This window comes from Burkholderia sp. NFPP32 (genome assembly GCF_900119325.1).
GTDB classification, from domain to species: domain Bacteria; phylum Pseudomonadota; class Gammaproteobacteria; order Burkholderiales; family Burkholderiaceae; genus Burkholderia; species Burkholderia pyrrocinia_C.
This window is the reverse complement of the sequence record NZ_FPJP01000001.1, coordinates 77,773-135,443: the sequence shown is the minus strand read 5'-3', so window position 1 is coordinate 135,443 and position 57,671 is coordinate 77,773. Positions and strand designations below refer to the sequence as shown.

General features: G+C 64.2%; 47 protein-coding genes and 2 tRNA genes (1 of these 49 running past the window's edge). 30 read left to right on the top strand and 19 right to left on the bottom strand.

What is annotated here, in order from left to right; genetic code table 11:
• The 6 genes in view from pstC to phoR are tightly spaced (at most 57 nt apart) and all read left to right on the top strand, a layout consistent with a single transcriptional unit that may run on beyond the window.
• Positions 1–935, top strand: partial view of a phosphate ABC transporter permease PstC gene (gene pstC, locus BT264_RS00535; RefSeq protein WP_072435862.1) — the 3' portion only. 52 nt of this gene lie to the left of the window's left edge; the window shows 935 of its 987 coding nt (coding positions 53–987); its start codon lies beyond the left edge, outside the window; the stop codon is at positions 933–935.
• Positions 932–1,825, top strand: a complete 894-nt coding sequence (gene pstA, locus BT264_RS00530) for a phosphate ABC transporter permease PstA (RefSeq protein WP_072435861.1) — start codon at positions 932–934, stop codon at positions 1,823–1,825. Before pstC ends, pstA begins: the two co-directional genes overlap by 4 nt.
• A 15-nt stretch (positions 1,826–1,840) precedes the next feature.
• A complete protein-coding gene (gene pstB, locus BT264_RS00525; RefSeq protein ID WP_072435860.1) occupies positions 1,841–2,689 on the top strand; it encodes a phosphate ABC transporter ATP-binding protein PstB in 849 nt (282 codons plus the stop codon).
• A gap of 18 nt (positions 2,690–2,707) precedes the next feature.
• Positions 2,708–3,412 carry a phosphate signaling complex protein PhoU gene (gene phoU, locus BT264_RS00520; protein WP_034183285.1) on the top strand — a complete coding sequence of 235 codons (705 nt, stop codon included), beginning with the start codon at positions 2,708–2,710 and terminating at the stop codon, positions 3,410–3,412.
• 32 nt (positions 3,413–3,444) lie between these two features.
• A complete protein-coding gene (gene phoB / locus BT264_RS00515; protein ID WP_027787869.1) occupies positions 3,445–4,146 on the top strand; it encodes a phosphate regulon transcriptional regulator PhoB in 702 nt (233 codons plus the stop codon).
• A 57-nt stretch (positions 4,147–4,203) separates the two neighbouring features.
• Positions 4,204–5,523 carry a phosphate regulon sensor histidine kinase PhoR gene (gene phoR, locus BT264_RS00510; RefSeq protein ID WP_072435859.1) on the top strand — a complete coding sequence of 440 codons (1,320 nt, stop codon included), beginning with the start codon at positions 4,204–4,206 and terminating at the stop codon, positions 5,521–5,523.
• Positions 5,524–5,652: 129 nt separating this feature from the next.
• On the opposite strand, the gene ppk1 is transcribed toward phoR, so the two are convergent.
• A complete protein-coding gene (ppk1, locus tag BT264_RS00505; protein WP_072435858.1) occupies positions 5,653–7,716 on the bottom strand; it encodes a polyphosphate kinase 1 in 2,064 nt (687 codons plus the stop codon).
• 279 nt (positions 7,717–7,995) lie between these two features.
• Between ppk1 and ppx the strand changes: the two genes are divergently transcribed.
• Positions 7,996–9,510, top strand: coding sequence for an exopolyphosphatase (gene ppx / locus BT264_RS00500; RefSeq protein WP_072435857.1), 1,515 nt, complete (start codon positions 7,996–7,998; stop codon positions 9,508–9,510).
• 86 nt (positions 9,511–9,596) lie between these two features.
• On the opposite strand, the gene BT264_RS00495 is transcribed toward ppx, so the two are convergent.
• Entirely contained in the window at positions 9,597–10,031 is a 435-nt protein-coding gene (locus tag BT264_RS00495; RefSeq protein ID WP_072436411.1) for a hypothetical protein, read from the bottom strand.
• Between the two features lie 291 nt (positions 10,032–10,322).
• A tRNA-Pro gene (locus tag BT264_RS00490) sits at positions 10,323–10,399 on the bottom strand.
• Between the two features lie 161 nt (positions 10,400–10,560).
• On the opposite strand from BT264_RS00490, the gene sixA reads away from it, so the two are divergent.
• Both sixA and BT264_RS00480 read left to right on the top strand, forming a co-directional pair.
• Entirely contained in the window at positions 10,561–11,022 is a 462-nt protein-coding gene (sixA, locus tag BT264_RS00485; RefSeq protein ID WP_072436410.1) for a phosphohistidine phosphatase SixA, read from the top strand.
• A 170-nt stretch (positions 11,023–11,192) separates the two neighbouring features.
• Entirely contained in the window at positions 11,193–11,999 is an 807-nt protein-coding gene (locus BT264_RS00480) for a GNAT family N-acetyltransferase (protein ID WP_072435856.1), read from the top strand.
• Between the two features lie 211 nt (positions 12,000–12,210).
• Here BT264_RS00480 and BT264_RS39040 read toward each other — a convergent pair whose 3' ends face one another.
• Positions 12,211–12,381, bottom strand: coding sequence for a hypothetical protein (locus BT264_RS39040; protein ID WP_174419115.1), 171 nt, complete (start codon positions 12,379–12,381; stop codon positions 12,211–12,213).
• A 135-nt stretch (positions 12,382–12,516) separates the two neighbouring features.
• Between BT264_RS39040 and BT264_RS39035 the strand changes: the two genes are divergently transcribed.
• Positions 12,517–12,693, top strand: coding sequence for a hypothetical protein (locus tag BT264_RS39035; protein ID WP_165948090.1), 177 nt, complete (start codon positions 12,517–12,519; stop codon positions 12,691–12,693).
• A 19-nt stretch (positions 12,694–12,712) separates the two neighbouring features.
• Here the strand turns inward: BT264_RS39035 and BT264_RS00475 are convergent, their stop codons facing one another.
• From BT264_RS00475 to BT264_RS00455, 5 genes are all read right to left on the bottom strand, one after another.
• Positions 12,713–14,092, bottom strand: a complete 1,380-nt coding sequence (locus tag BT264_RS00475; protein WP_072435855.1) for an MATE family efflux transporter — start codon at positions 14,090–14,092, stop codon at positions 12,713–12,715.
• Positions 14,093–14,102: 10 nt separating this feature from the next.
• On the bottom strand, positions 14,103–14,426 hold the full coding sequence (locus tag BT264_RS00470; protein WP_072435854.1) for a DUF2288 domain-containing protein: 324 nt from the start codon (positions 14,424–14,426) through the stop codon (positions 14,103–14,105).
• Positions 14,427–14,497: 71 nt separating this feature from the next.
• Entirely contained in the window at positions 14,498–16,117 is a 1,620-nt protein-coding gene (locus BT264_RS00465; RefSeq protein ID WP_072435853.1) for an acyl-CoA synthetase, read from the bottom strand.
• A gap of 367 nt (positions 16,118–16,484) precedes the next feature.
• Positions 16,485–17,186, bottom strand: a complete 702-nt coding sequence (locus BT264_RS00460; protein ID WP_072435852.1) for a peptidoglycan DD-metalloendopeptidase family protein — start codon at positions 17,184–17,186, stop codon at positions 16,485–16,487.
• Positions 17,187–17,319: 133 nt separating this feature from the next.
• Positions 17,320–18,231 carry an aldose epimerase family protein gene (locus BT264_RS00455; protein WP_072435851.1) on the bottom strand — a complete coding sequence of 304 codons (912 nt, stop codon included), beginning with the start codon at positions 18,229–18,231 and terminating at the stop codon, positions 17,320–17,322.
• A 479-nt stretch (positions 18,232–18,710) separates the two neighbouring features.
• Here BT264_RS00455 and BT264_RS00450 point away from each other — a divergent pair, with 479 nt between their 5' ends.
• From BT264_RS00450 to BT264_RS00435, 4 genes are all read left to right on the top strand, one after another.
• Positions 18,711–19,541, top strand: coding sequence for an undecaprenyl-diphosphate phosphatase (locus BT264_RS00450; RefSeq protein WP_021157259.1), 831 nt, complete (start codon positions 18,711–18,713; stop codon positions 19,539–19,541).
• A 175-nt stretch (positions 19,542–19,716) separates the two neighbouring features.
• Positions 19,717–19,793 (top strand) — tRNA-Arg (locus BT264_RS00445).
• A 563-nt stretch (positions 19,794–20,356) separates the two neighbouring features.
• On the top strand, positions 20,357–20,734 hold the full coding sequence (locus tag BT264_RS00440; protein WP_072435850.1) for a DUF3592 domain-containing protein: 378 nt from the start codon (positions 20,357–20,359) through the stop codon (positions 20,732–20,734).
• A 21-nt stretch (positions 20,735–20,755) separates the two neighbouring features.
• A complete protein-coding gene (locus BT264_RS00435) occupies positions 20,756–21,328 on the top strand; it encodes a hypothetical protein (RefSeq protein ID WP_072436409.1) in 573 nt (190 codons plus the stop codon).
• On the opposite strand, the gene tssF is transcribed toward BT264_RS00435, so the two are convergent.
• Positions 21,329–23,206, bottom strand: coding sequence for a type VI secretion system baseplate subunit TssF (gene tssF, locus BT264_RS00430; protein ID WP_072435849.1), 1,878 nt, complete (start codon positions 23,204–23,206; stop codon positions 21,329–21,331). It lies immediately after the preceding gene.
• A gap of 133 nt (positions 23,207–23,339) precedes the next feature.
• On the opposite strand from tssF, the gene BT264_RS00425 reads away from it, so the two are divergent.
• The 10 genes from BT264_RS00425 (at position 23,340) to BT264_RS00375 (ending at position 36,349) form a co-directional block, all read left to right on the top strand.
• Entirely contained in the window at positions 23,340–25,541 is a 2,202-nt protein-coding gene (locus BT264_RS00425) for a type VI secretion system Vgr family protein (RefSeq protein WP_083533888.1), read from the top strand.
• The gene (locus BT264_RS00420; RefSeq protein ID WP_218173329.1) at positions 25,541–26,671 is read left to right on the top strand and encodes a DUF2169 family type VI secretion system accessory protein; all 1,131 of its coding nucleotides are present in this window, start codon (positions 25,541–25,543) and stop codon (positions 26,669–26,671) included. Before BT264_RS00425 ends, BT264_RS00420 begins: the two co-directional genes overlap by 1 nt.
• Positions 26,668–28,611, top strand: coding sequence for a polymorphic toxin type 15 domain-containing protein (locus BT264_RS00415; RefSeq protein ID WP_072435847.1), 1,944 nt, complete (start codon positions 26,668–26,670; stop codon positions 28,609–28,611). Before BT264_RS00420 ends, BT264_RS00415 begins: the two co-directional genes overlap by 4 nt.
• A complete protein-coding gene (locus BT264_RS00410) occupies positions 28,608–29,252 on the top strand; it encodes a GAD-like domain-containing protein (RefSeq protein ID WP_072435846.1) in 645 nt (214 codons plus the stop codon). The genes BT264_RS00415 and BT264_RS00410 overlap by 4 nt, the downstream gene beginning before the upstream one ends.
• A gap of 1,309 nt (positions 29,253–30,561) precedes the next feature.
• Positions 30,562–31,818, top strand: a complete 1,257-nt coding sequence (locus tag BT264_RS00400) for a putative Na+/H+ antiporter (RefSeq protein ID WP_072467023.1) — start codon at positions 30,562–30,564, stop codon at positions 31,816–31,818.
• Positions 31,819–32,314: 496 nt separating this feature from the next.
• Positions 32,315–33,553 carry a dicarboxylate/amino acid:cation symporter gene (locus BT264_RS00395; protein ID WP_072435843.1) on the top strand — a complete coding sequence of 413 codons (1,239 nt, stop codon included), beginning with the start codon at positions 32,315–32,317 and terminating at the stop codon, positions 33,551–33,553.
• A 249-nt stretch (positions 33,554–33,802) separates the two neighbouring features.
• The gene (locus tag BT264_RS00390) at positions 33,803–34,471 is read left to right on the top strand and encodes a MarC family protein (protein ID WP_072435842.1); all 669 of its coding nucleotides are present in this window, start codon (positions 33,803–33,805) and stop codon (positions 34,469–34,471) included.
• 71 nt (positions 34,472–34,542) lie between these two features.
• Positions 34,543–35,181 carry a cytochrome b/b6 domain-containing protein gene (locus tag BT264_RS00385; protein ID WP_072435841.1) on the top strand — a complete coding sequence of 213 codons (639 nt, stop codon included), beginning with the start codon at positions 34,543–34,545 and terminating at the stop codon, positions 35,179–35,181.
• A gap of 10 nt (positions 35,182–35,191) precedes the next feature.
• A complete protein-coding gene (locus tag BT264_RS00380) occupies positions 35,192–35,968 on the top strand; it encodes a molybdopterin-dependent oxidoreductase (RefSeq protein ID WP_072435840.1) in 777 nt (258 codons plus the stop codon).
• Between the two features lie 120 nt (positions 35,969–36,088).
• Positions 36,089–36,349, top strand: a complete 261-nt coding sequence (locus BT264_RS00375; protein ID WP_072435839.1) for a pentapeptide MXKDX repeat protein — start codon at positions 36,089–36,091, stop codon at positions 36,347–36,349.
• A 169-nt stretch (positions 36,350–36,518) separates the two neighbouring features.
• Here BT264_RS00375 and BT264_RS00370 read toward each other — a convergent pair whose 3' ends face one another.
• Positions 36,519–36,737 carry a hypothetical protein gene (locus BT264_RS00370; protein ID WP_072435838.1) on the bottom strand — a complete coding sequence of 73 codons (219 nt, stop codon included), beginning with the start codon at positions 36,735–36,737 and terminating at the stop codon, positions 36,519–36,521.
• A gap of 260 nt (positions 36,738–36,997) precedes the next feature.
• A complete protein-coding gene (locus tag BT264_RS00365) occupies positions 36,998–38,641 on the bottom strand; it encodes a trimethylamine N-oxide permease (protein ID WP_072435837.1) in 1,644 nt (547 codons plus the stop codon).
• Between the two features lie 387 nt (positions 38,642–39,028).
• Between BT264_RS00365 and BT264_RS00360 the strand changes: the two genes are divergently transcribed.
• On the top strand, positions 39,029–40,558 hold the full coding sequence (locus BT264_RS00360) for a catalase (RefSeq protein ID WP_072435836.1): 1,530 nt from the start codon (positions 39,029–39,031) through the stop codon (positions 40,556–40,558).
• A 130-nt stretch (positions 40,559–40,688) separates the two neighbouring features.
• Here BT264_RS00360 and BT264_RS00355 read toward each other — a convergent pair whose 3' ends face one another.
• Positions 40,689–41,468 (bottom strand): carbonic anhydrase, encoded by a 780-nt coding sequence (locus BT264_RS00355; RefSeq protein WP_083533869.1) that lies wholly within the window; start codon positions 41,466–41,468, stop codon positions 40,689–40,691.
• 744 nt (positions 41,469–42,212) lie between these two features.
• Between BT264_RS00355 and BT264_RS00350 the strand changes: the two genes are divergently transcribed.
• Complete coding sequence (locus BT264_RS00350; RefSeq protein WP_072435835.1) at positions 42,213–43,049, top strand: peptidylprolyl isomerase; 837 nt, start codon at positions 42,213–42,215, stop codon at positions 43,047–43,049.
• A gap of 201 nt (positions 43,050–43,250) precedes the next feature.
• Here BT264_RS00350 and BT264_RS00345 read toward each other — a convergent pair whose 3' ends face one another.
• From BT264_RS00345 to BT264_RS00335, 3 genes are all read right to left on the bottom strand, one after another.
• Entirely contained in the window at positions 43,251–43,658 is a 408-nt protein-coding gene (locus BT264_RS00345) for an NUDIX hydrolase (protein WP_072436407.1), read from the bottom strand.
• Positions 43,659–43,874: 216 nt separating this feature from the next.
• Positions 43,875–44,726: a CgeB family protein gene (locus tag BT264_RS00340; protein ID WP_072435834.1), complete on the bottom strand. Its 852-nt coding sequence runs from the start codon at positions 44,724–44,726 to the stop codon at positions 43,875–43,877.
• A gap of 13 nt (positions 44,727–44,739) precedes the next feature.
• A complete protein-coding gene (locus BT264_RS00335) occupies positions 44,740–46,350 on the bottom strand; it encodes a tetratricopeptide repeat-containing glycosyltransferase family protein (protein WP_072435833.1) in 1,611 nt (536 codons plus the stop codon).
• 463 nt (positions 46,351–46,813) lie between these two features.
• Between BT264_RS00335 and BT264_RS00330 the strand changes: the two genes are divergently transcribed.
• Both BT264_RS00330 and BT264_RS00325 read left to right on the top strand, forming a co-directional pair.
• Entirely contained in the window at positions 46,814–47,131 is a 318-nt protein-coding gene (locus BT264_RS00330) for a hypothetical protein (RefSeq protein WP_072435832.1), read from the top strand.
• A gap of 41 nt (positions 47,132–47,172) precedes the next feature.
• Complete coding sequence (locus BT264_RS00325; RefSeq protein ID WP_256260551.1) at positions 47,173–47,898, top strand: glycosyltransferase family 25 protein; 726 nt, start codon at positions 47,173–47,175, stop codon at positions 47,896–47,898.
• 439 nt (positions 47,899–48,337) lie between these two features.
• Here BT264_RS00325 and BT264_RS00320 read toward each other — a convergent pair whose 3' ends face one another.
• Positions 48,338–48,658 (bottom strand): helix-turn-helix domain-containing protein, encoded by a 321-nt coding sequence (locus BT264_RS00320; RefSeq protein ID WP_072435830.1) that lies wholly within the window; start codon positions 48,656–48,658, stop codon positions 48,338–48,340.
• Entirely contained in the window at positions 48,655–48,996 is a 342-nt protein-coding gene (locus tag BT264_RS00315) for a SymE family type I addiction module toxin (protein WP_072435829.1), read from the bottom strand. The genes BT264_RS00320 and BT264_RS00315 overlap by 4 nt, the downstream gene beginning before the upstream one ends.
• Before the next feature lie 137 nt (positions 48,997–49,133).
• Here BT264_RS00315 and BT264_RS37740 point away from each other — a divergent pair, with 137 nt between their 5' ends.
• Positions 49,134–49,526, top strand: a complete 393-nt coding sequence (locus tag BT264_RS37740; protein ID WP_143155670.1) for a hypothetical protein — start codon at positions 49,134–49,136, stop codon at positions 49,524–49,526.
• A 181-nt stretch (positions 49,527–49,707) separates the two neighbouring features.
• On the opposite strand, the gene BT264_RS00310 is transcribed toward BT264_RS37740, so the two are convergent.
• Entirely contained in the window at positions 49,708–52,740 is a 3,033-nt protein-coding gene (locus BT264_RS00310) for an ATP-binding protein (protein ID WP_072435828.1), read from the bottom strand.
• A 471-nt stretch (positions 52,741–53,211) separates the two neighbouring features.
• Between BT264_RS00310 and BT264_RS00305 the strand changes: the two genes are divergently transcribed.
• Positions 53,212–57,671 (top strand): ESPR-type extended signal peptide-containing protein (locus tag BT264_RS00305; protein WP_256260550.1); only part of this gene is annotated, 4,460 nt, incomplete at its 3' end.

Sequence of the window (57,671 nt, the reverse complement as noted above, 5' to 3'; positions counted from 1 at the left end):
GCGCGCCGAGCCGCCTCGGCGACGTCCTGTTCGGCGGCCTCGCACGGCTCGCCGCGATCGTGACCCTGCTGCTGCTGGGCGGGATCATCGTTTCCCTGATCATTGCGTCGCTGCCGACCATCCAGAAGTTCGGCCTCGGCTTCCTGTGGCAATCCGAGTGGGATCCCAACTCGGACATCTACGGCGCACTCGTGCCGATCTACGGCACGATCGTGACGTCGGTCATTGCGCTCGTCATCGCGGTGCCCGTCAGTTTCGGCATCGCACTGTTCCTCACCGAGCTGTCGCCCGTGTGGCTGCGCCGCCCGCTGGGCATCGCGATCGAGCTGCTCGCCGCGATTCCGTCGATCGTATACGGCATGTGGGGGCTGCTCGTGTTCGCGCCGATCTTCGCCGAATACTTCCAGAAGCCGCTCGGCCATCTGCTCAAGGACGTGTGGGTGCTCGGGCCGCTGACGTCCGGCCCGCCGATCGGCATCGGCATCCTCGCGGCCGGCGTGATTCTCGCGATCATGATCATCCCGTACATCGCGTCGGTGATGCGCGACGTGTTCGAGGTCACGCCCGTGCTGCTGAAGGAATCGGCATACGGGATCGGCTGCACGACCTGGGAAGTGATGTGGAAGGTCGTGCTGCCCTATACGAAGACCGGCGTGATCGGCGGCGTGATGCTCGGCCTCGGCCGCGCACTCGGCGAGACGATGGCCGTGACGTTCGTGATCGGCAACACGAACCTGCTCGACAGCGTGTCGCTGTTCGCGCCGGGCAACAGCATCACGTCGGCGCTCGCGAACGAATTCGCGGAAGCGCAGCCGGGCCTGCATACGTCCGCGCTGATGGAACTGGGCCTGATCCTGTTCGTGATCACGTTCATCGTGCTGTCCATCTCCAAACTGCTGCTGCTTCGTCTCGAGAAGGGAGAGGGCAAGAAATGAGCGAGCCCATCATGAATTTCCCGGGGCCGGACGGCGCCGTGCTCGAAGCGATGCGCGAGCGCCTGCAGCGCAAGCGCAAGGCCGTCAACGCGGTCGCGCTCGCCGCATCGCTCGGCGCAATGGCGTTCGGCCTGCTGTGGCTCGTGTGGATCCTGTACACGACGCTGCACCTCGGTATCGGCGGCCTGTCGGTGCAGCTGTTCACCGAATCGACGCCGGCACCGAACACCGAAGGCGGCGGTCTCGCGAACGCGATCATCGGCAGCCTGCTGCTGTGCGGTTTCGGCACGCTGGTCGGCACGCCGATCGGCATCCTCGCGGGCGTTTATCTCGCCGAATACGGCCAGAAGAACCTGCTGGCGAGCACGATCCGCTTCATCAACGACATCCTGCTGTCCGCGCCGTCGATCGTCATCGGCCTGTTCGTGTACGCGCTCGTCGTCGCGAAGTCGGGGCGCTTCTCGGGCTGGGCCGGCGTGATCGCGCTCGCGCTGCTGCAGATCCCGATCGTGATCCGCACGACCGAGAACATGCTGAAGCTCGTGCCGAACGCGCTGCGCGAAGCCGCCTTCGCGCTCGGCACGCCGAAGTGGCGAATGGTGCTGAAGATCACGCTGCGCGCATCGGTGGGCGGCATCATCACGGGCGTGCTGCTCGCGGTCGCGCGGATCGCCGGCGAAACGGCGCCGCTGCTGTTCACCGCGCTGTCGAACCAGTTCTTCTCGTGGGACATGAGCCAGCCGATGGCGAACCTGCCCGTGACGATCTACAAGTTCGCGATGAGCCCGTTCGCGGAATGGCAGTCGCTCGCATGGGCGGGCGTGTTCCTGATTACGCTCGGGGTGCTCGGACTCAACATCCTGGCGCGCTCGGTCTTCTCGAAAAAGTAACGGCGGAGCAATCCGATGAATATGGCAGAGAGCCACCTGAATCCCGTCGAGCGCACCGCAGCGCCCGCCGGCACGCACGACGCGGCGAACGATCGCCCGCTCGCGCCGCTGAACGCGAAGATCGAGGTCAACAACCTCAACTTCTTCTACAGCAAGTTCCATGCGCTGAAGAACATCAACCTGCGCATTCCCGAAGGGAAGGTGACGGCGTTCATCGGCCCGTCGGGCTGCGGCAAGTCGACGCTGCTGCGCACGTTCAACAAGATGTTCGCGCTCTATCCGGAGCAGCGCGCCGAAGGCGAAATCCTGATGGACGGCGAGAACCTGCTGACGACGAAGCGCGACATCTCGCTGCTGCGCGCGCGCATCGGCATGGTGTTCCAGAAGCCGACCCCGTTCCCGATGTCGATCTACGACAACATCGCGTTCGGCGTGAAGATGTTCGAAAAGCTCACGCGCTCGGAAATGGACGACCGCGTCGAGTGGGCGCTCACGAAGGCCGCGCTGTGGAACGAAGTGAAGGACAAGCTGGGGCAGAGCGGCTACGGCCTCTCGGGCGGCCAGCAGCAGCGTCTGTGCATCGCGCGCGGCATCGCGATCCGCCCGGAAGTGCTGCTGCTCGACGAACCGTGCTCGGCGCTCGACCCGATCTCGACGGGCCGCATCGAGGAGCTGATCGCGGAGCTGAAGAGCGACTACACGGTCGTGATCGTCACGCACAACATGCAGCAGGCAGCGCGCTGCTCGGATTACACGGCCTACATGTACCTGGGCGAGCTGATCGAGTTCGGCGAAACCGAAAAGATCTTCATCAAGCCGGTGCGCAAGGAAACGGAAGACTACATCACCGGCCGCTTCGGCTGATGACGGAGAACAACAGCCATGTCGGATAAACATCTGTCGAGCCAGTTCGACGCGGACCTGAATGCCGTGTCGTCGAAAGTGCTGGAAATGGGCGGGCTCGTCGAGTCGCAGATCGTCGGCGCGATGCACGCACTCAACGAATTCGATCGCGATGCGGCCGAGAAGGTGATCGCGGCCGAGGAAACGCTGAACGCGATGGAAGTCGACATCGACCAGGAATGCGGCAACATCATCGCGCGGAGGCAGCCTGCCGCGCGCGACCTGCGTCTTTTGATGTCGATTTCGAAAACGATTACGAACCTCGAGCGCGCCGGCGACGAGGCAGAGAAGATCGCGAAGCGCGTGCGCCGCCTGGTCGACGAGCCGGCCGCGCGCGCGGTCAACATCGCCGAGATCAAGGTGTCGGGCGAGATGGCCGTGACGATCCTGCGCCGCGCGCTCGACGCGTTTGCGCGTCTCGATACGGTGGCGGCCGCGCAGATCGTCAAGGACGACAAGGAGATCGACATGGAATTCCGCGCGTTCGTGCGCAAGCTCGTGTCGTACATGCAGGAAGATCCGCGCACGATCTCGGTCGGCCTCGATTACCTGTTCATCGCGAAGGCGATCGAACGGATCGGCGACCACGCGAAGAACATCGCCGAATTCATCATCTACATCGTGAAGGGCACGGACGTGCGGCACCAGCCGCGCGACACGCTCGACCGAGAAGCCAACAGTTAACGCGACAACGTACAGGAAGAAAAGAGGTGCCGATGCCCAGCAACATTCTCGTCGTTGAAGATGAGCCCGCGATTTCCGAACTGATCTCGGTGAATCTCCAGCACGCCGGTCATTGCCCGATCCGCGCGTACAACGCCGAACAGGCGCAGAACCTGATCAGCGACGTGCTGCCCGATCTCGTGCTGCTCGACTGGATGCTGCCGGGCAAGTCCGGTATCGCGTTCGCGCGCGACCTGCGCAACAACGAACGGACCAAACACATCCCGATCATCATGCTGACCGCGCGCGGCGACGAGCAGGACAAGGTGCTCGGGCTCGAGATCGGCGCGGACGACTACGTGACGAAGCCGTTCTCGCCGAAGGAACTGATGGCGCGCATCAAGGCCGTGCTGCGCCGTCGTGCGCCGCAGCTGACCGAGGACGTCGTGTCGATCAACGGGCTGCGCCTCGACCCGGCCACGCATCGCGTCGCCGCGCATGCGGAAGGCAGCGAGATCAAGCTCGATCTCGGCCCGACCGAATTCCGCCTGCTGCATTTCTTCATGACGCATCCGGAGCGCGTGCACAGCCGCACGCAACTGCTCGACCAGGTGTGGGGCGACCACGTGTTCGTCGAAGAGCGAACCGTCGACGTGCACATCAAACGATTGCGCGCGGCCTTGAAACCGGCCGGCTGCGATGCGATGATCGAGACCGTGCGCGGCAGCGGCTACCGGCTCGCCAAGCACGCGTAACGTATCCGGACATGCCGTGTGCCACGGCATGCCGTTCATTCTTTCGGACGCTGAATCATGAACATCATCTGGGCGCGCTTTCTGGTGTCGCTCGTGCTGCTCGTGCTGATCGGCGTATTGGTCGGCGTCTTTGCCGGCCCGACCGCGGGCCTCGTGTTCGTGGCCGTGATGCTGATCGCGCAGGGCTTTTTCAGCACCTTCCATACGCAGCGTCTGTGGCGCTTGCTCGATGCGCCCGTCTACGGCGAAGTGCCGAGCGCGCCGGGCATCTGGGGCGAGATTTACTACCGTTTGCACAAGCTCGCGAAGCAGTGGCATGCGCAGGTGCGGCAGGTTGAACAGCAGCATTCGCGCTTCATCCAGGCGATCCAGGCCTCACCGAACGGCGTCGCGATGCTCGACGACCACGACCAGATCGAGTGGTGCAACGCGATCGCCGAGGTCCATTTCGGTCTCGATGCGAAGCGCGACCTGCGCCAGCACATCACGAACCTGGTGCGTCATCCCGAGTTCGTCCGCTACCTGAATGCGCAGCATTACGACGAGACGCTCGTGATGCGCGGCATGGGCGGTGCGCGACAGAACGTGCTGGCCGTGCAGGTGTTTCCGTACGGCGAGAACCGCAAGCTGCTGCTCACGCAGGACATCACCGAGCTCGAGCGTACCGACGCGATGCGGCGCGACTTCGTCGCGAACGTGTCGCACGAATTGAAGACGCCGCTCACCGTGCTGTCCGGCTTCCTCGAGACGATGCGCGAGCTGCCGCTGAACGAGGAAGACCGCGCTCGCTATCTCGAGATGATGGAGCAGCAGGCGTCGCGGATGCGGCACATCGTCACCGATCTGCTGGTGCTCGCGAAGCTGGAAGGCGAGAGCAAGCCGCCGGTCGATCATGCGATCGACATGCGCGCCGTGTTCGACCATCTGAAGGAGGATGCGCAGACGCTGTCGAACGGGCATCACGACATTGCGTTCTCGATCGACGAGACGCTCGGCGTCACGGGCGCGCAGACGGAGTTGTTCAGCGCGTTCGCGAATCTCGTCACGAACGCGATCCGCTATACGCCGGACGGCGGCAAGATCGTCGTGTCGTGGCGGCGCGAGGGTGCGCAGGGCGTGTTTTCCGTCACGGACAGCGGCTTCGGCATTCCGGCCGCCGACTTGCCGCGGCTGACCGAGCGCTTCTATCGCGTCGACCGCAGCCGCTCGCGCGATACGGGCGGCACGGGGCTCGGGCTCGCGATCGTCAAGCACGTGCTGCAGCGGCACGATGCGCACCTGTACGTGCAAAGCGAGGAAGGGCGCGGCAGCACGTTCACCGCGCGGTTCCCGGGCTCGCGCATCATCGCGATCCGGCCGGCCGCGTACGAGGCATGATCGCGTAACGGCATCCGTCGCTCGTTCGGCGAGCGGCGGCACGCCAGGCAAGAAAAAAGCGCAGCCCGCGTATGTGAGCTGCGCTTTTTCATTGGCCGTGCGGCGCGCGATTCGCGCCGCACGGCAGGATCACGAGCAGAACTTCGCGAGCAGCCCGAGCTGCGCGTTGCGGACCGTCTTGCCTGCGCGGCGCCGGCGGTAGTGACCGTCGCTGAGCATCTGCCAGGCCGACTGGTTGTCGCCGAGGCACACCGACAGGCCTTCGGCGATCACGCGCCGCTTGAGCTTGCGCTCGCGGATCGGGAACGCGACTTCGACGCGGCGGAACAGGTTGCGGTCCATCCAGTCGGCGCTCGACAGATAGACGTCCTCGGCACCGCCCGCGTGGAAATAGTAGATCCGGTGGTGCTCGAGGAAGCGGCCGACGATCGAGCGCACCGTGATGTTTTCCGACAGCCCCGGCACGCCGGGCTGCAGCGCGCAGACGCCGCGCACGATCAGGTCGACCTTCACGCCGGCCTGCGACGCTTCGTACAGCGCGGCTATCACTGTCGGCTCCAGCAGCGCGTTCATTTTCGCGACGATGCGTGCGCGCTTGCCGGCACGCGCATTGTCGATCTCCGCGCGGATCGATTCGACGATGCGCGGATGCAGCGTGAACGGCGACTGCCACAGCTCGTGCAGCGTGAGTTCGCCGCCGATCCCGGTCAGTTGCTGGAATACGTGATGGACGTCCTCGCAGATCTTCTGGTCGGCCGTCATCAGCCCGAAGTCGGTGTAGAGGCGCGCCGTGCGCGGGTGGTAGTTGCCGGTGCCGAGGTGCACGTAGCGGCGCAGCGTCGCCTTGCCGGCCTGCACGACGCGCCGCACGATCAGCATCATCTTCGCGTGGCACTTGTGACCGACCACGCCGTACACGACGTGCGCGCCGACGGCTTCGAGCTGCGATGCCCAGTTGATGTTGGTTTCCTCGTCGAAGCGCGCGAGCAGTTCGACGACGACGGTCACTTCCTTGCCGTTGCGCGCGGCTTCCATCAGCGCGTCCATCAGCGGCGAATCGGTGCCGGTGCGGTAGATCGTCTGCTTGATCGCGACGACGCTCGGATCCTTCGCGGCCTGCTGTAGCAGTTCGAGCACGGGCTGGAAGCTCTCGTACGGATGATGCAGCAGGATGTCGCCGTCGTCGATCGCATCGAACATCGTCGGCGCGTTCGCGATCGCGGGCGGAGTCGATGCGGTAAACGGCGCGAACTTCAGGTCGGGGCGGTCGACGAGATCGGGAATCTGCATCAGGCGCACGAGGTTCACGGAACCGGCCACGCGATAGCAGTCCTTGTCGCGGAGTTCGCTTTCCTCGAGCAGCCGCCGCACGATGTGCTGCGGCGTGTCGGCCGACACCTCGAGGCGCACCGCGTTGCCGAGATGGCGCGCGGGCAGTTCGCCCTGCAGCGCGACGCGCAGGTTCGTGATTTCGTCCTCGTCGACGAACAGCTCGCTGTTGCGCGTGATGCGGAACTGGTTGCAGCTCTTCACGACGAGTTGAGGGAAGAGTTCGCCGACGAAGCGCTGCATGAACGAGCTCAACAGCACGAAGCCGTGCTCGAAGCCCGACAGCGCGTGCGGCATGCGCACGACGCGCGGCAGCGCGCGCGGCGCCTGCACGATGCCCATCACGGCCTGGCGGCCGAACGCGTCGCGGCCTTCGAGCTCGACGACGAAGTTCAGGCTCTTGTTCAGCACGCGCGGGAACGGGTGGGCCGGATCGAGGCCGATCGGTGTCAGTACGGGCAGCAGTTCGTCGAGGAAGTAGTGTCGTGCCCATTCGAGCTGCTCGTCGTTCCACGAGTCGGTCGCATGGAAGTAGATGCCTTCCTGTTCGAGCGCGGGCAGCACGGTTTCGTGCAGCATCGTGTACTGTCGATGGACGAGCCGTTGCGCGCGTTCGACGACGAGATCGTAAGCATGCTGTAACGACATGCCGTCGGGCGTCAGCGCGCCGGGGTTGTCGCGGATCTGCTCCTGAAGGCCGGCCATCCGGACTTCGAAGAATTCGTCGAGGTTGCTGCTGGTGATGCAGATGAAGCGAAGGCGCTCGAGCAATGGAACTTGCGGATCGGCTGCCTGGGCCAGCACGCGCTCGTTGAAACCGAGGATGCCGAGTTCACGATTGAGAAGCGGGTAGCGGACGGACATCGGCGGAGTAGGGGGTGATTCTGGCGATGATTCGAAAGGACGCTCGGAAACTCTCACGGTACGATGACGTGCTGATGACAGTAATGGTTTTATATCGGCAAATTCTACGCCCTAACCGATTCGTCGCATAAATGTTTCGGCCATATACACTTGAGCAGTATGCATGCCCGTGAAGCGTGGCAATGGCAAGCGTTCCACGCTTAAAATGTCGCCTTTGATTGATCGCCCTGGGTTGCCGGACTGGCTACCCAGGGCGAACGCGCACGGAGCCCCAATCTGATGGTTACAACTCCCCACTTGCTGGCTGCCGTGGATCTCGGCTCGAACAGCTTCCGGCTGATCGTCGGTCGCGTCGAGGAAACGTCGGCGGGCAGCCAGATCTATCCCGTCGACGCGTTGCGCGAGCCCGTTCGGCTGGCCGCGGGTCTGTCGAGCGACAAGATGCTCGATCGCGCGTCGCAGGAGCGTGGCTGGGAGGCGCTCAAGCGGTTCGGCGAGCGCCTGCGCGATTTCCATCCGGATCGTGTGCGCGCGGTGGCGACCAACACGCTGCGCGTCGCGAAGAACGCGGCCGAATTTCTCGGCGAGGCCGAAGCGGCGCTCGGGTTCCCGATCGAAGTGATCGCGGGCCGCGAAGAAGCGCGGCTGATCTATGCGGGCGCTGCGCACTCAGTGCCGGCGAGCGCCGGCAAGCGGCTCGTCGTCGACATCGGCGGCGGCTCGACCGAATTCATCATCGGCGCGCACTACACGCCGATCGTGATGGAGAGCCTCTATATCGGCTGCGTGAGCCACAGCCGCGCCTTCTTTCCGGCCGGCAACGTCGACGAATACACGATGCGGCAAGCCGAACTCGCCGCCAAGCGCGAGATCCAGATCATTTCGAGCGAGTACAAGAAGGCCGGGTGGGACCAGGCGATCGGTTCGTCCGGCACCGCGCGTGCGCTGGCGGAGCTCGTCGAGGCGAACGGCTTCAACGATCCGGGCATCACGCACGGCATTTCGCGCGGCGGCCTCGAGCGGCTGAAGCGCGCGCTGATCAAGTCGGAGAACGTCAACCGGCTGAAGCTGGTTGCGCTGAAGCCCGACCGCGTGCCGGTGCTCGCGGGCGGCCTCGCGATCATGCTCGCGGTGTTCGAGGAGCTCGGCGTCGATTATGTCGATACGACCGACGGTGCGCTGCGTCTCGGCGTGCTGTACGACCTGCTCGGCCGGACGCAGCACGAAGACATGCGCGCGGTGACCGTCGAGGGCTTTACTCGCCGCTATGGCGTCGATCGTGCGCAGGCCGAGCGGATCGGTGCGCTCGCGGCGCGTTTCTACGACGAACTCGACGAAGCCGACGAGGAAGCGCGCGAGGAAGGCCGGATGTTCCTCGGCTGGGCGGCCGCGTTGCACGAGATCGGCCTGTCGATCTCGCACAGCGCGTATCACAAGCATTCGGCCTATATCGCGAGCAACGCGGACATGCCGGGCTTTTCGCGCACGGACCAGGCGCGGCTCGCCGCGCTCGTGCTCGGTCACGCGGGCAAGCTCGGCAAGCTGTCGCAGGCGCGCGAGGTCGAGTGGCCGCTGCTGTTCTGCCTGCGGCTCGCGGCGCTGCTGTGCCGGCGCCGGACCGATGCGGGGTTGCCGGACATTTCCGTTTCGCAGATGAAGAAGGGCGGATATGAAGTGCGCCTGCCGGGCGCATGGGTCGAGCAGAACCCGTTGACCGACTACAGCCTCAGCCAGGAGGCTGCCGAATGGGAAAAGGTCGGTATCCCGTATCGCGTGGTGTATACGGGCGCGTAACAGGCCGATAGCGGGGCCCGGACGGGCTCGCGGGCGGGGCGTGCGGTTGTGGCTTAGGCGTGACGCATGATCGTCCTGACGATTGCTCAGTCCGACGAGCAGACGATCGCGGTCAGGAACGGAAACGCCTGCTTGACGGTTGCGTCGCTGCCGGCCTTGCGCACGGCTTCCTCCACCGCGCCCTTCGTGCCGCGCACCACGACGCCGTAGGCCCAGTCGCCGATCGGCGTGCCGTCGCCCGGACGGAAGATCGGGTCGTTCGCCTGGTAACCGAGCACGACATAGACGCCGAAGCCGTACGCCGTCAGCGAGCGGTTCGTGCGAAATGCGTTGACCGAGTTCGATTCGACGTGCATCGGCTCCGACTGGATGTCGCCGGCGGCGAGCAGCGGCGCGACGAACTTGTGGCCGGTCGAATGGCAGTCGAGCGCGTCGTCGAGCGCCTTGGCGGACGCGGTGCCGGTGGTCGCGAGCGCGAACAGCGATGCGCAGAGGGCGGTCTTGAGAATGTTGTTTTTCATGCGCGGATGCGGGTTGTTCACGCGCATTATCGCGTGTTCCCGGAAGTGTCGCGCGCGGGCTGCGGCGTGCGTGTCGGCAGCCTGCTGACTTGTGGCCGCGATCAGCTGCCTGCGGTTGAAGCGATGCGTCATGGGCGCCGGGATGCGGCAGAGGCCGATGCGTTGTCGCCCGGCCCCCAATTGATCCCTGCAATGAACCGGATTACCGCGAGCCAGGAAGCCCAGCGACCGGTTCAAGGATCCGGAAACGGAAAAGGGGCTACGGTGATCACCGTAACCCCTTGATTCCTTTGGTCGGAGCGATAGGATTCGAACCTACGACCCTCTGATCCCAAATCAGATGCGCTACCAGGCTGCGCTACGCTCCGACGAGCCAAAGATTGTATCGTCTAATTACTGATCCGGTCAATCACGATATGCGGGTAAATGCCGCGGCGGTGAACCGGTCGCGATTTGCGACAATTCGCACGATGATCGGCCGGCCCGGATACACGTGCGCGCGGCCGCTCGCCGAAGCAAGGAGAACATCATGATGAACCTGATCCTGTGGCGCCACGCCGAAGCCGAAGACTACGCGGCGAGCGATCTCGCGCGCCAGTTGACCGTTCGTGGCCGCAAGGACGCGCAGGCGATGGCCAAATGGCTGCGTGGCCGGCTCGAGTCGAACGCCGTGATCCTCGCGAGCCCGGCGGCCCGCACCGTGCAGACCGTCGAGGCGCTGACCGACCAGTACCGGACCGTCGATGCGCTCGCGCCGGGCGGCGGTGTCGACGACGTGCTGGCGGCGGCCGGCTGGCCGGAAGGCATCGCGCCGACGGTCGTGATCGTCGGGCACCAGCCGACGCTCGGCAGCGTCGCCGCGCAACTGATCGCCGGCAGCGACGACAGCTGGAGCGTCAAGAAGGGCGGAATCGTGTGGCTCGCGAGCCGCACGCGCGACGGCGGCCGGCAGGCCGTGCTGCGGGCAGTATTGACGCCGGAACTGGTGTAAAGCAAGCCTGACGGGGATTAACGGGATTCATCATACGGCTTCGCAAGCTTTCTGCTAAAGTCAATTCGGCGACACGTCATTGAAAGGACACGGTCGTGCCACATAACGGTCACGGCCGATTACTACATTGGCGGGCATGTCGCCTTATTCCTTACGACCAGGAAAGCCTAATGCGAGAACTGCCGACGCCTACGCTCCCCTTTGCCTCGCTGCCCCTCGACACGTCGCGGCGCCACCTGCCGCGCGCTGCTGAAACCGTTACATCGGAGTACCGCCTGCGTGCCGCATGGGCCCGCACGGAAGACGAATTGCGCGAAGCGCAGCGCCTGCGTTACAGCGTGTTCGCCGAAGAGATGGGCGCGCAGGTCAGCGGCCCCTCCGGTCTCGACGTCGATCCGTTCGATGCGTACTGCGACCACCTGCTGGTTCGCGATCTCGATACGCTGAAGGTGGTCGGCACGTATCGCGTGCTGCCGCCGCACGAGGCGGCGCGTGTCGGCCGCCTGTACGCCGAGGGCGAATTCGACCTGTCGCGCCTGACGCACCTGCGCGGCAAGATGGTCGAGGTCGGCCGCTCGTGCGTGCACAGCGACTACCGCAGCGGCGCCGTCATCATGGCGCTGTGGGGTGGCCTCGGCGCGTACATGATGCAGAACGGCTACGAGACGATGCTCGGCTGCGCAAGCGTGTCGATGGCCGACGGCGGCCACTATGCTGCAAACCTGTACCAGTCGCTGTCGGCGAGCTCGCTGACGGCGCCCGAGTACCGTGCGTTCCCGCATACGGCACTGCCGGTCGACGAACTGCAGACGGGCGTCGCCGTGGCGCCGCCGCCGCTGATCAAGGGCTACCTGCGTCTCGGCGCAAAGATCTGCGGCGCGCCGGCCTGGGATCCCGATTTCAATTGCGCGGATTTCCTGACGCTGTTCCGTCTGTCCGACATCAACGCGCGCTACGCCCGCCACTTCCTGGGCTGAGCCGTCCGAATCGCGGCGCGCCCGGTCCCGAGCGCACGCAAGCAAACGCCGTCGTGCGGCAGCCTGCCGCGCGACGGCGTTCGTATATTCGGACAGTGTGCGTGTATCCCGCCCTGTTAATTTCGACGATGCACGGTTCCTGCCGTGCCACCGGATGGCACGTTCGCGAACGGCCCGGGTTCGACGCGGGCCGGACGGCAGGGCGGCTCGCTCAGTGCTTGCGGCGCCAGTCGAGCAGGTGGTGTTCCGCCATCCAGTGGTGGATCATCCCTTCGCCGTCATGGCTGCGCTTGTATTCGCGCGCCTCGAAGTACGACAGCGCGGCCAGCACCATCAAGCCGATGAACAGGCCGATCAGGCCCGCAATTTCCTCAGACGACATGGCAGCCTCCTTCCACGGCACAGCGCCATGCGTACATAGTAGGACATGCGCGGCGCGACCCCGAAACCGGATTTCCGCTAGACTCGGCGCGGTCCTGGCGCGCGATGGGCGCGCCGATTTCCGGAGCCATACCCGATGACCCGTTTCATGCTGGCCGTGCTGGCCGCAGCGCTTCTCGCGGGCTGCACCAGCGATCCTCGTCAGGCCCGCCGCGGCCACCCGCCGGAAGATCCAGCCGACTATCACGGCGTGCCGACCGACATGACGCCGCCGTCGATGCTCGACGCACCGCCGCCGAAGCCCGTGCAATAACGGTCGGCCTGGCCGGCCGTCAGGCGCGGGCCGCGGGTGCGGCGTGCGCGTCGGCGCCGATGCGCCGTAATAGTCCCGGCAGGTAGCGCGCGAGCGTCGCGCCGCGCGCGGCCATGAACAGCAGCAGCGCGAACCAGAGGCCGTGATTGCCGAACGTGCCGACGGCGGCGAGCGTGGCCGCGATGAAGATCGAGAACGACACGACCATCGCGCGCATCAGCGATTGCGTCTGCGTGGCGCCGATGAACACGCCGTCGAGCAGAAAGCCCCAGACGGACACGATCGGCGAGATCGCGGCCCACGGCAGGTAGCGCAGCGCGACTGCACGGATCTCGGCCTGATCGGTCAGCCGCGCGACGATCCAGCCGCCGCCGGCCCAGTAAGCGAGCGCGAACAGCAGCGCGCCGAGAGCGGACCAGAACAGCGTGACGCGCACGGCTTGCCGGAATGCGCGGCGGTCGCGCGCGCCGGCCGCCGCGCCGACGAGCGCCTCGGCCGCATGCGCGAAGCCGTCGAGGCCGTACGCCATGAAGGTCTGGAAATTCAGCAGCAGCGCGTTCGCCGCGAGCGTCGCGTCGCCCTGTTTCGCGCCGAGGTGCGCGAACCAGCCGAATGCGCCGAGCAGGCACAGCGTGCGCAGGAAGATGTCGCGATTGAGCGCGATCAGCCGCTTGAGCGCCACGCGGTCGGCGAGCGCACGCGCGGCGATTGGCACGAGACCGCGCGGTCGTAGCCGCCACAGCATCCACGCGCCGAGCGCGAAGCCGCACGCGTCCGCGGTGGCGGTCGCGGCGCCGATGCCGGCGATGCCCCAGCCGAAGCCGTACACGTAGAGCAGCACGGCGCCGATGTTCACCGCATTGATGAACACCTGCGCGACCAGCGCAAGCCGGACGCGCTGCACGCCGAGCAGGTAACCGAGCACGACGTAGTTCGCGAGCGCGAACGGTGCGCTCCAGATCCGTGCGTGGCTGTACGCGAGCGCCGTCGCGCGGACGGCATCGCTGCCGCCGAGCGCGGTCAGCGCGAACGACAGCAGGGGTACCTGCAGCGCGAGCACCGCGGCACCGAGCGCGAATGCGACGATCAACGCGCGCAGCAGGTTCAGGCGGATGCCGGCATCATCGCCGGCACCGTGCGCCTGCGCGACGAGGCCGGTCGTCCCCATCCGCAGGAAGCCGAAGCCCCAGAACACGAAATTGAAGAACAGCCCGCCGAGCGCGACGCCGCCGAGATACTGCGCGCCGTCGAGGTGGCCGGCGACGGCCGTGTCGACGGCGCCGAGGATCGGCTGGGTCAGGTTCGCCAGGACGATCGGGAAGGCGAGCGCGAGGACGCGCCGATGCGTGACGGTGGCCGAATCAGTGCCGGCCCCGTGAGGTAACGCGGATTCGGACATGGCGGACGCGTCAGGCGCGTTCCTGCACGCAGACCCATGGCGACACGACGACCGCCCACAGCTCCGGGTTGCGCGCCGCGTAGTCGGCCGCGGTTTCGGCCGGCATGCGCGCGACGAGGCCGGCAGACAGCCAGCGCGTGACCTGGTCGGCTTCGTCGCTGGCGATCGCTTCCGCGACGCTGACGAGATCGAGGTCGCGCGCGACGGACAGCAGCTTGCCCTGCGCGAAGAAGCGCTCGAGATCGCACCAGTCGATCTTGGCGGTCTCGCCGAGGAGTTTGGCGTAGAGCGGGCTGTGCGACGCACCCGCGGCGGATTGGCGTTCAGAGGACATCGGTTTTTTGGAAAGACTGCGTGGCGCCACTATAAACCATCCGGCCGGCGGCCCGAGCGGGCGGCGGACGGCTACGCGTCGCGCAGCGCGCGGCGCACGATCTTGCCGGTCGCGGTCATCGGCAGGCTGTCGACGAACGCGATCGCGCGCGGATACTCGTGCGCGGCGAGGCGTGTGCGTACGTGTGCCTGCAGTGCGCTGACGAGCGCATCGTCGCCGACGTGGCCGGGGTTCAGCACGACGAACGCCTTGACGATCTCGGTGCGCGTCGCGTCGGGTACGCCAACGACAGCCGCCATCCGCACCGCCGGATGCGTGAGCAGGCAGTCCTCGATCGGGCCCGGGCCGATCCTGTATCCGGCGCTCGTGATTACATCGTCGTCGCGGCCGACGAAGCGCACGAAGCCGTCGGCGTCGATCGTGCCCGTATCGCCGGTGAGGAGGTAGTCGCCCGCGAACTTGTCGCGTGTCGCGCCGGGATTGCGCCAGTATTCGAGGAACATCACCGGGTCGGGGCGGCGCACCGCGATGCGGCCTTCGACGCCGGGCGGCAGCGGCGTGCCGTCCGCATCGACGATCGCGACCACGTGACCGGGCACCGCCTTGCCGATCGCGCCCGGCTGCGCATCGAACAGCGCCGCGCACGACGACAGCACCATGTTGCATTCGGTCTGCCCGTAGAACTCGTTGATCGTCACGCCGAGCGCGTCGCGTCCCCAGGCCGTCAGCTCGGTGCCGAGCGATTCCCCGCCGCTCGCGACCGATTTCAGCGACAGCGCGTAGCGTTCGCGCGGTGCCGCGACGGTACGCATGAGCTTCAGCGCGGTGGGCGGCAGGAACGCGTGGGTCACGCCGTGCCGTGCCATCAGCGCGAACGCCGCGTCGCCGTCGAATTTCTCGAAGCGGCGAGCGAGCACGGGCACGCCGTGATGCCAGGACGGCAGCAGCACGTCGAGCAGGCCGCCGATCCACGCCCAGTCGGCGGGCGTCCAGAACAGGCGTGCGTCGCGCGGGAAGCATTGCTGCGACATCTCGACGCCCGGCAGGTGGCCAAGCAGCACGCGATGCGCGTGCAGCGCGCCTTTCGGTTTGCCGGTTGTGCCGGACGTATAGATGATCACCGCCGGATCGTCGGCGGCCGTATCGGCCGGCACGAAGTCGGGCGTTTCGGCGGCCAGCGCCGCATCGTAGCGCAGCACGCCCGGCGCGTCGGGCGCATCGTCGCCGATGCAGTAGACGGTATGCAGTGCCGGCAGTTGCGCGCGCAGCGGCGCGATTTTCGCGTAGCCGGCCGCGTCGGTGACGAGCGCGGATGCTTCGCTGTTCGCGAGCCGGTATTCGAGCGCATCGACGCCGAACAGCGTGAAGAGCGGCACCGCGATCGCGCCGAGTTTGTACGCGGCGAGATGCGCAATGGCCGTTTCCGGGCCCTGCGCGAGGAAGACGCCGATCCGGTCGCCGCGTCGCAGGCCGGCGCGCACGAAGCTGTTCGCGAGCCGGTTAGAAGCATTCCTCAGGTCGTCGAACGTGAGTCGAATCACGTCGCCTTGCGCGGTTTCGTGGATCAGCGCGAGGCGCCCGCTGCCGTCGGCCCATTTGTCGCAGACATCCACGCCGATGTTGTAGCGGGCCGGAACGGCCCAGCCGAAGCGGGAGAGCAGGTCGTCGTAGCGGTCGGCGGCGGGCAGCATCGCGGGTCTCCTGGGTGTCGAACGTGGCGTCGGGCGAACGGCTTACATCAGGGTTTCATGCAGACGAATCGACAATGGTGACTGCTGATAGGGAATGTTCGGACTCGTCCAATGGCCACGGCTCAGTGCACGATTCCACAATGACGCATAAGATCACGACACAACAGTGATAGGACCATGGATTTGCTTCTGATTGCTGCGGGGTTCAGCCTGATCGGAATCGGCGTGCTGGTGGCGTTTGCCCGCCACGTCGATCCGCTGTCCGGCCGGTTTACCGGCCGTCTGCGCAAGCGCTGATTCAACCTTCCCGATTTTGCCCGAGACGGCACGCGATGCACACCGGCATCGCGCGCCGGCTGTCGCGCGCTCAGCGCGCGGGCAGGTAGCGTGACGGATCGATCGAGCGGCCGCCGTAGCGCAATTCGAAATGCAGCGCGACGCGATCGCTGTCGCTGTTGCCCATCTCCGCGATCGACTGCCCCTGCGTGACCGACTGGCCTTCCTTCACCAGCAGCGCGCGGTTGTGCGCGTATGCGGTGAGGTAGTCGGCGTTGTGCTTCAGGATGATCAGGTTGCCGTAGCCGCGCAGCCCGTTACCCGCATAGACCACGACGCCCGGCGAGGCCGCGACCACCGGCGTTCCCGGCGAGTTCGCGATATCGATACCCTTGGATTTCGAGCCGTCGAACGTGCGGACCACATTGCCGGCTGCCGGCCAGACCAGCGAAATGCTCGTGGCCGGCTTGACGGCCGATTCGACCGGCGCCGAAGGCGCGGGGCGGGCGCGGCCCGCGCTGCCGGTGCCGGTGGTCGACGGCGTCGATGCCGTCGTCGTGCCGGGCGGCGGCGCGACGCGCAGCACCTGGCCGACTTCGATCGCGTCGGGGTTCGCCATCTGGTTCCAGCGCACGATGTTTGGTACCGACGTGCGGTTGTCGCGCGCGATCTTGTAGAGCGTATCGCCGCGCTCGACGCGGTAGAACCCGGGGCCGACAGGCGCGGAGCCGCACGCGACGAGCAGGGCGGCGCAGGCGGCTGCGAAGAGTCGCTTCGTTGTTGTTCCGAACATTGAACCTCGCAAGACCCTGCCGCGCACGACGCGGCAGGCAATACAAAACGTCCGATTTTAACGGGTTCGACCTGCGCACCGCAGTTTGGGGCCTTGGTCGAGGTCATCGCGCGCCGTTTCGGCGCGCCCGTTGTCAGCCTGCGAGCGGGATCACGCGAATTCGCAGCGTGGCCGTTTCGGTCGCGCCGGGTGCGAGCATGCGCAGCCCGAGGCCGTTGTGGATCGCATCCGGCAGGCCGAGCCACGGCTCGACGCAGTAGAAGTCCGAATCCGGCTTTTCGGTCCAGGTCGTGACCGCGTACCACGGGATCGAGCCCGGCACGTCGAGCGCGATCTCGATCGTGCGGCGGCGGCCCGGCATCACGATGCGCGCCGGCGCGGACGGCTCGCCGTCGAGGCAGTGGAAGCGATCGAGGATGTTCGGATTGTCGAGGCTGTAGCGTGCTTCACCGGGTTCGAGCGGGCTGATCGAGCCGTCTGCGCGTTGCTGGCAGATGCGAGTCGGCGGTAGCTCGAGTGTCGTGTCGGCACGTTCGCCGTGCGGCAACGCGAAATAGAAGTGGTGGCCCGCGTAGTAGGGCAGCGGCGTATCGCCGCGATTGGTCGTCGTGAGCGCGACTTCGAGCGTATGCGCGTCGGCCAGCAGGTAGGTCGTTTCGAACCGGAAATCGAACGGGTAGCTCGCGCGCAGCGTGTCGTTCGCGTCGAGCGTCATCGACAAGGCGGCGCCGTCGGCCGACGGGTGCGCGGCGAACGGCAGGTCGCGCGCGAAGCCGTGCATCGGCAAGTCGCGGACCACGCCGGCGGCATCGCGCCAGCGCCCGAGTTCGCCGTCGACGCGGTGGCGGCCGAGGAACGGGAACAGCAGCGGATTGCCGCCGCGTACGCGCGCGAGGTTGCTCCAGTCGGCCGTTTCCGGCCAGAAGATGACCGGTTCGCCGTCGACGTGCCATGACAGCAGGCGGCCGCCGAATTGCGGGGCGACCCGGACGAGCGACGGGCCGGCGTGAAGTTCGTGAATGTCGTGTTGCTGGAAGATCGGCATGGCGAATCGGGTTGGGCGGGTGGACGGGACACGGCGCGCTCCATTATCGGGCCGCGGCGGGTCGGGGAAAACCCTTCTCGGGAAATTGCGAGTTTTTAACACTGCCAACGGTCTGGATAATGCCTCTAAACCGGTGATGTTGCCGGGTCATGACACTTCGTGGAGGGGGCCATGGATCTGGCAATGGCAATGGGACTCGCACTGTTCGGCATGTTCACCGGCAGCACGGTATTATTTTTCTATCAGCTCGGCCGCTGACGGCAATTCCTGCCGAAGTCGAAAGGCCCGCCATGCAAATGGCGGGCTTTTTGCTTTCTGTGCGCTTACAAATTGCAAGCGTTTGTGTGCATTGCCGCAATATCCGGCCAAATGCCTTGGCGCAGTAATCCTGGCTCGGCATAATCGGGGCGCGTTTTTTCGGACGCGCATTGCGTCGTCCGTCTTTCTTCCCGCTTAATCTCCACTAAAAGGACCGACGCGTGAGTCTCTGGTTTCTGGTATTCCTGAGCGTCCTGCAGGGCGTCACCGAACTCTTCCCCGTCAGCAGCCTTGGCCATACGCTGCTCGTGCCGGCGCTGTTCGGCATGCATATCGACAAGCACGCGCCGCAACTGCTGCCGTTCCTCGTCGCGCTTCATCTCGGCACCGCGCTGGCGCTGCTGTGGTACTTCCGTGCGCGCTGGATCGCGCTGATCGGCGGCTTCTTCGCGCAGCTCGGCGGCCGCAAGAACGACGACGGGCACCTGATGTGGGCGCTGATCATCGGGACGATCCCGACCGGCATCGTCGGGCTGCTCCTCGAGAAGCGCATCGAACGCGTGTTTCACGACCTGCGGATCGTCGCGATCGCGCTGATCGTGAATGGCGTGCTGCTGTGGCTCGGCGATCGCATCCAGCGCAGCCGCGCGCATCAGGCGCCCGAGAAGATGACGTTCAAGCAGGCGTTCTTCGTGGGCCTCGCGCAGATCGGCGCGCTGATTCCGGGCTTCTCGCGCAGCGGGCTGACGATGATCGCCGGCAATGCCGCCGGGTTGACGGCCGAGAAGGCGGCGGAGTTCTCGTTCCTGCTCGGCACGCCGATCATCTTCGCGGCGGGTGTGCTCGAACTGCCGAAGCTGTTCCATGCGCGCGACCAGCTCGCCGATGCGCTGCTCGGCGGCGTGCTGACGGCGATCGCCGCGTACCTGAGCGTTCGGTTCCTGATGCGCTATTTCGAAGGGCGCGGCCGGCTGGCTTCGTTCGGCGTGTATTGCGTGATCGCCGGTGTGTTCTGTCTCGGCTGGTTCATGCTGCATCCGCAGCCGGTTTGATGCCGCGATGGCCGGTTTCGCGTGATGTGACGCGATGATCGGGTATAATTTCGGGCTCGGTTTCATGCCGGGCCCGTTTTGTTTCGGGGCGTTGGGTGGTGCTGTTGCGCTGTTGCCGTTACTCAACGCCTCGTGCCGAATGCGGTCCGCGTCGGGCCGTGTCTTTTCTCCCCGACCGCCCTTAGCTCAGTTGGATAGAGCAACGGCCTTCTAAGCCGTAGGTCACACGTTCGAATCGTGTAGGGCGGGCCAGTCTGATCAAGCTTCTGCGGTTGCCTGCCTCGACGCGCGACTCCGTACTGGAGTTCTATGTAACCTGATTTCATTAATTCGGGGCGAGGACCATGTCGTACACAAGTTTTGAAATGCACGCGCCGCGCTCGGTGGATTTCAGGATCGCGTCTCGATACAGAACCTAGTAACCACTCAGAATTTTTGGCGAGGTCACGGCGGCCGTTATCCGGCAACCAGACGATATGAGTCACGCCTAGTTCGCGCGCAACCGCGTCGAAGTCGTGACCTGAGCCGTTTCTTGTAGCCATTTGGCAAGTGAGTTCTCTTTTATCTTGAGCTGTACCTGCTTTCAGTGCCAGCAGCATCACGACGACAGACAAGACGCGTCGGAAACGGCGGCACGAAACTGCCCGGAAATGACGGTCGAAGCGCGGACGTAGCGGACCGGCTAAACGCGATCCGAAATCGGTAACCGTCCGTCTAGCGCCTCGGCGGCCGGTGTGCGGCAATGCGCTAAAATCGCGCACAGACCCGCAACTGAAGGGGTGCCGCATGTCGAATAACAGAAATCGAGAGGGCTCATGTTCAAGGCAATTGCAGGCATTGCGATCGGGGTCGTTTTTCTCGTGATCGCGGCTTACATCGGATGGTCGACGCGCGAGTTCCTGCAGACTGCGGTCGCCGTGCCTGGCGAGGTGGTCAGCCTCAACGCCGGTGGCAGCCACCCGCAGATCGAGTTCGTGACGAAAACAGGCGAACGCGTGTCTTATCCGCAAGGCGGGATGATCTTTGGTACCAAGGTAGGTGACAAGGTCACCGTCCTGTATCAGCCAGAGGCGCCCGCCCGCACAGCCACGATTGATCGGTTCGGCGCCGTGTGGAACTGGACGTTGATGGCCACGATTTTCGGCATCGGATTCATCTTCTTCGCAGCGATGAATCTTCCGTCAAAAAAATAACAATCTCTGAGAGGATTGGCCGTGTCAATTCTGAGACCAAGCAACTGGAGCTATAAGACGGGTGCGACGGGTGGCGTCAGCATTGAATTCGTCGTCGCGTCGGGCGGGACAATCGTTCTTGCTGACCCCGGTGGAAATGAGACCGATTTTTACTACGGCGGCGTAGGTGTGGGTATCGGTTTCGGCCTTCGCCTCCCGAAGATCAAGCTCCCGAGATTTTCCCTGCCGGAGATCAAGATACCCAAGATCGCCGGGCACGAGGTCGGAGGGGCCGGCTCTCTCAAATCGTTCGACAGTGCGGGGCTCATCTACATGGCGCCTGCGTTTAGTGGCACCGAGTTGACCAAGAGCGATTTCCAGGGCGCTACGGTGTACCTCGACGGCGGCGTAGGCATCGGCTACGGCAAGGCTGGCTCGGCGATGATCCTGGGGGTCAATTCGGCGCAGCTCGCCCTTGGCCTGTCGAATCCGGCGATGACGTGGCTGGCCGAGATCGCGATTGCGCACGCCCCCGCGATTTTGCTGATGGGCGGCACGACGGTTGGCCTGCAAGCGGGCGCCGGTGCCGGCATCCTGGTCGGCTATCTGCATTGACTAGATCAGCGGCCGCGTTCCGGATTGCGCCGGGCAGCGGTGCAGTTCGTATCCCGTTTGCGACGAACGGATGATGAGCTGTACATAGCTGTTCGTCGGTGCGTATGGGGCGAAAAGCAGATCCAGCATTCGTGCGAACAGGTGCAACGTGACATCGCGCAACATGCTTTCATCGAGCGACACGATGATCTCGACACCACGCACGAACGACGGGAACTGACCGTCGAGCGACATCCACTTCCTCGCAGGTTGGTAGTCCAGCCCGGCGATCGCGTCGATGCTGCGTTGAGCGACGATGCTCGCGCGCGGTGCGTGCAGCCGCAAGAAATCCTTGAATGCCTTCAGGCCAGTCTGCGTCAGATCGAACGGATGCAACGACATGCCCGCCACGACTCGCCACAACGCATCGTGCCCACGCGGAAGCGCGCTCGGCAGAGTCGGCCGCGTGAGCAACCGAATGGGGCAAGCCAGCGCGGCGCCTTCATGAACGAGGTCGCTGTCCGGCGCGCCGATCGGTAGCCGCGAAGGTAGTTCTCCATTGGTGGCCGTGACGTCGACGTCAATTTGCGGGTGCTTTACCCGGGCGGTGTTACCTTCCAGCCCGACGAGCGACAGCAGCAGCGGGGCACGTGCATTGCCTGCCGCTGCATCCGGATCCCGGAACGCAGTCCAGTAAGCAATTACAGGATCAGGTTTCCGGCCATGGCTGAACGCGCGGTACGGCAGCACGGTCGTGCGTGAAGCCGCAGCGGAGGAAGGCGCTCCCTTTTCGAGTTCGGACTGCGTCCGATCACCCAGATGAACGGCATCGATCGAGTACACGTCGAGCGGCGTGCCGGTCTCCAGCGGCTCGGGCGTCACGGGGTGCACCCGATCGGTGGTCGTCAGTTGGATGGGCGTGGCGTCTCGCTTGAACAGATTGACGACTGGCGTGCAAAACAGTTTGAACGACGTGACGTCCAGGTCGTGCAGTGCCTGAGCGGCAGCCGATCCCGTTGGCACGTCGCGAATGGCAAGGTGCAACGTAATCCGTCGCGCGTCCGGCGCACGCGAAGCGCGGCGCATTCGCCCCAGGTCAATGTCGACGAAATCGAACTTCTCGGGGAACGCGAAGGACTCGATCAGGGTTTGGAATGCGTCCGACGTGCTGGTCGATTCTTTCGGCAACAGCCGTTCGTTCTCGCCGAAGCCAACGGATTCGATCGGGATTTTTGATAATGCCGCCCACCGGCCCCTTTGATCGACCTCGACAAACGCCGCGCTGGCACGCAACTGAAGCGCGTCGGCAAGCGCGGCGACGCGGGCGCGGTCACCCGCCAAGTGAATACGAACCGCGCCAGACGGGATCGCGCCATCGAACGTCTCGGTAGGCGTTGCGCTTTCGAACGTGATCGAAAGGATGGCGGAAACGTTGGCCGGCAGGCGGACAGCCGCGGGCACCATCGTGGCCGGGGCAAAACGTGCGGAGTGAATCCGTAGCGGCGCCAGCGTGACATCGTAGGTGGTTTGAAACCGGCACGGTGCCGCATTCGCATCGAGCAACGTACCGCGCTGCATCGTGAAGGGCACCGTAAGTTGACCGAACAGGTTGGTCGGATCGAACTGGGCAATTGCGCAGGCGGGCACGGTGCGCAGGTATTGCGGGTACAGCATTTCGAGTAGCGATTCGGTGAACTCGGGGTAGGTGTCCTCGAGCTTTGCGTCGACACGGGCGGCGAGTAGCGCGAACGTCTGGATCATTCGGTCGACGTGCAGATCGCCTTGGCCGTTGGCAATGCCTAATCGGGCGCCAATCTTCGGATAGCGTCGGGCAAATTCGGCAACGCCACGCAACAGCAGACCGATCTCGTATTCGTAATGGGGCAGAAGATTATCCATTCACCTTCCGTGCGGCTCCGTCCCCATATTCAAGGTACAAGAAACGCAAAACTTGATCCTTCCCGGGGCAGGCAGTTTAAAATCCCACGACGAATAATATCCTGCCGTTCCGATGCGGGGTTCCGAGGGCGCCATGCAACTGTCAGATATTCCAGGCTTTTTTGGGCTGCAGAGCAATCGCTTGTTCACCATCCAGACGCCAATGAAAGGGCGGTCTGATCTGGTGCTGGTCGATTTTCACGGTACCGAAGGTTTATCTCAAAATTTCGAGTTCCACGTTCGACTCGCTTCTCAAGATTCGAATATCGAACTGAAAAAGCTGATCGGCCAGCCTGTGACGATTACGTTACAGCTCACCGATGCGTTGGCGAGCTCGGAGGAACGATATTTCCACGGGTACGTGGCCAACTTCACGCACCTCGACCACGACGGCAGCTTCACGGTCTATAGCGCGACCATCGTGCCATGGCTCTGGATGCTTTCGCGCAGCCGCGACATTCGGATTTTTCAGGAAGAGAATACCGAAGCGATCCTTTCGAAGGTGTTTCGCGAATACGGAAAGATCGCATCGTTCGAATTCAGGTTGTCGAAGGCGACAAAGAATCGCAGCTACTGTACGCAGTATCGGGAGACGGATCTGGAATTCGTCGAGCGGCTGATGCAGGAAGACGGGCTGCTTTTCTTCTTCGAACACGCGAAGGACAACCACAAGCTCATCATCACGGACAACTCGATCGCCGCGAAGCCGATCAGCGGCCGAAGTCCGGTCCTGCAGTACACGAAGGGCGAGGCGCTCGACAATCTGGCGGTGATTACGTCATTTCAGGCGAGCCGTCAGCTCGAGTCCACCAACGTCGGTCTGAAGACCTTCGACTACAAGGTGCCGCACGCGCGCCGGTTTGTGTCCGGGGGCACGGAAGTCAACCAGGGCGAGGTGCCGTCGTACGAAGTCTACGACTACCTCGGAGAGCATGGCTTTCCAGACAGCGATCGCGGCGAGGCCTTGACGCGTTTCCGGACGCAGGCGCTTGCCGCGCATAGCAAGATCTTCATCGGGACAAGCACGAGCCGCCGGTTGTCGCCTTGCCACTATTTCGAACTCGATGATCACTACGACCATAGCAACGCCAAACCCGAAGACCGGCAGTTTTTGTTGACGACTGTTACGCATAACGGCACGAACAACTATCAGGCCGGCGAGGGCGCAGCGACCTACCAGTGCAGTTTCACCTGCATCCGGAAGAAGATTCCCTATCGTCCAGCGTTCACGATCGAGCAGCCGTCGATCATCGGCCCGCAAACGGCGGTCGTCGTTGGCCCTGAGGGCGAGGAGATCTACACGGACAGTCTGGGCCGCGTGAAGGTGCAGTTCCACTGGGATCGTCTGGGCAAACGCGATCAGGGGAGTTCATGTTGGGTGCGCGTCGGGCAACCGTGGGCCGCCAGCGGGTTCGGGATGATTCAGATTCCGCGGATAGGTAACGAGGTGGTCGTAATTTTCCTCGACGGGAATCCAGATCGACCCCTGATCATCTCGAGCGTTTACAACTCGGCAAACATGCCGCCGTGGGGTTTGCCGGCGAACGCGACTCAGAGCGGAATTCTCACACGCTCGACCAAGACCGGGAACGTGAACACGGCCAACGCAATCCGCTTCGAGGACAAGAAGGGTGCCGAAGAAGTGTGGCTGCACGCCGAGAAGGATCAGCGCATCGAGGTCGAGCACGATGAATCGCATTGGGTCGGCAACGATCGCACCAAAACTATCGATCGAGATGAGACGACGCAGGTCCATCGGAACCGTACCGAGACGGTGGACGGCAACGAGGCGATAACGATCCACCAAAACAGAACCGAGCGGGTTGATCAGAACGAAACGATCTCTATCGGGGAGAACCGACAAGAAACCGTCGGTGGAAACGAAACAATCACGATCCATGGAGCGAAAGCGGAAACCGTCTTTCTCGCTGCTGCCGAAACGATCGGGCTTGCAAAGGCGCTCACCATCGGTGCAGGTTACCAAGTCACCGTAGGCGGGGCCATGAACACGTCTGTCGGGTTGGCCCAGTTCGAACAAGTCGGTATGAACAAGCGGGTCGACGTCGGCAAAACGTTGACGCTTCATGCCGGCGACAAGATCGAACTGGTGGTTGGGGACTCGCGTATTGTCTTGACGTCGGATGCGATCTATCTGAGCGCGAAAGACATCCATCTAACAGCCAATCAGACGATACGAGCCGACGCACCGCGGGACGTCCACCTGAATAGCGGGTCGGCCCAATCTGCGCCATCACCTACCCCGGCGCCGGACGCCAGTGTTGATGGTGGCGAATGATGGCTGCGGTCGAGAACCATTCTGGTCTGCCGCATGCTTGGTTCCCGAAGGTTGGCGATAGTGGTCACACCTTCGATGTCCTCGTTGTACGCGGCACATTCGATCTCGGCGGGAATGGCGTGACTCCCACCCGCGCTCCTCAGCAAGAGCCGGTAGTTGATGGCGACCAGTACGATGAACCCCGCGGGGACGACCCGGTGAGGGCAATGCTGATCCAGCCGGGCGATCGAGTGCTGTACAAACCGCAGACGGACGTATGCGTAACTGGTCACGCGCACGCACCCGATGCCCAGGCGACTCAGAGCTGGATCTCGGGGATTCAGATAGGCGATTGCGAAGTTTCGGTCCAACTGTTCGGCCCGCGACGCTTCATCAAGCGCTGGCTCGGGTGGCGTCTGACCGACGCCACACCGGTAACCGAGGTGCCCCTAACTTTTGAGTGTGCGTTCGGCGGCGGATACGCGATTCCGCTCGCTCAATCCGACGCGTTTGCAAGGATCCACAAGCCCGACAATCCGGTGGGTTGCGGGTGGCTTCCCGACGACGGCGCTTTGGATCTACTGCCGCCCGAAGAGCGAAAAGTCATGGCGGCGGCGGTTGCTGGGGTGCGGGACCTGCCGGCGCCACAAATCGAAGATCCTGCTACACCCATACGTTCGCCATTTCAGCAGTCGCCGGCTTTCGGACTTGGGCCAATCGCTCCATGGTGGGCGCCGCGGGTCCACCGGCAAGGCACCCTCGATGATGATTGGCTCACGAAGCGCTGTCCTGCCGTCCCAGACGATTTTGACGCCGCGTACTATCAAGTCGCGGCACCTGCTTTTACGCTTCCAACGCACCTGCGGGGCGACGAACCGCTTCGCCTAACAAATCTCTTACCCGACAGTCGCTTTGAGTCGCGTCTTCCTGGCTGGAGGGTAATCGCCGTTGCATCCTACGCCGATGGCAGCAGCGACGTCGCTTTCCCCCGTATCGAGACCGTGAGTATCGATCTTGATAAGCGACGACTTTCGCTTGTTTGGCGTTGCTGCTTTGATCGCTTTAATCCTGTCCGATCGATCGTAATCGGTGCAACGGATCAGCCCCTTGCGCGGCGTCCCGAAGGCGAGCTTGCGGAGGACTTAGCATGAGCGAGCCGCTCCAGATCGAAATTACTGGCGACGCCGCGGATGCCTTTCGCGAACACTTCCAGATCGACAGTCTCGAGCAGGCTAAGAGTGCGCTTGCAAATGCGGATGCGCTTTGGAATGATCCTGGGCCACCTGGCTCGCAGTCTCGAGACGCCTACGACTGGGCATCCAAGGAAGTGGTCCGTCGCTACGAAACTGGGCATTACAAGCCCGGGACGTTGCCAAAGAAGACGGCTGATGAATCGCGTTCTGGTAGTTCGCAACACATTGCCAACGAAAGCGACTGGAAGGCGTTCTGCACCCAGCCGGACTTTTGCCGCGTCGGCAACCAAATTGTCGGCTTTGAGACGTTCGCGGTGATCAACAATAAACAGGTGGCCTCTCCGAACGTCAAAGCTCAGGGGAAGCCGGTTTACCGCGTAGGAGACACACACCAAGGAGTCAAGGCAGATGCGGGACAGGGTGTTGTGTCTCAAACGTCTGGCGGGAGCGGGTACGTCAAGATTCTTTCCGGGCAGAGCAACGTCAAGGTCAATGGACTCCCGGTCGCACGCAACGGAAGCGATTGCCTGATCAATTGCAATGCAGAAGGCGTAGGTGGGACGACTGGCACTATCGAGACAGTCAACAAATTCACACAATCGTTTGCGGACGATGTGCTGAATCCAGATGCGCCGCCTGGCCAACGGACGAGTGCGAGGCTTCAAGATCTCGAGCGCCAACGCGCCGCTTTGAACGATCGATTGATCAATGTCGATGAGGCTGACAAAGTCGTCGACTTTGACGGCGCAAATAAGACCTTGGATGGTTGGATCGGTGAGATCAAAGGGACGCCCGGCTCCTATACGGATCAGGGTGCACAGGTCGGACGCGGTTTGCTCGGGTTCGGCAAAGATGCAGTAATGGGCGTCGGTAACCTCGCTTATTCGATTGGGAAGGGGGCGGCCGGATTGACGCAGACGATCGTCACCCCTGCGGGTAGAGAGGCAGCAATACTAGATGCGAAGATACTCGCTGAGAATATCCGCGTGGGAAACATTACGCCTGGCACGGTAGGCAATACGGCCCTCAATATCGGCAAGGCGATCGTCAAGCCGGTGACGGACCCCTGGAGCAAAGGGCAGTACACCGAATCTGTTACACGGGGCCTCGCGGAAGTTGCAACCCTGCCGCTGGCGACTACGAAGCTGTCGAAGTTGGCGAAGTTGGGCGAGTTAGGCGACGCGGGAAAGGCGATCAAGGCCGAGGACGCTTTGAAGGCTGAGAAGGCCGCCGAAGCTGAGCGGGCAGGGCAGGTGACGAAAGCGCCAGAGGTGGAGACTCCGCGGGTGCCAGAGAATGAGCCTGGCGTACACGTTAAACCGAAAGAGCGGTTGCCCGAGAAGAAGGTGCCTTGTTTCCATCCGTACGACAAAGCGGGCTTCAAGAAGCTGTCGCCGGCCGAACAACGGCAATATCTGCGAGAATATGCCAAGCAGTTGCGCGGCCAGCAGGACGCCATCAATAGCTTGACCGCAAATGAGTTTCAGGCGGCTCGGGACGCATATAAAGCGGTTGGTCGAAATCCGTTGGCCGATGCGATGCAAGAGGCAACCCGGAGTGATTTTGTCGAGCACGTCAGGGGCAGCATCTACGACAGCTTGAGAAGCTCCGGTATGGGTGCGAAGGAGGCGATGAGTACGGCGACCGAGCGGGCCGGTACGATCGCTAGCAAGCTTGCTGCACTGCATGAGCCTGATATGGTTGCAGGTGGCTGGGCGCATCCAGACCCGACTCGCATGGGAAGCTTAAGCGTAAATTCCTCTATCGGCGGAAGTTGGAATCAAGGCGATCGCCTCTCGACGATGGAAGGAGGGGCGAGGGATGCAATTTCGAGCGATAAAGGTGACGCCTTGATGAATGTCAAGCTCGAACCTTGTCGCGGGAAGGGAATGAGATGAGAGACGAAGATTTCGAACTGTTCATTGAAAGTTTTGGGGAGGCAACCAGCAGAGTGGAGGTGCCTCAAGCGAGCTTTGAAAAGTTTGAGAAGAAGTTACCCGCTCAGCTGCTGAAATATTGGGCAGAAGAGGGTTGGAGCAGCTATGCTGACGGGTTGTTCTGGATAGTGAATCCGGAAGAATACGAAGACGTTCTTGATATGTGGCTGGAGGACACGATCTTTGAAGAGGTCGACAGCTACCATGTCATTGCCCGAACAGCGTTCGGCAAGCTATACGCATGGGGCGAGAAAACAGGGCCCAGCCTTACGGTCTCATGCCCGACGCATTCTCTTATCGCACTGGAGCGCGATCTAAAAGGACCGCTGAAAAACCCTGACTTCAGGGTCCAGACTTTCTTCGGCTCGAAGACGCGAAACGAGTGTGATCTGAAGGATGAAGCGAAGGTGCCGTTGTTTGGCCGAGCACTCGGTGAGCTCGGTAAACTTGGGCCGGATGAAATGTATGGCTTTGAGCCGGCGCTGGTTGCCGGCGGTCAGATGAATCTCGATCATCTGAAAAAAGTGAATCTCGATGTTCACTTGACGATTCTGCGGCAACTTGCACCGCCCAAAATCCCGTTCCTCAATATTTCGACCTGACGCCGATGCCAGGTTGAAGGGCACAACCGCGGCAGGCTTCGTGCTGAGTGACGAGCTTCTCCTTGGTCCGCTGGCGCCCACTGTCCGCCAATTTTCGACCTCGTGCAGTAAGAGCCCGCCCCCGAGCGCCAGCCGGCCGCGCGAGCGGCTCGTTGGCTGTCGCCCCACTTCCGGGGCGGCGGGACTTCTTTGGCGAATTCGACGAGTTCGAGAGGCTGGCCAAACGATGAACATTTGCCGCGTGGCCTTCTCGATGCGAAGGACGAGCTGCATAGGGGGCTGATCGGCTGCCGTCTACAACAACGACATCTGGCTCGAAGTGGTTTCGTGGGTAACTTGACCGTCGTCCTGCCGCCGCAAGCGACACCCGAATCGCGTTGAACACTTTCCTGCACTCAACGCGCCGTCATCGTAACCGAGATACAACTGAAGGAAATCGCCGCGCAGTCGGCGGGCTGCAGAGGCTCGGAGCAAGCGCAGATCGCCGTCGGTAGTGCTACGACCCGCGTCCAGACCGATGCATGACACCCACAACCCTCGCAAGCCCGGTGGCAAACAGCCGGCCCAGGACTTCCTGCCAGGACGCCAATGACCGGAGCAGTGCTTCAAGACGCGCCGCCGAAAATCCCGCCAAACGAAATCGACACACCCGCCGAATCACAGTCCTCGTTGCCGCGGGACATTGAACTTGACTATCGATTCTCTTGCTTCCGATCCCGGCGTCTTTGTTGTTCGCGTTGCCAGGCAGCGTTCTGATCCTGGCGTCGTATATCCGCCTGCATCATGCAGTTGGCGAATGCATCCGTACCAGGTGCGAAGCCGTAGCCGCTACACGTCCGCCGATCCGCCGCGACCACTTCTTCCGGAGAAACACAGCCCGTCAGCGTAGATGTCGAAGCGGTTAGCACAACAAAGAAGATTCCATTACGCCATATTTTTCATGGTCGTGAAAGGAAGTGACGTTAAGGGGAGAAGCTGCATGGCCGCGGACTACAGCCCGTATCCGGGAGAGTGGTGACGAGCCCCCCGGACATCGCCGATTATCGTTGAAGATAAGCAGCCCTATCAACTTTCGAGAGCATCGATTTTCTGTAGATTTTTTCCAGGGATCTGTCGTTGCGCGGTAAAAGGTGCAGGGCGCAGGACGTATTAGGGAGGCCCGGCGGAATCGGACTGGTCCGATTTAGTGACGGCGACGCGCACGCTACCCTTGGTGTGTCGACGAACGGCCGGCCATTGCGCCCGCCCGTTCGCACCTCATCATTGACCTCCCGGCGCAGCCGCATGCCGGACCATCCAGGACTCCGCCATGCCTCACACCGTCGAACTTGCCGGCGCGATCATCTTCGGTTTCGCGCTGCTGCACACCTTCCTCGCGAAGCGCTTCGAAGTGCTCGCACATCGTCATCCGCGCCATGCGGGCCTGTTCCATTTCCTCGGCGAGGTCGAGGTCGTGTTCGGCTTCTGGGCGCTCGTGCTGCTGATCGCGATGACGGTGCTGGCAGGCCCGAAGCTCGCGCTCGACTACGCGGAATCGCGCGAATTCACCGAGCCGCTGTTCGTCTTCACGATCATGGTGATCGCGGCGAGCAAGCCGATCCTCGATGCCGTCACCGGAATCGTGCAGCGGATCGCGCGCGTGCTGCCGGTCGATACGAACGTCGCCGTGGTGTGGCTGTCGCTGACGCTGATTCCGCTGCTCGGCTCGTTCATCACCGAGCCGGCCGCAATGACGCTCGCCGCGCTGATCCTGCGCGACCGGCTGTTCTGCGCGCCGGTCGCGGAGCGCTGGAAGTACCTGTCGCTCGGCGTGCTGTTCGTCAACGTGTCGATCGGCGGCACGCTGACCGCGTACGCGGCGCCGCCGGTGCTGATGGTGGCGACCGCGTGGGGCTGGGACAGCACGTTCATGGCCACGCAGTTCGGCTGGAAGGCCGCAGTCGCGGTGCTTGTCAACGCGACGGTGCTGATCGCGCTGATGCGCGGCGCGCTGGCCGGCGCGCCGGCAGCGGCGTCGGGCGCGACGGGCGAGCGCGTGCCGGCGGGCGTCACGCTGATCCACGTCGGCTTCCTGGTCGGCGTCGTGCTCGGCGCGCATCATCCGGTCGTGTTCATCGGCCTGCTGCTGTTCTTCCTCGGCTTCACGGCCGCGTACGAGCGCTACCAGTCGCCGCTGATGCTGCGCGAGAGCCTGCTCGTCGCGTTCTTCCTCGGCGGGCTCGTCGTGCTCGGCGGCCTGCAGCAGTGGTGGCTGCAGCCGATCGTCGCGTCGATGGACGCGTACGCGCTCTATGCCGGCGCGCTCGGCTTGACGGCCGTGATGGACAACGCGGCGATCACCTATCTCGGCTCGCTGATCGCCGGCATGCCCGACGCGGCGAAGTACATGCTGGTGGCGGGCGCCGTCGCGGGCGGCGGGTTGACCGTGATCGCCAATGCGCCGAACCCGGCCGGGCTGGCGATCGTGCGCCGCGGCTTCACGGACGAATCGGTCAGCGTGCCGGGCCTGCTGGCCGCGGCGATCGGGCCGACGATCGTCGCGACGGCGGCGCTGCTGCTGCTCTGACCGACGGCACCGGCCGGATATAGGACCAGGCCGATTCACTTCATCGGCTCGCTACGCAACAATGGCTTCATCGGCGGAGGGAGTGCCGCCGATGCGGTGATCTGGTTGGGCTGCCCGGTTTCGGGCGGTCCGTTTTTTCGCCGGGTCGAGCGAACGTGCAAGCGCGAATGTCCTGTGGCGGCCGGTGGGCGCGGTCGCAGACCGATTCCATATCGGCTGATGTTCGGAAAACAGACGCTGCCAGATGCGAGCACAGGGCATTCGTGCTTGCGCGTTCGACGTTCATGGCCGACGTTCCATTGCGACGACCACCGGTCGCTTCTGCTTGCCTTCCCATCCTTGTCGCGATTTTCGCAGCCGATCGATCACAAGAATAGGCCTGGTCCTACTGCCTGATTGCTCGCCGGACCGGACAATGAATCGAACGATCAACCCGGCGCCGCAGCTTCGTGAGCGACTCGCACGAACCGCCGGCGCCCTGCAAGAAGGAGACTCCATGAACAAGATGCGTACCCCGTCGGCGCTGCCGCGCGTCGCGATGTGGCAGCAGATCCTGTTGGCGATGCTGCTCGGCGCCGCCGTCGGTCATTTCGTCGGCGAGCCCGCCGCGCTGCTGCAACCGCTCGGCGACATTTTCATCTCGTTGATCCGGATGTGCGTGATTCCGGTCGTGTTCGTGTCGCTCGTATGCGGCATCACGTCGTTGTCGGATCTCGCCGCGATGCGTCGGATCGCGTGGAAATCGATCGCGGTCTACGCGGTGCTGATGGCGTCCGCCGCCATGCTCGCGATGGCCGCGGCGACGCTGGCCGGGGTCGGCAAGGGCTTCAGCCTGCCGGTCGGCATCGACGCCGCGCAGCTCGGCACGACCGCTTCGCTGAAGGACGCGCTGATGGCCGCGATTCCGTCCAACCCGTTCAAGGCATTCGCCGATGGCGCGCTGCTGCCGACGATCGTGTTCGCGGTTTTCTTCGGGCTCGCGATCAACCTGTCTGGCGAGCGCGGCGCGCCGGTGCGCGCGTTCTTCGACAGCCTGTCGGCAGTCGTATTCCGGCTCGTCGGCATGGTGCTGAAGTTCGCGCCGGTCGGCGTGTTCGGGCTGATCGCCTACGTGACGGCCGACCACGGTTTCTCCGCGCTGGGTCATCTCGGCTCGCTGGTCGCGGTCAACTATGTCGTGCTGCTGGTCGTGATGATCGTGTTCAGCAGTCTGTTGCTGGTGCTGCGCGGGCTCAAGCCGTGGCCGTTCCTGCGCAAGATGTTGCCGGTGAAACTGTTCGCGTACTCGTCGGCCAGCAGCGCCGCGACGCTGCCGCTCAATCTCGAGACCTGCCGGACGCGGCTCGGCGTCGACAGCCGCATCGCGAGCTTCGTGCTGCCGCTCGGCTCGACGATCAACATGGCGGGCCTCGCGGTCTATCTCGGCACGGTCGCGATTTTCGCGAGCAATGCTTACGGAATCGAATTGTCGACGGGGCAGATGGCGATGGTCGTCGCGACGACGACGCTCGCATCGATCGGCGCGGCAGGCGTGCCTGGCGCGGCGATCGTCGTGATGAGCCTCGTGCTGGCATCGGTCGGACTACCGATCGAGGTGATCGCCGTGATCGCGGCGGTCGACCGGCTGATCGACATGGCATGCACGGCCGCGAACGTGACGGGCGATACCGTGGCTGCCGTGCTGGTCGCGAGGTCGGAAGGCGGGCTCGATATCGAGCAGTACAACCGGACGTAACCGCACATAACCGTCGCACGGGACGAGCCACGCCCAGCGTGGCGTATCCGGGGCGCCGCGTTTCTTCGCGACCGGGTCGCAGATTCAGACCAGGCCGATTCACGCCGTCGGGCGGCCGATCCACAATTTCCTCGCCGCCGGAAGCGCTTGCTTACCGGGCATGCCTGCCGATTCGCCGACCGCTCGCGTTTCTCGTCGCGGTCGCAATGTCGTGCGATGAATCACTTCGATGATGGAGCATCGACCTCGATGTCGTTTGACCGCCTGATACCTGAAATCCTGTTCGGCTTTACTGGCCTGGTGGGGATCATCAATCCGATCGGCATGGCGTTCGTGTTTCTCGAACGCACGCAGTCGATCACCGATGCGGAGCGCGCGCTGCTCGCCAAGAAAGTCGCGACGAACATCTTCTTCACGCTGCTGGTGATTTTCTTCGCGGGCGCACCCGCATTGAACTTCTTCGGGATCTCGATGGAAGCGCTGCGGATCGGCGGCGGCTTCGCGGTGGCCGTCGCGGGATGGCACATGCTGAACGGGCCCGACGTGCCGGGCAGCGACGCGGCCGCGCCGGGCGGCGACCTGAAGAGCCTGATGGCGCGCGCGTTCTTTCCGCTCGCCGTGCCGCTGACGATCGGCCCCGGTTCGATCGCGGCCGGCATCGCGCTGCATGCGAACCGCGCGCACGGCGTCGGCGACTATCTGGTTTCCGGCGTCGTGTCGGTCGCCGTGGCGGCGCTCGTGTCGCTCGTGATCTGGCAGGTGTATAGCCGGGCGACCACGCTTGCGCATTATCTCGGCGCGGAGGGCACGAAGGTCGCGATGCGCGTGTCGGCGTTCCTGCTGTTGTGCGTGGGCGTACAGATCATGTTGACGGGCTTGTCAGAGTTCCTGTTGCCGCTGGCGGGGCGGGGGCAGTAGCGGCAAACCGGCCCGGTCGATGGATACGGGTTCTTCTTCAATCCGGGTAACGCATTCGTTTGAGAGATTCCATGACTGGAACCGACTTCGATTCACGTTCGACGAGCACGCCCGTGCGACGCGGCGGCACGATCCATCCGATCTGGTTGCGCGTCACGCACTGGCTCAACGCGATCGCCGCGGTGACGATGATGCTTTCGGGATGGCGCATCTACAACGCGTCGCCGCTCTTCGACGGAATCACGTTTCCCGCGGGCATCACGCTGGGCGGATGGCTTGGCGGCGCACTGCAATGGCATTTCGCCGCGATGTGGCTCTTCGCGTTCAACGGGCTCGCCTATCTGGTGATCAATCTGGCAAGCGGACGCGGCTTCCGGAAATTCCTGCCGGTGACGCCGCGCGCGATCCTGCGGGATCTCTCCAAGGCACTGATCGGCAAGCTCTCGCACGACGATCCGCATCATTACAACGCCGTTCAGAAGTTCGCGTATCTGTTCATCGTCTGCGATCTCGTCGTGCTGTTGCTGTCGGGGCTCGTGATCTGGAAATCCGTGCAGTTCCCGCTTCTGAGAGAACTGATGGGCGGATACGACTCCGCTCGCGTCGTGCACTTCGTCGCGATGAGCCTGATGGCGGCCTTCGTCGTCGTGCACGTGGCGATGGTCGTGCTGGTCCCGCGTTCTTTGATCGCGATGCTGCGCGGTCGATAAGGAATTCGATATGAGTAACGAAAATGGAAAACGCCTGACACTCGATCGCGCCTCGATCCTGATCGATGCGCGCCGCGAGCTGGCGCTGCCGTCGCGTCGCCTGTTCGGCAAGCGATTGCTGACGCTGGGCGGCCTGACGATGTTGACCGGCTGCTCGCTGACCGACGACGAATCGGTCGATACGTTCCTGAACGCCGTCTCGCGCCTGAACGACCGGGCGCAAGCGATGCTGTTCGATCCGAATCGTCTTGCGCCGACTTATACCGAAGCGCAAATCACCCGGCCGTTTCCGTTCAATGCGTTCTACGGCATCGACGACGTACCTGACGTCGACGCGTCGGATTATCGGCTGCAATTGAGCGGGCTCGTGACCGGCCGGCGAAGCTGGACCCTGACGGAGCTTTACGCGCTGCCTCGCGCCGAACAGATCACCCGGCATATCTGCGTTGAAGGGTGGAGTGCGATAGGGCGCTGGGGCGGCACGCCGTTCGGCGATTTCCTGCGCCGCGCCGGCGCGGACACGACGGCGAAGTACGTCGGGTTCAAGTGTGCGGACGACTACTACGAAAGCATCGACATGCCGACGGCGCTGCATCCGCAAACGCTGCTTGCGTTCGAATACGACGGAGCACGTTTGCCCGCGAAGTACGGTTTCCCGATGAAGCTCAGGATGCCGACCAAGCTGGGTTACAAGAATCCCAAGCACATCATGGAGATCTTCGTGACCAACACCTATCCCGGCGGCTATTGGGTCGACCGAGGATACAACTGGTTCGGCGGATCCTGACGCACCCGACTCGAATTTGGCTTGCGTCGGGCAGCTTCATGCGTCGGACGCGGCCGAAAAATGCCGGCGTTGCCGGCTTGTTCCCCTAGTGTCATTTATTTCATCAACGGAGTGGGTTTCATGAAGAAGATTGGTACTGCAGCACTGTATCTCGCCCTTATGTCGAGCGCCGCTGTCGCTTTCGCCCAGACGGTAGACGGGATGGCAAAGGACGGCATGGCGAAGGGTCACATGGCCAAGAGCGGCATGAGCAAGGAAGGTCACATGTCGAAGGACGGGATGTCGAAGGATACGATGTCGAAGGGCGCGATGTCGAAGGACGCGATGTCGAAGGACTCGATGTCGAAGGGCACGATGTCGAAGGATGCAATGTCGAAGTAATGGCGTCCGGAAGTGCGGCCGCGAGCAACTGCGCTGCGCATCTGCATGAGCAATCGAGTTGTTCTACCTGGGCAGAGAGCGAATCGCTCTCTGCTTTTTTTTGTCTCGCGGAGTCGTCCCGGCCGACCCGGCGACGGGCCGCCAATCGCCTGGCCTACCGCGCAGCCGCTCACCCCCGATCGATCCTGAAGTGTGCGGCTGCATAGGTCACGTCGCAAGTCCACAGTATTTCGCCATCCCGATGAAAAATCGCCGTGCCGCGATCGACCGTCATCCGTGCACGCGGATACACCGCGGCATGGCCGTTGAGCGCCGCGGCGAGATCGTTGCGTTCCTTGCAGGTTGCCCGGTATTCGCCGTCCGGCAACGGTTCGCGAATGTGTGTCATGGTCGTTCCCGCTTGTGCGGCGGCAAGATCCGGGGGCGGACGCTCGATGCTCGCATCTGGCAGCGTTTTTTTAGCGTGTGCAGCACGATCAGCATCTGAATCGTGACGTGGCCGCGCCCACCGGCCACCATCGAACGTCCGCTCCTGGGCCTCGTATCGTCGACGCCCGGCCCCGGATGTGTCGGACGCACCCGGGGCCGGACATCGACGCACGCCGACGCGACTTCAATACCGCCGGACCAACGGCCGGCAATGCATGCTCAACGGCCCCACGCAAAATAATAAGAACCTGCAACCGTCAGCACCGCGCCGATCAGCGCCGCATACGGCGCAAGATTCAGCCACATGCCGCGCTTGGGCACGTCGAGCTCCATGTCGTGCTGCATCTGCGCGGGGAAGCGGCCGCGATCCTGCCAGTAGTGGCGATAGGCGAATACCGGCACGATCAGCAACATCGCGATCAGCCCGTTGCGCAGCGTGCCGTCGCCTTGCAGATCGGCGCCCGCACCGGCATACACGAGGTTCGCATAGCCGCAGACAGCGCCCGCGACGAGCAGCCACGTCGGGCAGCGGAACGGCCGATCCCAGTTGCCGCGATCCATCCGGTGGATCCAGCCCGACTGCAAATTCAGGAAAACGAACAGCATGTAGCAGACGTTCGAGATCGACAGCACCGTCATGTAGTCCGACATCATCAGCAGCACGAGGTTGAAGCCGAGATCGGTCCACATCGCGCGCGTCGGCGCGCCGTGTTCGTTTACGTGCGACAGGTATTTCGGCAGCCAGCCGTCGACCGATGCCTGGTACAGCGTGCGCGACGAACCCATCATCGACGTCATCACGATCAACAGGATCGACAGCATCAGCATCACGACGACCGCGTTCGCCACCCACGCGCCGCCGCCGACGATCTTCGCCATGGCCGCGGCGACGCCCGTGCCGTCGCGAATCGACGGATCGAGCATCGCCTGCGTGCCGAGCGCACCCTGGAACGCCATCGGCACGAGCGTCATCACGACGAGGCACAGCGCGCCCGACCAGAAGATCGCCTTCGCTGTGTCGCGGCGCGGGTCGCGGAATTCACGCGTGTAGCACACCGCGGTTTCGAAGCCATACGACGCCCAGCCGGCCATGAACATCGCGCCGAGCGCCATCGTCACGCCTTGCCCGTTCCACGCGCCGAAGGTCGCGGCCGTGAGGTTGCCTTGCGCGTCATGGCCGAGCGGCAGCAGCGGGAGCAGGTTCGACATCGGCACGTCGCCGGTGACGAACGGCACGATGCCGACGATCAAGAGCGGTGTGAGCGACGCGATACCGAGAATGCGTTGCGTCTTCGCGGCCTTCGATGCGCCGCTGTGCTGAAGCTTGAACGTGATCAGCAACAGAATCGCCGCGATGACGAAGATCGCGTTGATCCGCAGCGACAGGCCGGGCTTGATGAAGCTCAGGTCGGCCAGCTTGAGCTGCCAGGTCAGCACGGCCGCATCGGCCGGGAACAGGCTCGTGAGCGCGTAGCTCGCCGCGAGGCCGCAGCCGAGCGCGAGCATCGGCGACCACGCGAGCCAGTTGCACCACACGGAAACCGGCGCGATCAGCTTGCTGTAGCGCACCCAGCCGATCGCGCCGTACACCGACGCGCCGCCCGATTTGTGCGGAAACAGGCTGGAGATTTCCGCGTAAGTCGCGCTCTGGATCAAGCCCATCGTGATCGCGGCGATCCAGATGGCCCATGCGGGGTGGCCGATCGTCGCGGAAACGCCGCCGATCGTGAAGAGCACGCCGGCGGGCACGCCGCTCGTGACCCAGAACGCATCCTTCCAGCTCAGGCCGCGCTGCAGCGTGTGGCCGCCGGAATCGTGCCGCGCGTCGGCGGTGTGGCGGGTTGGCGATCCTGCATCGTTCATATGCTTTTCCTGTGTTGTCGATTTCCCGGCCGGCGGGACCGGCAAGCGGATCGGGCAGGGTGGAAGCATTGTCGAATGCGGGGATGGCCGAAATGAATCGGCCCAGTCTGAAAATGGCGGTGTGCTCGGACCGGTCCGATTGCGTCGCGGCCCGTCGCTCCGCGACAATGCCGCGAGTCGAGCGTTCGGTGATTGTCGTTCGATTCTCCGTATCCGAAGCGAGTCTTCGTTCGATGCGCCGCCCGTTGGGGCGGCGTTTTTTTTCGTGTGTGCGGCCTCGCATCGGGGCGATAGGCATGACCAATCGCGCCGATATGAATAAGTCAATTCACGGCGGGCTTACGTGCGAATTACATTGAGACCCCATTCGAAACATGGAGTCGACAGATGTACGACACGAGAGCTGCATGGCGCACCGCATTGCTGGTATGCGCGACCTTCACCACTTTCCACGCGAGCGCATCGACGCTGACGCGCGACAACGGCGCGCCCGTCGGCGACAACCAGAACTCGCAGACGGCCGGCCCCGGCGGCCCCGTGCTGCTGCAGGACGTGAACCTGATCCAGAAGCTGCAGCGTTTCGACCGCGAGCGCATTCCGGAGCGCGTCGTGCATGCGCGCGGCACCGGCGCGTACGGCCATTTCGTCGCGACCCGCGACATCTCCGAATACACGCAGGCGAAGGTGTTCGCGCCGGGCACCGATACGCCGGTATTCGTCCGCTTCTCGAGCGTGATCCACGGCGGCACGTCGCCCGAGACGCTGCGCGACCCGCGCGGCTTCGCGACGAAGTTCTATACGTCGGAAGGCAACTGGGATCTCGTCGGCAACAACCTGCCGGTGTTCTTCATCCGCGACGCGATCAAGTTCCCGGACATGGTCCATTCGCTGAAGCCGGCGCCGGACACGAACATCCAGGACCCGAACCGCTTCTTCGATTTCTTCTCGCACCAGCCCGAGGCGACGCACATGCTCACGCGCCTCTATTCGGACTACGGCACGCCGAGGAGCTATCGCGAGATGGACGGCAACAGCGTGCATGCGTACAAGTTCATCAGCGCGCGCGGCGAAGTGACCTACGTGAAGTTCCACTGGAAGAGCCTGCAGGGCGAGCACAACCTCGACGCAAAGGAAGCGGAGCGCATCCAGGGCAAGGATTTCAATCACATGACGCGCGATTTGCAGGCGGCCATTTCCGCCGGCAACTTCCCGAAATGGGATCTGTATATCCAGGTGCTGAAGCCCGCGCAGCTCGCGAGCTTCGATTTCGATCCGCTCGACGCGACGAAGATCTGGCCGGGCATTCCCGAGATCAAGGTCGGCACGATGACGCTCGACCGCAATCCGGCGAACATCTTCCAGGAAACGGAGCAGGCCGCGATGGCGCCGTCGAACCTGGTGCCGGGCATCGAGCCGTCGGAAGACCGGCTGCTGCAAGGGCGCCTGTTCGCCTATGCGGATACGCAACTGCATCGGGTCGGCACGAACGGCCTGCAATTGCCGGTGAACCGCCCGCGTGCCGACGTGGCGAACCACAATCAGGACGGCGCGATGAACGGCGGCATGACCAAGGGCACGGTGAACTATGAGCCGAGCGACGCGAAGGATCTGTCGGCGGATGCACGGAACAAGTACAGCCAGTTGCCGTTGGCCGGCACGACGCAGCAGGCGCCGCTGGCCCGGACGCAGAATTTCGCGCAGGCCGGTGCGTTCTATCGATCGCTGTCGGAGAACGAGCGCAAGGACCTGATTGCGAATCTCGCGGGCGATCTGGGGCAGGTGAAGAATGAGCAGGTCAAGTACACGATGCTGTCGTACTTCCAGAAGGCCGATCCGGAGTACGGCCGCAGGATCACGCGGGCGGTCAATGCCGACCAGCAGCGCGTCGATGCGCTGGCGGCGCGGTTGCCGGACTGATGCCGGATTGAATCGGTAATGAAAACGGCCAGTCGAAAGACTGGCCGTTTCACGTTACTGCGTTACCGCACTGCCGCATTACGCGGCGGCCGGGTTCATGCGAGATCGACGCGATCGCACCCTTCGAACTTCAGTTCGATTGATATTTCAGCAGCGGGCGCCCGTTCAGCGGCTGCGTGGCGCGCGCGTTGTGCGAGTAGTGCTGCGTGAACGCGGCGATGTCGTCCTGCGACAGTTCCACCGCGTCCTGCAGCACATACCATTCGACGTTCTCGGTGAGCGGCGGTGTCGTCAGCGAGCCGAGGTAGTGGTAATAGCTGTCGAGATCGTCCGGCATCAGCCTCGCCGCATTGAACGACGCGAGCGGCGATGCAACGTCGCGTCGCGCCGCGCGCACGATCGATGCGAACTGCGCGTTTTCCGTGCCGGCGCGGTACAGCACGGCCACGACGGCAAGCCGGCCGTCCTGCGCACGGAACACGAAGTGGCCTTCGAGCGGATAGCGCCGGCCTTCGATCGTGTGCTCGGCCGGTGCGTGGAAGTGCGCCTGAAGCAATCTGAAGTGACGGCCGCGGATGATCACGTCGCTTTCCTTCGGCACGACCTGGACGGTGTGTCCGTTGTCCACGACGGTCGCACCGCCGCGGGCGACATGCACGACGATCGCGTCGTTCACGTCGGGCAAGCGTTCGGCCTGCACGACGGTGCCCGATCGAATGTCGATCGGCGATTGCGAATCGCCCGACTCGATCTGCCACGCCTGCTGATGGACGTAATCGAAGTCGTGCTGATCTTGCGTCGGGGCGGCGGCAGCAGCATGCGCGCCGCTTGCGATAGCGGCGGCGAACAGCGGCAGCGCGGCCCGCCGGACTGCCGTGACGACCTGCGTCAGGTTGATGCGATGACTCAAACGGGATCCTCGATACGGGAAGATGAAAAGAGAACGCTCGCGGCGGCACCGGATGCATGCCTGTCCGGGAGCCATTTCATTATTCGTATCGGCCCGAAGCGTTCCAATCAGACGTGTCTGATTCAGGCGGCACGTCGTGCGTTGTCCGCATGGAACGCGGCGCGGGAAAGCATCGCGTTCCATGCCGCGCCGAGGTTTTCATCGAGGTGACAGGAAACCCGCGCGATGTAGGACCAGGCTGATTGTGTCGTCGTCGGCCTCTATCCACAATGTGTCGGTCGAACGGTTGCATGGTGATCCGTTCGATACCTCGTACCCGAAGCTTGTCTTCGTTCCGAACGCCGCCCGATGCGGGCGGCGTCTTTTTTCCGCGCTCGACGCGCGGCACGGAACGCGGCGTCTGGCCGAGCGACAGGGAAGAGTGCCTTGCGGCGGCCGGTGGGCACGGTCGCGGCCGATCGAGTGGACCGAGCGGCCAACGTAACAACGCTGCCGTATGCGAGCGCAGGGCACTCTTTCCTGTCGGCGGTCGCCGACGGGTTTCGCATGCCGCGTATCGCCGTCGCCGGTCACGGCAACGGGTATGCGGTGCGGCGGCTCGCCCCGTGTCATGTGCGATACCGATACACCCCGAGCGGTGCATCACCGACGAAGCATCGCGATCGAGCGTGCCGCCGGCGCCATGTCGTTTCCATCGTTCATACGCGCAGCCTTCGTGCGCGGTCAATCATCAAGGACTCCATCATGAAGACTCGTATTCAAGCCATTCCCGCCGTGATCGCACTTGTCTGCGCTACCGGCATGACGAGCGTCGTCGCGGCCGAAGCCGGCGCGGCCACGCTGCCGAAAGGCGTCGTCGCCGTGGTGAACAACATGCCGATCGCGCAGAGCGACGTGGACGCGATCGTCAACGCATCCGGGCAAGCCGATACGCCGGCGCTGCGCGACGCGGTGAAGCGCGACCTGATCGTGCGGCAACTGGTCGAGCAGGCCGCCGACAAGGCGAACTACGGCAGCCGCCCCGAAGTGCAGGGCATCGTCTCGCGTGCGCGTGCGAACGCGGCGGCCGATCTGTACCTGCGCGACGCGCTGGGCGCGCAGCGTGTGACCGATGCGCAGGTGAAGGCGCGTTACGACTACATCGTCGCGAACGCGGCGCAGTTCGAATACCGGGCGGAAGTGGTGGCCGTGGCCGATCCAGCGAAGGCGAATGCGGCGGCCGCCGAGCTGAAGCAGGGCGCGGCGTTCGACACGGTCGCGAAGAAGTACAACACGACCGCCAACGGCGGCGTGGCCGAGTGGAGCGAGCTGAAGACGCCGCTGGCCGAAGGCCGTACGGGCGGGCTGCCGATGCCGCTCGCGCAGGCGATGACGTCGCTGAAGCCGGGCGCCGTCTCCGGCCCGATCCAGGTCGGCAATGCGTATGCGTTCGTGAAGCTCGACGAGAAGCGCCCGGTGGTCGTGCCGAGCTTCGACAAGGCCAAGGGCGTGCTGCGACAGCAACTGGAGCAGCAGGCCCGGCAAAGCGCGATGACCGCACTGGTCGACAAGCTGGCCGCGCAGGCGACGATTCAGCAGTAAAAAGCACCAACAAAATGAGGCTCGGCGGGCTGTGAGCCCGCCGAGCCTTTTGTCGGCCTCTTCGTGGTTTCGCTGGCATCCAAGCGCTTCCGGCGCCACCGAAATCACGCAGGGTGCCAATCACGTCATCCTGCAACTACCTCCGATCGAGGCCATCACGCCCATCGGCGAACCCTCCAAAACTCATTCCGTCAGCATTTCCTACGCCGCTTCGACATGAATCATGAAGGTCACGGGCGGGGCAATGCGCGTCATGTCGAGTGCGAGTTCGACGATCGCGGGTGTCGGGTTGCTGCAATCGATCGACGCGATCGCCAGCCGGTCGAACCACGCGCAGTGCGCGATTTCCCGGGATGGACGGGCTATCGCGTGCGCGTCGAGATCCGCCAGGAACACGTGATGCAGCTTGTGCTTGCCGGCCGCGCGAAACAGGTAGCGCAGGTTCCGGCAGACGAGCCCGGTTTCTTCCGCGAGTTCGCGGCGCGCGGCGTCGCTCAGCGATTCGCCGGGTTTGGGCCGGCCGCCGGGTAGCGCCCAGCGGGCGTGCAACCGGGCGACCAGCAGAATCCGGTCGCCGCGTCGGCACAGGACGGTGGCGCGTTCTTTCACGATGGTGTCGTCCGATTGCATGCGGCGGATGCCGCGGTGTGAAAAAAACGCCGCCTCCGGGAGGCGGCGTCAAGACGGAGAGGTTTGCTTCGCGTCGATCGATCGAAAAAATGCGGCGTCGGTCATCCCGCAGCGCTATTGTCCGGAATGGCGTTTCGGCAGGAAATCAGACTGGCCTGATTCTTGGGGCCACGCTCGACCGAATGCGTCGGGCGGCTACTCGGCCACCGCCTCCCGCGCCAGCAGCGCAGCGAGTTCCCGTGCCTGCGGTATCCGCGCGATCGTTTCCAGTGCCGCCGCCTCGAGCTTGCGACGCTGTTCGACGTCACGCACCAGCTCGACGCATGCATCGACCAGCGCGTCATACGGCGCCGCGCGGAACCCGCCCGCATAGTCGGCATCGACCGCCGTCGTCGGCGACACTTCGCCGACGATCGCCTTGCCGTTGGTCATCAGGTAGAACACGCGCACGATCTCGAAGATGTGCGACGCATAGTGATGCAGGTTCAGCACGACTTTCGCACGTGCGATCAATGCGTCGCGCGCTTCGCCGTACACGCCATAAACGGTGCATACCTTCAGCCCGCGCGCGGCCAGCGTGTCGAGCACGGCCTGACGCCGTGGCCCGATCGAGCCGTAGAAGAGGACGTCGATGTCTTGCTCCACGGTTGCCGGAATGCGGCGCAGCGCCGGATGAAAGCCGAGTTTCAGATGGCGCGTATCGCGTATTCCGACGCTGTGAAGCTTCGCGAGATTGCGTTCGCTGTAGTCCCAGGTTTCGAAGCGCGAGGTCCAGAAGTAGATCCGCTCGTTCCAGTCGCGCTCGTCCACGTGAATCTGCTCCGTGTTGACGACGATCGTGTCGGCCGGCACGTGCTCGATCGACCGCGGCTCGGCATGATGGCAGCCGATCATGATGTTGCGCGCGCCGGGCATCAGGACGTTGTCGTTCATGTGGACGGCGTGGCCGAGATCGTGCAGGCCGTATGCAATGACTTCCGCGAGTTCGTCGAACGCTGCCGTATGCGGGTTGTCCGGCGGCCGGACGACGCAGATGTTGTAGTCCATGCTGCGCTCCCGGCTATTCGACGTCGCGGCCGGCGAGATCGCGGAGATCCGCCGCCGCCTCGTCGAGCACGGGCCCCCAGTCAGCGAACGTCCGTTGCCGGTACAGCGACGCGCCCGGATAGAACAGGCTGTCGCGCCGGTCGTGCTGCCAGACCCAGTGCGGGTTCGCGTCGAGCAGCACCCACGTGAACTGGCCGAGCGCGCCGCTCAGGTGCGCGACCGACGTGCACACGGTGATCACGAGATCGAGTGCGCCGATGAACGCCGCGGTGTCGTCGAGCGTCTTCCATTCGCGTGTCATGTCCGCCACTTCAAAGCCGGCCGCGCGCGCCGCCTCGATGTCGTGCTGCGCACCCGGTTGCAGCGAGTAGAACGCGACGTCCTGCTGCAAGTTGTCGAACGCGTCTGCGTAGCGCTCGAGCCCGACCCGGCGGAAGCGGTTGCGCTGGTGCGTGAGACTGCCGGTCCATACCAGGCCGACCTTCATCCGCCGCTCGCCGGCGAGCGCATTGCGCCATGCGTCGGTGGCCGCGACATCCGCACGGAGATAGGGCACGGACGTGCCGAGCGCGTCGGCGTCGAGGCCGAGTAGCCAGGGAATGCTCATCAGCGGCAGTTCGTAGTCATGGTCGGGTAGGCGTTCGATGCGGGTGCCGATGTCGAAGACGTCGGCGTGATGGCCGAGACTGCGCGCGATCAGTGCGCCCAATTCCGGAAATACGTTCCACACGATGCGTCCGCCTTCGCGATGCACGCGCTTCGCGAGCAGCGGCAGGTAGCGGCTGAACTGCAGCACGTCGCCGAGCCCTTGTTCGCCCCAGACGAGCAGCGTTTTGCCTGCGAGCGATTCGCCGCGCCAGCGCGGCTGCGCAAACATGGGCAGCCTGCCACGCAGCTCGCCCGCGCCGCGCCAGCGGGCTTCGTAATCGGCCCAGCCCGACGCGAAGTCACCGCGCGCGAGGCGCAGCAGCGACAGGTTGTAGCGGTGTGCCGGGTCGTGCGGATCGAGCGCGCAGGTGCGCAGTGCATACCGCTCGGCGTCGTCCCACTGCTGCGCCTCCTTGAGCATGGTGGCCGCATTGTTCGTCGCGCGTGGGCTGTCCGGCGCGAGCCACACGGCACGCGTGGCCGCGCGTTGCGCGCCGTCCAGGTCGAATCGGTTGAGGCGCGTGATCACCGCATTCGTCCAGGCCCGGGCGTCGTGCGGATCGTCGTCGAGCGCGCCTTCGACGAGCGCGTGTTCCACGTCGGAGTCGCCGCCCGACATGCGGATCGCGAGCGCGAGATTGTTCTTCAGCGACGGCCACGCGGGTGCCAGGTCGAGCACCTTGCGGTACGGCACGATCGCATCGGCGTGACGCCCGGCCACCTGGAGTGCGTAACCGCAATTGAAAGCCGCCGCCGGCGACGCGGGATGCATCCGCCAGTGCTCGGCGGCAAGCTCGGCGGCACGCGTGACGTCGCCGCGATCGATCAGCATCTGCGTGGCGCCGGCGACGGATTCGTCGAGCCTTCCCGGCGCCGCTTCCGCGCCGGTCGATACGGCCTGAACGGCATCGTCGTGATCGTCTTGCAGATGCGGGATGTCGGCGAGAGTGGGCATGTCGTACGTCGTGATCTGCATGTGAAATTGCTCCGGGAAACCGTTCGCGCATCGGCGCGGCGATCGGTTGCATCGTCAATCGGGGAGGGGACGCCGAACGTTCGTGTCGAGACGTTTCGGGCCAAAGGCGTCGCAGGCGTCATGCCGGTTGCGGCGGAGGCCTGGCGCCGTGATGGGTTCCACTTTATGCACACGCTGCCGGCAACTAAATCGGACCAGTCCTAAAAGGGCTAACACGATGAGTCTCGGGGGCTGCCAACGGGGAGGAGTGGCGTGTGGCCGCCGTGCCTGCGGGTAATGCGTCGCCTTCGTTCGACGGGCGGCGCCGCATCGGCCCGGGCCCGCCGGTGTAGGCCTGGTCCGATTCCTTCGCGCCGCCGCCGGACAATAAGACCCGTCCGATAGAGATTCGCGTCCAACTCGCCTGTAATACGCAGCATCCGCCGATGTCGATCGGCTTGAAACATGCGATGGAGGACAGTCGATGAGTGATGCAGATAATCTGGTGAAAGGCGCGGTGGTCAGCATGATTGCGAGTTCGGCGACAGTCGCGCTCGTGCATTTCGTGATCGAAGCCGGCACGCGATGGAATGCCGGCGGCTTGGTGGTGACGCTTGTCTCGGCCGTGCTGATGGCATTCGTGCTGCTCGTGCCGCCTGCGTTCGCCGCATGGCGCAACCGGGAGGACACGATCGATCCGTTCTTCGAGCCGGCCGCATTGAAGCCGATCCTGCAAGGCCGCGCGGTGGGCATCGTGCTCGGCATCGTGTTCGGGATCTCGGTCGTGACGGGCTGGCAATGATGGCGACGAACGCGCCCGCTTTGCTTGCCGGAGATCCGGCCGTGCGCTCGACCATCCAGGTCATTTCGCTACGCCGCAGCCATGCGCGCCGGCACGCGTTCCGCGTGAACAACCCCCATCTGGATTTCGAGTTCGTCGACGCGATCGACGGACGCGCGCTGTCGGATGCCGATCTCGCGGTATCCGGCCTGTTCGCGCCCGGGCTGCCGTACACGCGCGGCGCGTTCGGCATCGCGATGACCACGCACCGTCTGTGGACCGACATCGCATCCGGCAGCGAGCTGGTGACGATCGCCGAAGACGATGCGATCTTCCGGCCGGACTTCCACGACGCCACGCTGCAATTCCTGCGCGATAACCCCGGGCGTCACGATTTCGTCGCGTGGGGCTACAACTTCGATTCGATCCTGCGCGGTTCGATCTTCAACAGCCGCACGCCGGTGACGATGCGCTTCGACGAAGCGGCGCTCACCGACGCGATCGGCGATTTCCAGAACGACCGCGGCCCGGTGCTCGTGATGAACCTGCTCGAGTTCTACGGAATCTGCGCCTATACGATCTCGCCGGCCGGCGCGCGCTTCCTGCTCGACCGCTGCTTTCCGCTGCAGCCCGAGATGCTGTATTCGCACGGGCTGGGCCGGACGATGGCGAACTGCGGCATCGACGTCGTGATGAACAAGTTCTACAGCGCGATGCGCAGCGCGGCCACCTTTCCGCCGCTCGCCGTGACGATGAATGCGCGCGAGACGTCGACGATCCAGGTCTGATCGCGCGAAACGACGAACCGGCCGCGCAAGCGACTATCCAGCAGTCAGCGTGTGTATCAGACGCACGGCGGATCGGGCGATTCGTCGGGTTAGCCGCTGCCGTGGTCAGCGGCAGCGGCTTTTTGCGGGTTCGATGCGGATGACCGGAAAGACGCGGGCAGACTTCCGACGTTTGGAAAACAGCGATCGTCTCTTGATCATGCTGAACACGGCAGAAGCGCGCTTGACGGGTTGCAGAATCGACCTGCTCCGATTGGCTGTGACAATCGGCCACGTTAAACGGAAGGGGTGTGGCGCCGAAGGCGCTGCGGTGGCGGCCGTTGGCCCCGGCCGCCATCATGCTATTTCCTTGATAGCACCTGCACCTGACGCTGCCTGATGCAAGCGCCGACGCGCTTCCGGCTGCCACACACACTTCCTTGTCGTGCTACGCCCGCTGTCAGACCGAAACCGTGATACCCGCCGGGCCCGATTTCCCCACAGGCCGCACCACGATTTCCACATGCTGGCCAAATGCCGCCAGCGTCACCATCAGTTGATCCAGCGAAACGTTCCGGAGCCTCTCGCGCTGCTCGGGCGTGACCGCCGGCCGGGCCATTTCCGCGAGCGCCGCAGCCTCGTCCTCGGTCAGGGCTTGCGAGGCGATCAGCGAGTTGAGTTTCAGCACGAGTGCGGACTTGGCCGCCAGTTCCCCGACGTCGTAGAAGTCGAAATCGGTCGGCACGTTGTCGGTGTCATGATTCTGGTCGTCGCGATTCATTGTGCGTCTCCCGTGACCGCCGAGAACTGCGGCTGCTGCTGTTCCATCGTGGTATCGAAAGCGGGGAATCCCTTCTTCCCGACAGGATCGCGGCTCGCATCGTCGATCGGCGTGATCACCAGCCGCTGGTGCGACACCTCGATCTGCAAGCGCTGCTCGGGCTCGAAGCCCGCTGCCTCGATCCACCGGCCGGACAGCTTCATCCACAGATGCAGGACAGGTGGCGCCATATCGGTGAGCCGGATATGCGGAACGATGCGGCGAGATTGAAAAGATGTCTGAGTGTTGACGAAACAGTCTTGGAAAAGAAACGGTGCGCTATGATTCGCGTCAGCCATGGTCAACTCCTGTGTTGAGTTGGTTGTGGTCAGCGGCCTGCAGGTGCTCCTACATCTGCAGGCCGCGCTCGTTTACGCAGTGGATTTCGATCGTCACCTCGTCACGTGCCTCGCGTGCCGACATGCCCTGAACGTCCTTGCGAAAACGTGCAACCACTGTAGCCAAGTTCGACCGGTTTCGGGTGATGGTTATGTGCGTTTCAGCAGAACTGGCCATCAGGCCAATGTCCCGGATGCTTGCTCCTCAACGATTTCGGGGCGCCTGCGTTGGCTGGCCGCGTCGTCGTTTCATCACCGATGTGTTGAAAAACGTGTCGGCCGATTGTTTCGATGCGCCCGTTGCACGCCGCGTGAGAATCTCGTTCGCCGCCCACCGTGACGATGAATGCGCGCGAGACGTCGACGAAACCGGCCGCCATCCGTCAATGAACGGCGGTCTTTATAACGGGAACGAATCCCAGCGCGAATCGGTTCAGTCCTATTGGATACGGCGTCCGGTGACGTTAAGCTTGGTTTGCGCGGCACCGTGACGCATATTCGACGGCGGTCGTTGGGCCCGGCCGTAATGCGCGCTACGTTGGTTGTAGCACTACTCCTCACGCTGCCTTATGCGAGCGTCGAACACCGGCCCACGGTTGCCGCGCACTTCCTTTGTTCGTCATCCGGACGAACCGAAGCGAGCCGCATACCCGCTTCGCTCCCGCTTCATCCTCAATGCTTCGCCGCCGCCATCGCGAGCGGGTCGGCACGCTGCTCCGCGTCGGCTTCGGCGCGCCGTGTGAGCGCGCCTTCGGCGCTGTTTCGATACTGCTCGAACTCCCGCGCGAACGCCACCGCGTCGCCGGCCAGCGCCAGCGCTTCCAGCGACGCGCAGAGGGCCGACACGTCGCGCTCGCCGATCATCGCGAACGCGCCGCGCATGCTGTGAATTTCCGCGCGAGCAGCTTTCAGGTCGCCGTATTCGAGCGCACGCGCGATCGCGGCATTGGCCCGATTCGTCGCGTCGACCAGCGCCGCGCGCAGGTCGCGCGGCAGCGGCCCGCGCGTGCTCGCCGGCGCCGGCGGAATCGCGCGGCCCGGCCGCCACGGGCCCGTGTATTTCGCGATCGCCTGTTCGAGCGAGCGCAGCGACGTCGGCTTTGTGACGATCTCGTCGATGCCGGCTTCCTTCGACAGCCGCATTTCGTCCGGCTCCGCATGTGCGGTCACGGCGAGGATCGGCAGCGCGCGGCCGCGTTCGCGCAGCATCCGCGCGAGCGCATAGCCGTCGAGGCCCGGCATGTTGAGGTCGGTCATGACGATCGCGTAGTCGTGCCGCTCGACGAGATCGAGCGCCTCCGCGACGCTCGACGCCACGTCGGCACGATAGCCGAGCACGTCGAGCTGATCGTGCACGAGCGAGCGGTTGACCGGGTTGTCGTCGACGAACAGCACGCGCAGGTCCGGCGTATCGCCACCGGCCGGCGCGGGTTGCATCCCGTGCTGATGGTCGAGCGGCAACGGCAGCGACACGACGAAGGTTGACCCGACGTTCGGTACGCTGTCCACGGCGATGCGCCCGCCCATCGATTCGGCGAGCCGGTTGCTCAGCGGCAGGCCGATGCCCGTGCCGCCGAAGCGGCGCGCGATCGATTCGTCGGCCTGCGCGAACGGCTCGAACACGTGTTCGAGCTGCGCGGCCGTCATGCCGATGCCGGAATCGCTGACGCGGATCATCACCGGCGTGCCGTCGGCCACGGGTGCCGTCACCGAAAGGGCGACCGTGCCGCGGTCGGTGAACTTGATCGCGTTGCTGACCAGGTTGACGACGATCTGCCGCACCCGCAGCGGATCGCCGACGTACGGCCGCGCCGCCTGCGCATCGACGTCGACGCGCAGCGCGACGCCTTTCGCGCGCGCGATCGGCTCGAACAGCTCGACGATGTCGCGCGCCAGTTCGTCGATGCGGAAGCTGGTGGCTTCGAGCGTCATCCGGTCGGCTTCGATCTTGGTCATGTCGAGCACGTTGTTCAGCATGTCGAGCAGCATCCGCGCGGCCGACGTGACCGCGTGCAGCCGCGACTTCTCGCGATTGCGGTCGGGCGCCTTGTCGAGCAGTTCGAGATTGCCGAGCATCGCGTTCAACGGCGTGCGGATCTCGTGGCTGATCGTCGCGAGGAAGGTCGATTTCGCGCGGTTCGCGCTGTCGAGCGCGCGCTCGGTGTCGGCGCGCGTCGTGATGTCGGAGAAGCCGCACAGCAGCGTGTCCTTGCCGCGATAGCGCACGCGCACGAAGTTGACGAGCAGGTCGCGCGCGCGGCCGTCGTCGAGCGTCACGGGGAACTCCACGTCGAGCTGCACCGGGGCGCCGTCCGCCCCCTGACGGTAGCGCGCGAGCAGGCGCTCGTGCAGCGGCGGCTCGCCGGCCGCGCTTTCGTACAGCTCGTGCATCCGGTTGCGCAGCAGCACCGCGTCGGTATCGAGCGATACGAGCACGATGCCGAACGGCGACGTCGCGATGATCGCGCGGCTCATCTCGTCGGTTTCGAACACGCGGCGCGAGCGGCGGAACACCGGCGCGAACACCTTCAGGTCGAACGCGATCACGAGCGTCCACAGCACGGCGAGGATCAGCGCGGCCACGCCGAACTCGCGCACGATCGTCGGCCAGATCGCGATCGCGATCGTGCGCCACGAATATGCATAGACGATCGCGAAGCCTGTATCGGCGATCCGGTCGCTGATCGTGAACACGCCGTGCAGATAGCTTTCGTGGAAGCGGTGGAGGCCGTGCCGCCACGCGTTCTCGGCGAGCGCGTGGCGCATCAGCGCGGCGCCGTCGATCGACGCGCGCGTGCGGTCCTCGTCGAGCAGCACGCGGCCGGCCTGGTCGACCAGCATCACGACCGCATCTTCCGGCGCCTGCTTCAGCCGGTCGTCGATCACGTTCACGTCGAGATCGCTGACGAAGGTCATGAAGTGCCGCGGGCCGTCGAACGCCGGTTCGACGAGACGGAACACCTTCTTGCCGGTGAGCGGATCGATCGCGGGCGGCTCCCATGCGATGCGGCGCGTCGCGCGCCAGTAGCGTGCGACGGCCGGGTTCGACCAGTCGGCCACGTTGAACGCGAGGCGGTCGATCAGCGCGCGCGTGTCGGCCACGCCGATGCGCTCCAGCACATCGCGATACGGCATCGACGGCGGCGGCGTGATCGCGAGCACGTTGCGGTCGGGGCTGTACGCGTAGCCCGACAGCGGCATCCCCGATTGCCGCTCGGCGGCCGCCACCGAGATCGTCAGTCGTTCCATCAACTGCACGTATTCGTCTACGTCGTTGCCGGCCAGCGCTTCGGGCGTCGTGGCCACGAAGATGTCGCTCACGTTGCGAAACGGCGACAGCACGACGTGGCCGTCGCGTGCGAGCGCCTCGGCCGCGCTGCGCGAATGGTGCGGGTGGCTGTTCCACAGCAGCTCCGCGTTGATTATCGAGCGCCGCACCGATGCCTGTTTCGCGTCGATCTCGAGTTCGACGAGCGCCTTATGCGTGGCGAACAGCTCGCGCCGTTTGGCGATGTAGTCGCGCACCGAGCCGTCGAGCAGCACGCTTGTCGCGAACAGGATCACGAGCGACAGCACGGCGGCGCCGCCGTACAGCGTGAAGCGCTGGTAGCGGTGAAGCAGGCTCAGGTCGCGCGCCTCGCCGTCGATCGACGCGAACGGCGCGCTGGCGTCCACCGGGGACACGAACAGGTTTCGGATGGGCATGGGACGAATACCGTGAAATCAATGCGCAAATCGTGGGCCGCGCGCGATGCGAACGACGAGAGCCGTTCGCGAACCGCGACGCGTAGCGATATCCGTAAGCCGTGTGGGATGGCAGGCGATTGCACTGCCGGCTCGGGGAACGAGCCAATTATCGTGATGGCAGGGCCGCCGGTATGTAGGGCAGTCCGAAGCAATTCGCTCGGAGTGGTAGGACTGGTCCTAGTTTGCGAGGCGGCCTGCGCGCTGCGTTTATAAGGCGCGATCGGCGTGCGTGTCAAACGATGCCGTGTTTCTGGCGAGTGTCGTGTGGTGTTTTCCTCGCAAAAGTGTCAGGCATCGTCATATTCGGACCAGTCTTAGTAAATAAGTTTTGCCGCGTATTGCTGTCTGATTATCGAAAGCAGTTGCAAAAAATATATTGCCTCACGTAGCTCGAACTTCGTCTCACACTTTCGTATAGAGGCAATCAACGTGAACAAGACATACCGAACCGTCTGGAATCCGACGACGGGTACATGGGTCGCAGCAGCCGAAACGGCGCGTGCGCGCAAGAAATCGAACTCGACGATGCGTTCGTCGGTAACGGCCGCGGTGGCGGTCATGGCGGGTTTTGGCGGCGGCGCGATTGCGATCGATGCGGAAGCGCAGACGGCGAACGGGAATGGCGCGCTGAACCTGTGCGGGGGAGCGAACGGGGCGGTTGGCCATACGTTCGGCTACTCCGCTTCAACGACGAACGCAAACTGTGCGGCTATCGGTACCAACAATCCAACCTACGGAGGGCGTGCGCCTTCGTTCGTGCTGGGAAATGGTGGTGATCTGAATGGTGCATCCGGGCCCGGCTCAACGGGTAGCACCGCATCGGTGGCGGGCAGCCGGGACGGTCATTTGATGATTTACGGTGCCAATGGCGTTCACGTCACAGGCACAACGGATTTTGCCAATACCGTCAGTATGACGAACAACCGCATCCAGAACCTGGCCGCCGGTACGGTCGGCACGGATGCGGTCAACTTGAACCAGTTGAATGCTGCGATCGCTGCGACGGATAACCAGTTTGTCGCCTTCAGCACCGGACCCTATGCGGCCAACTCTGCCGCCACCGTTGGGACCAACAACAGCGCGACGGCGGTCGGTCCGAATGCGAGCGCCACGGGGACATCGGCCGTCGCGCTCGGCGGCAATACGGTAGCAACCGCGCAGAATGCTGTGGCGCTCGGTACGATCTCGCGTGCGACCGGGGCGGAAGCGACGGCTGTTGGTGTGGGTGCTGCCGCCACCGGCGCGTCAGCGACGGCTTTGGGTCGTGGCGCGGCGGCTACCGGCAACAATTCCACGGCTCTCGGCACATACGCATCGGCGGTTGGTACCGGCAACCTGGCGGTGGGCGGCGGAGCCGCCGTCGCGCAGACCGGCCGTTTTGTTCCGTCGAACATGATTGCGATCGGAACGGGTGCCAGGGCAATCGACGGTGACGTGACGGGCGCGAACGGTTCGATCGCGATCGGCAACAGCGCAACGGCCGGTGGTACCGGTTCGATCGTGATCGGTACGAACGCGCGGCATTCGGGCTCTTCCGCAACGGTCCTCGGCGGCGAAGCGAGTGCGATGGGTGGCGGAGCCGGGGTCGCGGTGGGTTACGGCGCGATGGCTTCGGGAAGCTCGGGTGTTTCGCTGGGCACCAACTCGACGGCGAGCGCGGCTTCGTCTATTGCATTGGGCACGAACAGTGTGGCGAATCGCGCCAATGCCGTGTCCGTCGGATCGACGGCGCAGCAGCGCCAGATCACGAACGTGGCTGTGGGGACGGAGGGTACGGACGCAGTTAACGTGAATCAGTTGAACGCCGCGATCGCGGCTGCCGACGATCCCTACGTGAATGTCAGATCAGGTACGTACGCCCCGGCGGTAGCGGCGCAGGCAGGCAATAGCGCGACTGCTATTGGCGCGAATGCGAGCGCCGCGGGGACTTCAGCCGTTGCGCTCGGTGGCAGTTCGATGGCATCCGCAGATAATGCGGTGGCACTCGGCACGCGTTCGGAAGCGACAGGCATTAACTCCATTGCGGCAGGTGTGAATTCGCACGCCAACGCGAACAATACGGTGGCACTCGGTTCGCTGTCCGTCGCTGGCGCGACCAATGCCACTGCGGTGGGCAATGGTGCCAATGCATCGGCTATAAACACGGTCGCGCTTGGCCAGAGCTCGGTTGCAAGCGGTGCGTCGGCGATCGGCATCGGCTTCCGGGCCAATGCGCAGGCAGACAATTCGGTCGCGCTTGGCGCGGGCTCGGTGGCGAACCGGATTAATTCGGTTTCGGTCGGCAACGTCGGTTCGGAACGGCAGATCACCAACCTCGCGGCCGGTACGGTGGGGACCGACGCGGTGAACCTCGCCCAACTGAACGCGGCCATCGCGACTGTCGACGGCAACAGCCCGTACTTCAAGGCGAACGGCGCAGGCGACGGCAGCGATGCTGCAAGTGCCACGGGCGCCGGCGCGGTTGGCATCGGCTCGAACGCGAAAGCGCTCGCGGCCGGCGGCGTCGCGATCGGCAGCAGCGCCACCGCAGGCATGGCCAACAGTATCGCAATCGGCAATGACGTGATTGCCGCGCAGGATGGCGTGGCAATCGGCCAGGGTGCACGTGCGCAAAATGCGAACGCAACGGCGATCGGTACGAAATCGGCAGCTGGCCTGAACGGCACAGCGCTCGGTACTAACGCGCATGCCGTTACGGACGCAGTTGCGTTGGGCGTCGATGCAACGGCGGCCGGCGGCAATTCGGTCGCGTTGGGTAACGGGTCGATCGCTGCGTCCAACACCGTATCGGTTGGCAGCGTCGGCAACGAACGCAAGATCACCAACGTGGCAGACGGTGCGCTGTCGAACACGAGCACGGACGCCGTGAACGGTTCGCAACTGTTCGCGACGAACACGCGCGTCGGTTCGCTGGAGGATTCGCTGAAGGGTGGCGGTGTGATCGACCCTGATACGGGCGAATCGTTGGCGGTGGTGTACGACACTACGGCGAAGGATAAGGTGACGCTGGGCGGCGGCACGAACGGCACGACGCTCGCAAACGTGAAGGCGGGTGTTGCCGATACGGACGCGGTGAACGTGAGCCAGCTGAAGGGCTCGGGCCTGATCGGCGACGACGGCAAGGCGATTGCTGCGGTGACGTACGACCGTAACGCGAACGGTACGCCGAACTACGGTTCGGTGACGCTGGGCGACGGTACGAACCCGACGCAACTGAAGCACGTGGCTGACGCAACCGACGACAGCGACGCGCTGAACCTCGGCCAGTTGAAGGACTCGGGCCTGGTGGGCGACGACGGCAAGGGCAACCTGACGTCGTTGGCGGTGACGTACGACAGCGCGACGAAGGACACGGTCACGCTGGGCGGCGGCACGGACGGCACGACGCTCGCCAACGTGAAGGCTGGCGTTGCCGACACGGACGCAGTGAACGTGAGCCAGCTGAAGGGCTCGGGCCTGATCGGCGACGACGGCAACGCAATTGCCGCGGTGACCTACAACCGTAATGCGGACGGCACGCCGAACTACAACGCGGTGACGCTGGGCGGCGGCAAGTCGACCGGCCCGGTGACGCTGTCGAACGTGGCCGCGGGTGTCGCGGCGACCGACGCGGTCAACGTGCAGCAGTTGCAGCAGAGCGTGGCAAACGGCAACCCGTATATCGGCGGCCGCGGCACGGGTGTCGCCGCGCAGGCGACCGGCCTCAATGCCATCGCACTGGGCCTCGGCTCGGTCGCGGACGAGATCCGTACGGTTTCCGTCGGTAACAGCGCAACGGGCCTGCAACGTCGAATCACGAACGTGCAGAACGGCGAAGCCGACAGCGATGCGGCGACCGTCGGCCAGGTCAACGACTTGATGGGTATCGCGTCGACGAACACGCAGACGGCCATCGACAACGTCAACACGACGACCAAGCAAGCGATCCAGGACGTGAACAGCCGACTGGACGCGATCGGCACGCTTGCGGGCACGGATCCGTATGTTCAGGTCGACGGCCTGAATGACGGCAGCGACAACGCATTTGTTCGTGCGGGCACGTACGGTGTGGCGATTGGCGCGGAAGCCAGCGCGACCGGAGATACGTCGATCGCAATCGGTGCACAGTCGGGAGCATCGGGCTCCGGTTCGGTCGCGCTCGGCGCGGGTGCATCGGCAACCGGTACGGGGGCTGTCGCATTCGGGAGCGGCGTAGCGACCGGTACGAGCGCGCTCGCACTGGGTAACGGCACGAACGCTTCGGGCAACAACGCGGTCGCCGCGGGCTTCAACGCGCGAGCCGCGGGCGTCAACGCCCTTGCGTTCGGCAATACGGCGCGGGCCAATGCGGCCGATTCCATGGCATTCGGCACGAGCGCGCAGGTCGACCCGCTCGCCACGAACTCGATCGCCATCGGCCGTCAGTCCAGCGTCACGGGCACCGCACTGAACTCGGTCGCACTGGGCGCGAGCTCGGTGGCGGATCGACTGAACTCGATCTCGGTGGGCTCGACGGGGCAGCAGCGTCAGATCATTTATGTCGCGCGCGGTACGGCCAACACGGATGCGGTGAACGTCAGCCAGTTGAAGGATGCCGTGGCAGCCTTTGGCGGCAATGCATCGGTCGGCGCAGACGGTTCCATCACGAATCCGACGTACACCATCGGTGGCACCACCTATCGCAACGTGGGCGATGCGCTGAATGCGCTGTCCAACCTGGGCGGTGGCGGTACGGATCCGCTGGCTGTGACCTACGGCACGAACGGTGACGGTTCGCCGAACTTCGAAGTGGTCACCCTGAAGGGCACGGATGGTACGACGCTTGCGAACGTGAAGGCGGGTGTTGCCGACAAGGATGCAGTGAACGTGAGCCAGCTGAAGGACTCGGGCCTGATCGGCGACGACGGCAA

What these genes read in the sequence shown, in the direction of transcription:
- pstA (WP_072435861.1), top strand. Translation starts at nt 932, where the DNA reads ATGAGCGAGCCCATCATGAATTTCCCGGGGCCGGACGGCGCCGTGCTC.
- pstB (WP_072435860.1), top strand. Translation starts at nt 1,841, where the DNA reads ATGAATATGGCAGAGAGCCACCTGAATCCCGTCGAGCGCACCGCAGCG.
- phoU (WP_034183285.1), top strand. Translation starts at nt 2,708, where the DNA reads ATGTCGGATAAACATCTGTCGAGCCAGTTCGACGCGGACCTGAATGCC.
- phoB (WP_027787869.1), top strand. Translation starts at nt 3,445, where the DNA reads ATGCCCAGCAACATTCTCGTCGTTGAAGATGAGCCCGCGATTTCCGAA.
- phoR (WP_072435859.1), top strand. Translation starts at nt 4,204, where the DNA reads ATGAACATCATCTGGGCGCGCTTTCTGGTGTCGCTCGTGCTGCTCGTG.
- ppk1 (WP_072435858.1), bottom strand. Translation starts at nt 7,716, where the DNA reads ATGTCCGTCCGCTACCCGCTTCTCAATCGTGAACTCGGCATCCTCGGT.
- ppx (WP_072435857.1), top strand. Translation starts at nt 7,996, where the DNA reads ATGGTTACAACTCCCCACTTGCTGGCTGCCGTGGATCTCGGCTCGAAC.
- BT264_RS00495 (WP_072436411.1), bottom strand. Translation starts at nt 10,031, where the DNA reads ATGAAAAACAACATTCTCAAGACCGCCCTCTGCGCATCGCTGTTCGCG.
- sixA (WP_072436410.1), top strand. Translation starts at nt 10,561, where the DNA reads ATGATGAACCTGATCCTGTGGCGCCACGCCGAAGCCGAAGACTACGCG.
- BT264_RS00480 (WP_072435856.1), top strand. Translation starts at nt 11,193, where the DNA reads ATGCGAGAACTGCCGACGCCTACGCTCCCCTTTGCCTCGCTGCCCCTC.
- BT264_RS39040 (WP_174419115.1), bottom strand. Translation starts at nt 12,381, where the DNA reads ATGTCGTCTGAGGAAATTGCGGGCCTGATCGGCCTGTTCATCGGCTTG.
- BT264_RS39035 (WP_165948090.1), top strand. Translation starts at nt 12,517, where the DNA reads ATGACCCGTTTCATGCTGGCCGTGCTGGCCGCAGCGCTTCTCGCGGGC.
- BT264_RS00475 (WP_072435855.1), bottom strand. Translation starts at nt 14,092, where the DNA reads ATGTCCGAATCCGCGTTACCTCACGGGGCCGGCACTGATTCGGCCACC.
- BT264_RS00470 (WP_072435854.1), bottom strand. Translation starts at nt 14,426, where the DNA reads ATGTCCTCTGAACGCCAATCCGCCGCGGGTGCGTCGCACAGCCCGCTC.
- BT264_RS00465 (WP_072435853.1), bottom strand. Translation starts at nt 16,117, where the DNA reads ATGCTGCCCGCCGCCGACCGCTACGACGACCTGCTCTCCCGCTTCGGC.
- BT264_RS00460 (WP_072435852.1), bottom strand. Translation starts at nt 17,186, where the DNA reads ATGTTCGGAACAACAACGAAGCGACTCTTCGCAGCCGCCTGCGCCGCC.
- BT264_RS00455 (WP_072435851.1), bottom strand. Translation starts at nt 18,231, where the DNA reads ATGCCGATCTTCCAGCAACACGACATTCACGAACTTCACGCCGGCCCG.
- BT264_RS00440 (WP_072435850.1), top strand. Translation starts at nt 20,357, where the DNA reads ATGTTCAAGGCAATTGCAGGCATTGCGATCGGGGTCGTTTTTCTCGTG.
- tssF (WP_072435849.1), bottom strand. Translation starts at nt 23,206, where the DNA reads ATGGATAATCTTCTGCCCCATTACGAATACGAGATCGGTCTGCTGTTG.
- BT264_RS00425 (WP_083533888.1), top strand. Translation starts at nt 23,340, where the DNA reads ATGCAACTGTCAGATATTCCAGGCTTTTTTGGGCTGCAGAGCAATCGC.
- BT264_RS00420 (WP_218173329.1), top strand. Translation starts at nt 25,541, where the DNA reads ATGGCTGCGGTCGAGAACCATTCTGGTCTGCCGCATGCTTGGTTCCCG.
- BT264_RS00415 (WP_072435847.1), top strand. Translation starts at nt 26,668, where the DNA reads ATGAGCGAGCCGCTCCAGATCGAAATTACTGGCGACGCCGCGGATGCC.
- BT264_RS00410 (WP_072435846.1), top strand. Translation starts at nt 28,608, where the DNA reads ATGAGAGACGAAGATTTCGAACTGTTCATTGAAAGTTTTGGGGAGGCA.
- BT264_RS00400 (WP_072467023.1), top strand. Translation starts at nt 30,562, where the DNA reads ATGCCTCACACCGTCGAACTTGCCGGCGCGATCATCTTCGGTTTCGCG.
- BT264_RS00395 (WP_072435843.1), top strand. Translation starts at nt 32,315, where the DNA reads ATGAACAAGATGCGTACCCCGTCGGCGCTGCCGCGCGTCGCGATGTGG.
- BT264_RS00390 (WP_072435842.1), top strand. Translation starts at nt 33,803, where the DNA reads ATGTCGTTTGACCGCCTGATACCTGAAATCCTGTTCGGCTTTACTGGC.
- BT264_RS00385 (WP_072435841.1), top strand. Translation starts at nt 34,543, where the DNA reads ATGACTGGAACCGACTTCGATTCACGTTCGACGAGCACGCCCGTGCGA.
- BT264_RS00380 (WP_072435840.1), top strand. Translation starts at nt 35,192, where the DNA reads ATGAGTAACGAAAATGGAAAACGCCTGACACTCGATCGCGCCTCGATC.
- BT264_RS00375 (WP_072435839.1), top strand. Translation starts at nt 36,089, where the DNA reads ATGAAGAAGATTGGTACTGCAGCACTGTATCTCGCCCTTATGTCGAGC.
- BT264_RS00370 (WP_072435838.1), bottom strand. Translation starts at nt 36,737, where the DNA reads ATGACACACATTCGCGAACCGTTGCCGGACGGCGAATACCGGGCAACC.
- BT264_RS00365 (WP_072435837.1), bottom strand. Translation starts at nt 38,641, where the DNA reads ATGAACGATGCAGGATCGCCAACCCGCCACACCGCCGACGCGCGGCAC.
- BT264_RS00360 (WP_072435836.1), top strand. Translation starts at nt 39,029, where the DNA reads ATGTACGACACGAGAGCTGCATGGCGCACCGCATTGCTGGTATGCGCG.
- BT264_RS00350 (WP_072435835.1), top strand. Translation starts at nt 42,213, where the DNA reads ATGAAGACTCGTATTCAAGCCATTCCCGCCGTGATCGCACTTGTCTGC.
- BT264_RS00340 (WP_072435834.1), bottom strand. Translation starts at nt 44,726, where the DNA reads ATGGACTACAACATCTGCGTCGTCCGGCCGCCGGACAACCCGCATACG.
- BT264_RS00335 (WP_072435833.1), bottom strand. Translation starts at nt 46,350, where the DNA reads ATGCAGATCACGACGTACGACATGCCCACTCTCGCCGACATCCCGCAT.
- BT264_RS00330 (WP_072435832.1), top strand. Translation starts at nt 46,814, where the DNA reads ATGAGTGATGCAGATAATCTGGTGAAAGGCGCGGTGGTCAGCATGATT.
- BT264_RS00320 (WP_072435830.1), bottom strand. Translation starts at nt 48,658, where the DNA reads ATGAATCGCGACGACCAGAATCATGACACCGACAACGTGCCGACCGAT.
- BT264_RS00315 (WP_072435829.1), bottom strand. Translation starts at nt 48,996, where the DNA reads ATGGCTGACGCGAATCATAGCGCACCGTTTCTTTTCCAAGACTGTTTC.
- BT264_RS00310 (WP_072435828.1), bottom strand. Translation starts at nt 52,740, where the DNA reads ATGCCCATCCGAAACCTGTTCGTGTCCCCGGTGGACGCCAGCGCGCCG.